Below are 56,650 nucleotides of genomic sequence, written 5' to 3' on the forward strand. Positions count from 1 at the left end.
CAGGTCTTTTCCCGTCACTCCGACTCCGACTCCGACTCCGACTCCGACTCCGACTTCGACACAGAGACCGAGACCGAGACTACACCGATCTGACCCCGACATGTCAGCCGTTTAGAAATGCATCTATGAGCTTTCTCTCCGCAGTACGTAGATGCTGGTGGTAGGTCGACGGAACTATACCCATCGACTCGGCGAGCGTCTCCCCCTCGACACGTCTGGGCCAGTCGAAGAATCCGCCCGTGTATGCCTTCTGGAGAGCCGTGATCTGACGCTGTGTCAGACGGTCTCTGACCTCGCCCCTGAATCCCTGTGCGGTCTGTGAGGCTTCCTCGACGGTTCTGTAGGTCACGAGACTGACGTCTGTCTCCGACTCTGACTCCGACTCTGACTCCGACTCCGACCCTGAGTAGGTCTGTCTCAGGCTGTCGAGGAGACGGCGTGCTTCTCTCTCGTTTCCGACGTCCAACTCCACCTCGACTCCGTCGGGTGAAAGCTTCATCGACCTCAGACGTCCACCGTGTTCGGAGACCTCGCCCACGAGACCGAGTCTGTCGAAACGTATCTGTACGACACTACCTTCGTCGTCCGAGACGAGGACTTCGGCGTCTATGACTCTCTCAGACGACCTCGCGGCTTCGGCGGTCTCCTCCGGGTCGGCTGACGTGCTCACAAGTATAGCAAGGCTTCCACTCTGTGTCACGGCTGCCTCGTGTTTGAGACTCGTGTCTATCCTGTCGGCGACGTCTACGAGAGGAGAGCCGCTGCCCTCTATCCGGAGACCGACTCGCACGACCGAGTCAGTCGACATAGTTCTCTTAGTCAAGACGTCGTTTATCGAAGCGCCGACGCTCCTCCCAACCGACGAAAGAAGCATAGCCTCACGGCTGTCGAGGTCACCGTCCCCCCAGACCCCTACGACACCGTATGTCGTCGACTGGTAGGTCACCGGGACAGTGATACAGAAAGACGACTTCTCAGAGCTATCCTGTCCTTGTCTGTCACTTTCACTCTCAATCTCACCCTCACCCTCATTCGACCCCCCCCAGTATACGACGACGGAGACTGTCGGCTTTGTCGCCCTCGACCACACGTGTCTCGTGTTCTCCGACTACGTCAGCCATGAGGGCGGCTTCGGGGTCTCCCTCCTCGACACCGATGAGCCCCTGACAGTCCTTGTCGGCTTCGATCGCTCCGACCTCACCGACCGCGACCGAGGTCTCCTCGACTGTCACCCCGTCGTCCGCGGGGCTGTACCTTCCGATCCAAGCCTCGTCGTACTCCTCGCTGAGTCTCCCGACTACCGACTCCTCGACCTCCCCGCGGCTCTCGGCACGTACGAGACATCTCGTGATGTCGTTTATGAGGCTGTTCATCCGGTCTATGAGACGGTCGAAAGCCTCACGTTCCTCTTCGAGCTCTTGTCTGAACCTCTCACGCTCGGTGACGTCCATCTGGAAACCGACGTAGTAGGACAGCTCCCCATCCGAGTCGAATATCGGACTCACGTCGACCTGGTTCCAGAAGAGGTCACCGTCCCGGGTGTAGTTACGCAGTGTAACCCGTGTGTCGCGTCCCTCGGAGACACCCCTGCCGAGTTCCTCGACCTTCTCGGTGTCTGTCTCGCTTCCCTGTAGAAACCTGTGGTTGGCACCCACCGCCTCCTCAGCCGAGTACCCTGTTAGTCTCTCGAAGGACTCGTTGAGGTAGATTATGGGGTTGTCGGGGTCGTCGGCGTTCGAGACGGTGATTCCTATAGGAGCCTCGTCGAGGACACGTTCCTTGAGACGTCTCTCGTCCTCGAACGGCAGGTCGGATATTGGCATACGTCTGTCGCTTTCCCGTCCCCGTGTACTCACGTTCCTCTCGATCGCGTCAGCTAAGGCTTCGAGAGCGTCGTCATCGCCTGCTGGCACCAAAGCCGTCGCGTCGGCTTCGACGGCGCGGCGTGCTACCTCTCCCACCTCGTCGTCCCGGACTACTAAGCCTACGGGAATCCCCAAGCCTTCACGTCGTACGGATTCGAGGAGATCGATCCCCCTGAAGCCGTCGTCGGTCTCAGCCGCCACGACACCCCTGACAGAGTCCTCCCTCGCGGATTCGAGAGCCGTGACGAAGTCGGATTCGTGTACGACCTGGAGCCGGTCGAGACTCTCGTCTACCGAGTCGGGACTGACACCGTCTATCTCACCGCCTGCGTAGAGTATCCTTCCTTGATCCGTCATCTTATCTTGACCTGTCTAGTCTTGTTTCTTTCGTGGTTATTTCTCGATTTCTCTCCGTGTGACTGTCGTTTTTGGTCATGGGACGTACCATATCCCCCTCGATCTGTCGATAAGACCTCCAATGACTACGTGGGGAACTGCTATTATGCTCACGAATACCGTCCAGAAAGCCACGAGTCCCGGTAGGATTCTCGCACCGCCGAGGGGCTGTGACGAGACTGACCAGAGGAGACCCGCTAACACCACAGTCGCCACGACGAGTGAGACTACTACAGCCGGTGCGTCAAAGCCGTCCCGTTCCGTCTCGGAGTCGTCGACCGCCCTCATACGGGCGACCTGTCTCGCCGAGTACCACAGGGGGAAGTAGAGACCAACGGCTACCACGACGGGAGTCACTGCGAAGTAGGCGACGAGAAGGAGGATCTCGCCCGCGTCAGATCTGAAAGAGCCACTCTCCGATCCCATGTATCCCAGTATCAGGTACACAGCCGTTATGGCTCCGAAGACGACACCCAGCAAACGGCTCGCGGTCTCGAAGCTTCCGTACCCGAGTCTCGTGAGACCACCGGGCTCGAATATATTCACCATCACGGCGCTCAGACCGTAGAATGCGTCGGGATGGAAAGCCATCGGAACTACCATCACTACACCACCTCTGACCGTCGCAGCTAGCCACCGCTGGATCTCTGTCTGTATGTGGTCGCCGTAGAGAGTCTCTACGACGCTCAGGTCTCCGAAACCTCCCTTAGCCATCGCGACACAGACGCCGAGACCCAGTCCCACGACGGGGTCGAAGAAGAAGACGGCTGTGAAAGCCGTTATGGTGAGCACGTAGGAGGCTATGTATCCCATCTGGAACCTCGTGTCACGTCCGTCGAGGTTATGTAAGTTCTCGTAGCCACCCTGGGGGAGGTTCATCCCAACCATACCTATCAGATAGACGGCTGACTGGAGACGCAGTGAGACGTCTAAGCCCGCGAGACCCATGACGCCGAAGCCGACTGTGAGCCACAGTAAGCCGAGCCTCGACAACGTGAGGTATGAACTCGATGTTCGGCGTCTCCTTAGCCGTCGGAGACCAAAACCCGTCATACTTAGAATAGGCTCCGTCACAGTATTAAAACGAGCCCTAACTGTTGGGGTGTACAACACTACTCTTAAGACCGTGTCATCCATCTTCTCCTAGCGATGCCTGTCAGGGATATACGGTGTCCCGTATGTGGCGTCGAGGTCAGGATGGGACTCCCCAGAGACGCGACGGTAAAAGGGGTATTCGAGTCTGACGACGAGACAGAAGACGACGCCGCAAATAGAGATGGAAGTAGAAAACTAAGACGTCTCTCGTGTTCCAACGACCACGTCTTCGGTGTTCTCTTCGAGGTAGAAGGGAACTGAGACTGATCACGTCTCGGCTGTGTCCGCCGCCGAGGGGGTACGTATCGACGACACGACGTCGTGGCTGTTGACGAGTATGAAACCGAATCCGACCTTAGTTATGAGATCGAGGTAGAGTATTATGATAATCTCAGTGGCGGGCTCTAAGAGACCCGTTCCGTAGGGTCCGACCAGCCAGACAACGGGATAGACCGACCACAGGACTACTGTCAGGTTCCTTAGCTTCTGGAACAGAGACGCGACCCCCCTGCCCCTCGCGGCGTCCGAGAGGGTTCTCATGAGTAGGTAGAGGAGAACCACGTAAGCCACCGATCCCGCGCTGAAGTAGACGTACTTGACCCAGGAGGTCGAGAGCGACGCCGCGACTCCCGATCCTATCATCGCGACGTCTGAGCCTATCAGAGCCGCGTACGTCTTCCTCTTGACGCCCGCGAGGAGACCCAGGTCGAGTATGAGTAGGGGCGTCGTTATCAGCCAGTCGGCGTATCTCGGGAGGTAGACAGTCACTCCGTCGGATTCGAGCGAGCCTATCCCGAGAGCCATCGCGGCGTAGGCGGCGGACGCTATGAAGGCGACCGCGGCTATGACACTGTAGTACTTCCTCGTCTCGTCGTCGCTCCTGACACCTGAGGCTACGAAGACTACCATTCCCGCGAACATACCTACCGCGCCTATCCAGAACCAGGTCGTCGTGTCGGTTATCTCCACCATCTACCTCTCACCTCCCTTTCCGTCTGCTTGTGCTAACTCCGGACCGGTCTCGGATAGTCGTCTCTCACCGTCTCTGGTAGTCACACTGAAGCCCTCAAGTAGTTCGTTGAGATCGTCGGCTCCCTCGGCGAGTCTCTCGGCTCTCTCCGAGACTGACTTGACTGTCTCGGTCTGACTCTCGGCTTCGTCGGTGACGTTCTTCGCCTCGTCGGCTGTGTTCCTGCTGAGCTCGGAGACCTCGTCGGTGACCGACACGACCTCCTGTGTCGAGTTAGCCTGGCTCTCGGTCACGTCACGTATCTCCTGGACTCCCGAGTTGGTCTCCTCGACGTATCCGACTATCTCTTCGAGCGACTCGACTGTGTCCTCGACTGTCTCGACACCCTTGGTTATCCTGTCGCTCGTCTCGTGTATGTCGTCCACTGTGCTCTCGGTCTGATCCTGTACGTCGGATATGACCTCCTCTATCTCGGACGCCGACTTCTTAGTCTCCTCGGCGAGCTCCTTTATCTGGTCGGCGACGACAGCGAAGCCGTCCCCCTCCTCTCCCGCCCTCGCCGCCTCTATGCTCGCGTTGAGAGCGAGTAGGTTGGTCTCCTCGGCTATGTCGGTGATGACATCGACTATCTCCTCTATCTCCTTCATCTGTTCGTCGAGCTTGACTATCTCCTCGACCGTCTTCTCTGTCTCCGACTCGACCTGGTTGATCTCGTCTATGGCTATCTCGGCTGCGTCCCTTCCCTCCTGACCCAGATCAGCCATTCTCTGTGAAGTCCCCGCTAGCTCGTCAGCCGACGACGCGACCTCCTCTATAGTCGCCGACAGGTCGCTCATCTCGGTCGATATGTTCTGTAGCTTGTCGTCCTGTTCGTCGGTGTCGCGTGATATCTCACGTATGTAACTGTTTATCTGTTCACTCGACTCACGTATCTCGTTCGCGCCTCTCTCGACCTCACGTGTCGACTCGGTGACCTCGTCCGAGAATCCCTTTACGTTAGCCACAGTCTCCTCTAAGCCGTCCATCATGCTGTTGAAAGCCTCTCCTATCTCCCTCATCGCGTCGTTACGTGTCTCGGCGTCGACACGTCTCGTGAGGTCTCCGTCTACGGCGTCCCTCATGACGTCCTTGTACCCCTCAGCCTGTTCCGCGAGACGTCTGTTGAGCTCCTCGGCTTCCTCCTGTCTCTCCTCGGCTATCCTCTTCTGTTTCTCCGCCCTCTCCCTTTCGCGCTCCGCCTCGTCTATCTTCTGTCTCAGCGAGTCCCTCATCTCGGAGAACGAGTCATACAGATCTCCCATCTCGTCCTGTCTGTCGGTTTCGAGGTCGACGTCGAGGTCTCCCTGACCCATTCTCGATGACTTCCTCTGGAGAACTTCGAGTGATATAGCCGTGTTACTTCCTATGGTCGATCCTATGAGACCCAGGTTTACGACGTTGAGGAGTATCAGACCCACGACACCCGAAGTAGTGTCTGAGACACCCGCCTCAACCTGTCTGAGGAGGACTACGCCGAAGACTACCGTGGTCACTACGGCTGTGAAGAGAACCGCAGTCAGCTTCGCGGTGTAGCTCTCCCGTAGCCTACTCGGAAGAACAGACCCAGACCCCCGCATCACCTCGTCTCCCCCCTCGAATCCCTTCTCGGCTCGGAACTCTGTCTCGAACCTGTTGCTGTCATCGGCTTATATACGCCACAGATATATATCAAGACACAGCCAAAACAGTTGGGCACGAAATTCGGAAATACGAGGCTGAAACAGAAACAGAAACAGAAAGGTAGTTAGCCGTCTACTCGTCCTCCGACTCGTTTATGTAGTCCTCTATCGACTTGACCGACATCTCCTCGTCCCTCGCTGCCTCTATGGCGTCGGCGGCGGCGTCGGCGGCTCTGACTGTCGTGATGTAGGTGACATCCCTGTCGACTGCGGCGCGTCGTATGTCGGCTCCGTCGTCCCTCGCCGTCTTCTCGTCGGGTGTGTTTATTATGAGATCGATCTCGTCACGTTTCATGAGGTCGACGACGTTGGGAGACGCCTCGTGTACCTTCTCTATGAACTCAGCCTCTATTCCGTTCTGCTTGAGATGTGCCTGTGTTCCCTCGGTAGCCACTAAGTCGAAGCCGAGGTCGTCGAGCTTTCTCGCCACGGGGACTATCTCGTCCTTGTCCTTGTCCCTCACGCTTATGAATATCTTCCCGGTGTCGGGGAGTGCGTTGCCCGCGGCGAGCTCAGCCTTGTAGAATGCACGTCCGAAGTCGTAGTCGACCCCCATGACCTCTCCCGTTGACTTCATCTCGGGTGAGAGTGTCGGCGAGACTCCCGGAAGGCGGTCGAACGGCAGGTCGACCTCCTTGACAGTGACGTGTTCGCCGTAGGGCTCGTCCTCGTAGTCGAAGTCGTCTATCGAGGCTCCCATCATGACCTCGGCGGCGATCTTCGCGATCGGGACTCCGACCGACTTGCTCACGAAGGGGATAGTACGTGACGACCTCGGGTTGGCTTCTAAGACGTAGACCTCGTCGTCCTGTACAGCCATCTGGACGTTGAGAAGACCCTCGACGTCGAGAGCGCGTGCTATCCTGCGGACGTAGTCGCGCGCCTTGTCGAGGACGTCCTCGCCTATGTTCTGTGGCGGTATGACACACGCCGAGTCTCCCGAGTGGACTCCTGCCTCCTCTATGTGCTCCATTATCGCACCTATCAGGACGTCCTCTCCGTCACTCACGGCGTCGACATCGAGCTCCACGGAGTCGGCGAGGAAGTCGTCTATGAGTATGGGATGGTCGGGAGAGACACGGACGGCTTCCTCCATGTACTCTCTGAGTTCGAGTTCGTCCCAGACTATCTCCATCGCACGTCCTCCTAGGACGTACGACGGACGCACGAGGACGGGGTAGCCGATCTCGTCGGCTATTTCGAGAGCCTCCTCCTCGGAGTATCCCGTTCCGCCCTCGGGCTGGGGAACACCTATCTCGTCCATCAGCGAGTTGAAACGGTCACGATCCTCGGCGAGATCCATCGAGTCGGGTGAAGTTCCGACGACCTCCGAGTCGAGACCCTTGCGTTCTATCTCCTCCGACAGAGGCACGGCGAGGTTGACACTCGTCTGTCCTCCGAACTGTGTCATCACCGAGTCGATCCCCTCTGTCTCGACTATGTTGGCGACGTCTTCGAGTGTGAGGGGATCGAAGAATAGCTTGTCGGAGGTGTCGTAGTCTGTCGATACCGTCTCGGGGTTGTTGTTGACTATCTGAGCCTCTATGTCCCTCTCACGGAGTGCCTGTATCGCGTGGACGGTACAGTAGTCGAACTCGACCCCCTGTCCTATACGTATCGGACCCGCTCCGACTATGAGAGCCTTGTCGCCCTCTGTCTCCTTGATCTCGTTCTTCGACTCCCACGACGAGTAGTAGTAGGGCGTCTCAGCCTCGAACTCGGCGGCGCACGTGTCGACCATCTTGTAGGTCGCGTCTCCCTTGAGTTCGTCGACGTCCTCCCTCGTCAGACCGTCCCCGGCGTTCTCGGCGATCTCGTCGTCGGTGAATCCCATCTGCTTCGCCTCCTCTACGGTCTCCTCGGTGAGGTCTTCGCCCTCGTCGGCTATCTCCCTCTCCTTCTCGACTATCTTCTTCGCGCGTGCGACGTACCACTCGTCGAATCCGGTGAGTTCGGCGACCTCCTCGACGTCTATGTCGTGCCTGAATGCCTCTAAGACGGCGAAGTTACGTATGTCTGTGGGTGTTTCGAGGTATCTCCGTACCTCCTCCTCCGACTCGAACTCGGGCTCTACTATGTCGAGCGAACGCAGAGCCTTCTTGTACGACTCCTCGAATGTGCGTCCTATCGACATCACCTCTCCGGTCGACTTCATCGCGCTTCCTATAGTGCGGTCGACCTCGGGGAACTTGTCGAAGGGCCAGCGGGGTATCTTAGTGACGACGTAGTCTATAGTCGGCTCGAAGGCGGCAGGAGTCTCCTTAGTGACGTCGTTCTCTATCTCGTCGAGGTTCTTACCGACCGATATCTTCGCAGTCACACGTGCTATGGGGTATCCCGTCGCCTTCGACGCGAGAGCCGACGACCTTGAGACACGCGGGTTGACCTCGACTATGGTGTAGTCGTCCTTCTCGTCGCTCCACGCGAACTGTATGTTACATCCGCCCACGATTCCGAGTTCGCGTATGACCTTTATAGCGGTCGAGCGCATCCTCTGGTGTGCGTCGTCGCTTATCGTCTGTGACGGAGTGACGACGGTCGACTCACCGGTGTGTATACCCATCGGGTCGATGTTCTCCATGTTACAGATGGTTATACACGTGTCAGTCGAGTCACGTATGACCTCGTACTCGAACTCCTTCCAGCCCTCGACTGACTCGTCGATAGTGACCTCGTTGTTCATCGAGAGCTTGAGACCACGTCTGACCTTCTCCTCTAGCTCCTCGCGCGTATCGACGACTCCGCTTCCGCTTCCTCCGAGAGTGTAGGTCGTACGGACGATAACCGGAAGACCGAACTCGTCTATGACGTCGTCGACCTCGTCGAGGCTCGTCACGGTCATAGAACGCGGCGTCTTCTCGCCTATGTCGTGTATGAAGTCGTAGAACTTCTGTCTGTCCTCGGCGAGATGTATGGTTTCGAGGTCAGTACCGAGGAGCTCGACGTCGTTCTCCTCCAAGACGTCCATCTCGGCGAGCTGTGCGGCGACGTTGAGTCCGGTCTGACCTCCGAGTCCGGCTATCAGACCGTCGGGATCTTCCTTCTCTATTATCTCAGCGACGTACTCGGGTTCGAGAGGTTCGAGGTAGACCTCGTCGGCTATGTCTGGGTCAGTCATTATCGTCGCGGGATTCGAGTTGACGAGGACGACTTCGATCCCCTCCTCCTGTATCGCGCGACATGCCTGTGATCCCGAGTAGTCGAACTCTGCCGCCTGTCCAATCACAATGGGTCCTGAGCCGATCAGAAGGACCTTATCGAGGTCAGTTCGCGTGGGCATACTTAGTCGTGGGAAGTAGAGTATGCCCGCCTAATAGACTCACGGTTTTAGTTTTTGAGAAGAGATCTCGTCGAGACCGGCTTCGAGAGCCTCATCGACCCCCTCGCCTTCCTCTACGCTCATCCACACGTCGACGTCGACGCCGACTTCGACTTCGACTTCGACCGAGTCGACGTCATATAGGTCAGTCTTGTTAGCTACGGTGACGACGGGAACGTCGAAGCCACTACGTATCTCGTCGAGGAGATCGACCTGTGCCCCTAACTCGTATCCACAGTACTCGCTCGGGTCGAGGACGAAGACTACGACGTCGGCGAGCTTTTCGAGGGCTGTGACCGCCTGTCTCTCCATCGAGTTCCTGTCGTCTATCGGACGGTCGAGGAGCCCCGGAGTGTCGACTATCTGGTACCGTATGTAGTCGCGCTCGAAATGTCCTATGCCGACGCCCTTCGTCGTGAAGGGGTACTCGGCTATCTTCGGCTTCGCGTTCGTGACACTTTCGAGGAATGTCGACTTGCCGACGTTGGGATAGCCCGCTAAGACGACAGTTGGATGGTCTTCCACCTCGGGCACGTGTGTCAGAACCGACCTCGCCTCCCCGAGACGGTCGAGGTCGTCGGATATATTCGAGAGTACCGAGTCCATACGTGCGAAGGCACGTTTCCTCGCCTCTATCGCGTCCTCGTAGTCGCCGCCCGACATCTCTCTCTGTGTCTCGTTCGCAATCTCCTTCACCTTCGTCGACGCCCAGTCGACCGCGCCGAGCGACTGCTTTATCTCGTCGAGACCCAGTGCGGCGTCGGCTATCTCGCGGTAGAAGTCGTCTACCCTGTCGAACGACGGAAAGCTCGTGACTATGTACTCTAGGTTGTCGTGGAGTATGTTAGAAGACGTCATCAACATACTCCTCTGTGCGTCTATACCCGAGCTTGATCCCGCCGCCCTCTTCGCCTTAGAGAAGGACTTGTCGAGGAGTTCGTCCTTGTCGGGGACATACGGAATGTCTTCGAACGGAGTCGCCATAGATAAGATACTCTCCGACCGCCTTTCCGTGTTTCGGCTCCTGACCTACTCTATCTCTATACTCTCGCCCGTCTCTACCTCTTTCTTAGGCAGACGGAGTTCGAGTACGCCGTTGTCGTAGGTCGCCTCTGCGTCTTCGGCTTCGACCGCCGCGGGAAGACGTAGGGTTCTACTCAGGCTCTCGTGTCTCCTCTCCTTTCTGTGGTAGTCCTCCTCGTCTATCTCCGACTCCTCTGTCGAGTCAGCCGAGAGTGTCACTGTCTCCTCGTTCGCCTGTACCGAGATCTCGTCCTTCTCGAACCCCGGGAGGTCGGCTCTCACGAGTACCTCGTCCCCGAGGTCGGCTACGTCGACCGAGACACGGCTCACCAGATTCTCAGGACTCGGAATCTCTCCTCTCTCCATCTCTCTCTCAACCTCGCGCGTGACCTCGTCGAGCCTGTCAGCGATCTCTTCGAGCCTCTTGAACGGCTGGAGTTTGCGCCTCATACTCGACTACATACCGAGTCTCGTGTATAAATAGATTGTCCCGTGTCCTGTCGTCGGCTCTGTTGTGTTCTGTTCTATTCTATTCTAATCCCCACGGTTATACGCTCCGAGGACGAAGATACCGGAAAGACATGGTGAACTCGGGATCACGGAGAAAGATCGAGAGAATAGAGGCTGTCGTCCTCATCGCAGGTACTGTCCCAGAGCGCTACCTACCTCGACGACAGCCGCCGACACCACGTCTGGAGCTACACCAAGTACTTCCATCTGCCTCTTCTTATCCAGAACAACACCAAGCGTGTACTCTTCATAGGTGGAGGTGGATTCACGGGTCCGAAGGCGTTCGTCTCGACCTATGACGACATACAGGTCGACGTCGTTGAGATAGATCCCGCTGTGATACGGACGGCGAAGACATACTTCGGCGTGAACGATTCCGACCGTCTAAATATCTATAACCAGCCCGGACGCGAGTACCTATCGGAGACCCAGAAGACATACGACCTGATAGTCGTTGACGCCTACAGGAAGGACAGGGTTCCGTTCCAGATGACGACACGTGAGTTCGCCTCACTCGTCAGGTCGAGGCTCACCCAAGATGGCGTGATGCTCGCTAACGTGATAGCCGCCCCCGAAGGAGAGGCGTCGAGGTTCTACAGGTCGGAGTACAGGACATTCGACACTGTCTTCCCTCAGACCTACGCATTCAGAACCTCGGAGACTGACAGGGTTCAGAATATCGAGATAGTAGCTACGAAGAGATCCGACCGTCTCTCGGAGTCGGAGCTACGTAGTCTGAGCCGAAAAAGAGACGTCGGAGTAAACCTGAGTGAAGAGATAAGGGGGTACATCCACGACGTCGACGCCAACACCTCAGAGACTCCTGTACTCTACGACGAACGTGCCCCAGTGAGCCGTCTCCTCGATCCCGCTATAAGCAAGAAGTACGTCGTCGAACCGTCGTCGGCGTCTTCTTAGACCCTCTCGACGAGAGCCTCTTCCTTGTTCCGTATACGGAAGACCTCTGAGGTCTCTTCGAGGTACTTAGCGTGTTCGAGCTTCTCGTTCTTCTCGGCGTATATAGTAAATAGCCTATCGCCCTTCTCGACTCTTGCTCCGACCTTCTTGTTGAGGTAGACACCCGCTCTCTTGTCCTTCGGTGCGCCCGCACGTCTGCCTATCTGGCTTATGAGGCTGTTGTCGATGTGTTTGACTATCCCTGATCTGTCTGCCCTAACTGCGTGTCTCTGGCTCGCCGGCTTTAGTTCGTCTGTTGTAACGTCGGGGTCGCCGTTCTGAGCCTCGATTATCTCGCGGAACTTACCGAGTGCCTTCCCCGAGTCGAGTATCTCGTGCGCGTCGGCGTCTGTCCCCGAAATCTCGAAGAGTATGTCTGCGATACGTAGACTCTTTATCCTGAGATCCTCGGGTCCTCCTCCTTCGAGAACCCGGAGTAGGTCGCGGGCTTCTAACACGGGTCCTATTCCGCGTCCTATCGGCTGTGAGCCTCCCGTAATCGTACAGTCGAGCTTTATGTTGAGATGCCTTCCGACCCTCTTGAAGTCGTCGGCGAGCTCACGTGCGTCTTCGAGGCTCTCGACCTTTGCCCCCTCGCCGTAGGGTATGTCTATGACGACGTGGTTCGACCCCGAGCTTTCCTTCTTCGAGAGAACCGAGGCTATGACCTGTCCCGGGGGGTCTATCGAGAGAGGATTCTCGACACGTATGATCTTGTCGTCAACGGGTGAGAGGTTGACCGAGCCACCCCAGACCATACAGCCGTTGGTCTCCTCGACTATCTCCTTTATCTCTTCGAGACCGAAGTCGACCTCACACAGAACCTCGACGGTGTCCGCCGTCCCAGCCGGAGACGTAATCGCACGTGACGAGTTCTTCGGGATCTTGACGCCTGCGGCGGCGACTACGGGGACGATTATCGGAGTCACGCGGTTTCCCGAGACACCTCCTATCGAGTGCTTGTCGGCGATGACGTCATCGTCCCAGTCTATCTTCTCACCGACCTCGGTCATAGCCTCGGTGAGATGTATAGTCTCCTCTATCGACATCCCGTTGGTGTAGGCTCCACAGACATACGCTCCGAGCTCGACGTCGTTGAGCCGGTTCTCGTCTATGTCACGTATCACCGAGGTTATCTCGGCTCTGTCAAGCTCTATGTCTTCGAGCTTCTTCTTTATGTACTTGACAGAGCTCGGCTTCGGTGAGAGTGTGACCTCGACTGTCTCGTTCCCCGATAGGTAGCTCAGACGTCTACTTACTCCCAGAGTCCCTTCGTCAACGAGACGGCTCGTGACCTCGACTATACCCGTAGTCTGGTGACCGCCCTCGTGCTGACGTATCTGGAGACGGTCCATCGCGTGAACCCCGAGCTCCTCGGCGTCTATCTCGTTGAGTATCACCGTGGGTGACCGCGTCCCTAGGTCGACCTCCTTTACTTCGAACTCCATCTTGGTTCCTCAGAGTAGACCCGCCTTTTCCTTACGTCTTCTGTTTACCCCATCTGTCGAGTGCCTGTGCGAGCTCTTCGCTCTCCTCCGCCTTCTCATCGACCGTGACCCCCTCGGCTACGGCGTCTACGGCGTCCCTCAGAGCCCTCGCTCCGGATCTCGTGCCGCCGGGATGTGCGTGGACGCCGCCTCCCGCCTGTACTACGGTGTCAGTACCGAGAACTTCGACGACTCCCGAGACGACTCCGGGATGGAGACCTCCCGACGCGACGGGTATGACGTTCTCAGTACCGTACCAGTCGCTTCTCAGAAAGTCGTATATCTCCTTTATCTCGTCGGCGTCCGATTCCATCTTCCCGAGGACGGTTCCTGCGTGGAGGTTGTCGATTCCCGCGAGACGTGCGAACTTGGCTACCGAGAGCATCGAGATACCGTGGTACGGCAGACGTGTGTAAGCGGCGTGCTGGGCGCGGTGGGCGTGTATTCCGATACCATCGTCGAGGTACTCCCTCATCTCCTGGAGAGCCGACCAGCCCGCTGTGAGTATGTCGATCATGACGTAGCTTCCGCCGTTCTCGACGACTGCGTCGGCACGTCTCTTCATCTCCGAGACGGGTGCGGTTATGTTGGGGAAGTAGAGCTTCGAGTCGCCCGTCTCTGTCTCGGCTTCGCGTTTACGTTCGAGTGTCTCCTCGACCCTTTCGTAGAACGGGTTAAACTCCATGTCAGTGAGGTTCTCGTCGTCCTTCACGAGGTCGAGACCTCCAACCCAGGCTTCGTAGGCGACCTCGGCGTGTTCGTCTGACCGGAGACCGAGCTTCGGCTTGACTATCGTACCACACAGAGGTCTGTCGTCGGCTCCGACCCTTGACTTGATCTCTTCTACACCGAGTTCGGGACCCTCGAAGCTCCTGACGAACTCCTTCGGAAAGTCGACGTCTTCGAGTCTGAGATGTCTTATCTCCTCGAGTCCGAATATGTTTCCGGTTATCGACGAGAGTAGCTGAGGCAGGCTCGACGGTTCGAAGACCTCTGTCGTGTAGGCGACGCTTATCTCGTTCGCCTCGGCGTCGAGTTCGAAGACCGTCGCCGCGAGATCCTCGACTCCTTCTGTCATAGTCTTGAGGTCGGGATCCCACGTACCCACAGACGACTCCGCCGCTACCCCACCCGCGACGCGTCTGAACTCCGCATCTTCGTGTGGCTCGATGTGATAACGACAGACGAGTTCGGAGTCGTCGGGGCTATAACCCTCGTCGACGTAGTCGGTGTACTCCATGGCGACGTCTTCGCGCCCCTCTCACTTATACTCAGGGACACGAAATCTCAGATGAGCTCGCGGACCTCGGAGTACCACATGTCGTGTTCGTCGACCTCGTCGAGTGCCTCGGCTATCTCGACGGCGATTATATGCCAGCACTTCTCTCCCTCGTCGACGTCGAGGTTGTACTCGTAGTCCTTACACATACACGACTCGTCCTCGACTATGTACTCGTCTCCCTTGCCGACGACGACTGTGAAGTCGCGGTACTCCTTCACGCGTCCCTCGGAGACAGCCTCGACTGCGCGCCTGCCTCTGTCTCCGTGTTCACGTACTATCCCGTCGAGTATCTCGGGGGTGACCTCTCCTTCTTCCTCAAGCTTCTGAATCCAGTCCATCTCCTCGACGGTAGTATGGAGTAGCCGGGGTTTAAGCCTTCGATGGCTCGTCCCGCGGCTTGGGGAGATTTATGACTACGGAGCTACCACCCATGCTACTCTCACCGAACTCCAGGACTCCGTCTGACTCCCTGACTATCAGGCTCACGAGCCAGAGTCCGAGACCGCTCCCGTGGTAGAGGGGATCTGTCTCCATCTCCCTAACGACGTCTCTCTCCATCTCGGGAATACCCGGTCCGTCGTCCGAGACTGAGAGACTCACCGTCGCCTCTCCTTCCTCGACTTCTATCCTAACCGAAGTAGACTCTGTCCCGGAGTGGACTACGGCGTTCTCGACTAGCTCCCAGACGGCTTCGGATATATGGGGTGTCGCACGTACCTGTACCTCACAGCCGTCGGTGTCAGGGAGGTCAACCGTGATGTCGGCTTGGGGATACCTCTCTCTAGCCTTCTCAGCTGCCGTCTCGACCGTCTCGGGGATGTCGACGACCTCGACCTGGGGCGACTCCGACAGAAACCGAGTTATCTCGTGTTCCTTCGAGACGGTTTCGAGGAGCTTCTCTCCCGTGCTTACGATCTTGTCGGCGTCATCGGTGACGTCCTCGTCTCCCTTCTCACGTATGAGCTCTGCGTGTCCACGTATCACGTTCATGTCGTTCCTGAGGTTGTGGCGTAGAACCCTGTCGAGTACACGTATCTGGTGGATACGGTTCTCACGGTCGGAGACGTCAGTTATCAGACTGATGAGACCTGCGACTTCGCCGTCGGCGTTCTCGATCTCAAAGACAGTAGTCTCACCCGGGAAGCTCTGTCCCGACTTCTTACGGTACTCCACGGTTCGTGTCAGACGACCTGACTCGTCGTTGTGTATCGCCTCGCCTATACGGTCGAACTCGTCGTCGTTTTCGTATATGAGACGTGACGACTCTCCCTCTATCTCTTCGAGGTCGTATCCGAATAGATCCGTGAAAGCCGGGTTGGCGTTCACAGCCTTTCTCTGAGTGTCCGAGACGAGTATCGCGTCACCTATGCTGTTGAAGAGAGCCTCGTACCTGTTGAGTACCTCCTGTTCCTGTCTCTTGATCTCCGAGATGTCCTTAGTGACCTCGACGAAGCCACGTATCTCGCCGTCGTCAGTAATCGGAGCGATAGTCTGGCTAGCGACGTACTTCTCTCCGTTCTTCCTCGTGTTGGTAATCTGATTCTCCCAGACATCCCCCGACCGTATCGTCTCCCACATCCTCTCGTAGAACTCGTCGTCGTGTTCTTCTGACCTGAGTAGACGAGGAGTCCTGCCGACGACTTCGTCCTCGTCGTAACCCGTCAGACTCTCGAATGCGGGGTTGACGTACTCTATCTCGCCGTCGTCGTCGGCTATCAGAACCGAGTGCCCCGAGTGTTCGACAGCCTTCTTGAACTTACGTGCCTCTTCCTCTCTCCGTGCGAGTCTCCTGTAAACTGTCCTCTGAGGATCGGTGAGACCGTTCTTGACCACGGCGAGGTAGACGAGGTAGAAAGACCCGAACTTGAGGAAATGTCCGACTGCGTTCGAGATGTCGTAGACACCAACGTAGAGTGTGAACGCCATCTCGGAGCCGATACTGAGTACGATTCCCGCCACGAGTAGTCTGAACAGGGTCTCGTCGTGTCTCTCCCTTCCCGAATGGAGGAGTACAACTGCGACTACCAGAAGCCCTATTATGACGTACTCGCTGAGTATCTTGAACCGTGTCAGACCCTCCCCCTCGGTATACGCCGCCGGGAAGACGTCGGAGCCAAGTACTGAGAAGAGACCTAAACCCACGACTACGGCGTAGACAGCCACGAGACGTCTGAGAGACGGGTCATACGGCTCGGATCTGAGTCTGAGGAAAGGAGCGGAACCTACCAGACTTGCTCCCACGAGAGAGACGGATTCGAGATACCGCCCGAGTATCCAGAGCTGTGTCGGGAGATCGGCACCCGCCTCGGGGAAGACCCCCATTCCCTTGTAGGCGAGTGTGTGTAACAGGTCGACTCCGCCCACGAAGAGATAACCCACACCTATCACGCCTAAGAAGGGGTTTTCGAGGTTCTCGCGCGTGTTCCACGCGATCACGAAGACGCCGAACGCCACGAGTATGCTGAACACCTCGACGAGGCTGTGGAAAAGTAGGTAGTTGCGCGCCTCGATAAGGTAGAGTCCTAAGATTCCTACGCCTCCCGCCGCCAGATGTGTGACGTAGCTCCTCGAATCACCCTCGTCATCCATTACACAAGATACGTCAGAAGTCTCAAGTAAACTCTTTGATGGGTCGCTCACAGCGTCAGCGTAGAAGACTCAGATTACGGTGAGGAGGGGATTTGAACTACGGTCAGTTCCTTCCCTGGTTCAAACCTCACGGATAAGTAATACGGTGAGGAGGGGATTTGAACCCCTGAGGCGTTGCGCCTACCGGTTTTCAAGACCGGCACGATCGGCCAGGCTCTGTCACCTCACCTTACCCGAAGTACCGGATTCGTCTTATTAGGAGTTACGTTTGTCCTCCAGCCAGTCGACAGCCTCGTCGACCTCGGAGAGAGGACGTGAACACGTGAATCCTCGGCAAGCGTATACTTTCGGCTCGCCGTCCTCGGTTCCTCTCCCCTTCCAGATCGGCGGCACGTCTTCGAGTCCGAGTCTATCCGCCGCAGATCCGGCGTCCTCGGGGCGTCTCGTCACAACTCTGTGAGGAATATAGACGTCGCCGAGTCGGTCGATCCAGTCGGCGACAGTCTCTTCGTCTCCCGCGAGGGTAATCTCAGCCGATCCCCTCGTGTAATGGTCGGCGGCGAGAGCGAGCGACGGGTAGCCGAGTGGGTTCGACTTCACCGTCTCGGCGTGTGTCTTGAGCACCGCCTCGGCTATCTCCCCGAAGTCGGGGTCGAAGGCGGAGAGCGAGAGAAGGAGATCGACTGTCACTCCGAGACTCGAAGGCGTCGACGAGTCATTTAGCTCCTGTGGACGCGCGACGAGGCTCTCGCCCGTCTCGGAGGTGAAGTAGATCGTCGAGTCGTCGGCGTCCCAGAACTCGTCTCTTATCCGGCGCGCGAGTTCGACCGAGAGTACGAGGTGATTCAGGTCGCCTGTGGCTTCGTAGAGGTCGAGTGCCCCCCTCGCGACGAAGGCGTAGTCCTCCAGGTAGCCCTCGACGGCGACGTCACCGTCTCTGTATCTCCTGTAGAGTACGTTGCCGTCCCAGAGATTCTCGCGGACGAATCCGAGGCAGTCCTCGGCTATCCGTATGTACTCCTCCGATCGGTCAAGACACGTCGAGTTCGCGAGCGCCGAGACCATCAGACCGTTCCATCCCGCGAGTATCTTGTCGTCCCTGTCGGGTCTCACCCTCTCCTCGCGCGCCTCGAAGACATTCGCCTTCGCGTCTTCGAGTAGCCTCTCTACCTCTTCGACTCCCATGCCGCGTTCGTCGGCGATCTCGCCGAGGGAGTTCGAGACTGTCAGGACGTTACTCCCCTCGAAGTTGCCGCTCTCGGTCACTCCGTACCTCTCGCGGAAGAGTTCGGCTTCGTCTTCCGAGAGTACGTCGTCGACCTCGTCGGCTGTCCAAGTATAGAACTTGCCCTCCTCGCCCTCGCTCCTTGCGTCGAGTGTCGAGTAGAAGCCCCCCTCGGGCGATGTCATCTCCCTCTCGACGAAGTCGAATGTCTCCTCGACTACATCGGCGTACCTCTCCTTTCCCGTAACCCTGTAGGCGTCGAGGAAGAGACGTGGAATCTCGGCGTTGTCATAGAGCATCTTCTCGAAATGGGGAACCACCCAGTCCCTGTCGGTGACGTATCTGTGGAAGCCGCCGCCTACGTGGTCGTAGAGACCCCCGTTCGCCATCGCGTCGAGGCTCTCGACTGTGACCTTGAGAGCCGATCTTCCTGTTCGGTCGTACGCCGACACGAGGAGACGGTAACGTGGAGGTGTGGGAAACTTGGGTCCCGAGTCCCCGAAGCCGCCGTACTTCCTGTCCGCGCTTCTCACGGCTTGTTGGACTCCGTCTTCGAGAATCCCGTCGAAGTCGACCTCCCCCGGCTCCGTCTTCGGTGTTTCCGATCCCGAAAGCTCTAGCTCGCCCTTAACGGCACGCGTCCATCTGTCGGCGCGTTCCTCGATCTCACCCCTGTCGTTCTCCCAGTCGTCCGCGAGCTTCTGGAGTAGGTTCAGAAAGCCGTTCTGTCCCCTCTTCGGAGTCTTCGGGAAGTAGGTGCCTATGTAGAAGGGACGTTCGTCGGGAGTGAGCCAGACAGACAGGGGCCAGCCGCCGCCTCCCGCGACCATCTGACACGTCGTCTGGTAGATACGGTCGAGATCGGGACGCTCCTCCCTGTCGACCTTGATCGGCACGAAGTTCTCGTTGAGAGCCTCGGCGACCTCGTCGTCCTCGAACGACTCCTCCTCCATCACGTGACACCAGTGGCACGAGCTGTAACCTATCGAGACGAAGATCGGGACATCGCGCTCTCTCGCCTCTTCGAGTGCCTTGTCGTCCCACGGCTGCCAGTTCACGGGGTTGTCGGCGTGCTGCTGGAGATACGGGCTCTTCTCGTCACTGAGACGGTTGGTGTCGGTGTATGAGTCGGAGTTCGAGTTTGGGTTTGGGTCTGAGTTGGACATACCACGTCTATGAGTCGACGGCATATCAAACCCAGACCCCGACCAGTCCTATGTCACGCTGACGTACTCCTCGACGAACTCGTCGATGGCGTCTTCGAGTCTCGGCTCTCCGATCGTTTCGAGTCTGTAACGTGTCGTGTGGACACGCGCTTCTACATCGATGACACGTCTGAGGTCGGTGGGAGTCCCGAGAACCACGCCGTCGACGTCCGAGGTCGCACGTCTGATCGTCTCTTCGAGATCCTCAAGCTGTCTTTCAGAGTAACCCATAGCGGGGACGACATCCCTCAGGTCGTACTCGTCTATGGCTTCGGCTAAGCTTCCGACGGCATACTCCGAGGGGTCGACGGGCTCGGCACCGTACTTACGTGCACCGACGTACCCGGCGCCGTACCTCATTCCGCCGTGTGTGACCGTCGGACCGTCCTCGACGACGAGAACCCTCCTGCCGCGTAGTTCGTCGTGGTTCTCGACCCATACAGGGGACGCCGCCTCAATCAGAGACGCGTCGGGGTTAGTCTCGTAGATATTCTGCCTCAGCTTCCCCACGGCGTCGCCGCTCGCTGTGTCTGTCTTGTTTAGGATTACGTAGTCAGCCATACGCAGGTTGGTCTCACCCGGATGGTACCGAGTCTCGTCTCCGAGACGTAACGGATCGGCGAGAACCACGTGTAAGTCGGTCTCGAAGAAGGGAATGTCGTTGTTGCCCCCGTCCCAGACGATGACATCCGAGTCTTCCTCAGCGCGTTCGAGTATAGCCTCGTAGTCGACGCCGGCGTAGACGACGTTGCCGTCTTCTATGTGGTGTTCGTACTCCTCTCTCCTCAAGAGTTGTCTCGTACTCCTCGAGGTCGGAGTAGTCGGCGAACCTCTGTAGCCTCTGTTTGGAGAGGTCGCCGTAGGGCATCGGATGTCTCACGACACCGACGTCGTAGCCGCGGTCTCGGAGAAGACGTGTTATCTCGCGCGTCGTCTGTGACTTTCCGCAGCCTGTCCTGACCGCACAGACAGAGAGAACCGGTGTGTGGGTCTCGATCTGTACGTCTTCGGGTCCCAAGATACTGAAAGACGCCCCCGACGCGAGAGACCGCGAAGCCTGATGCATCACGTACTCGTGGGATAGGTCTGAGTACGACAGAAAGACGTCGTCGACCCCTCTCTCGCGTACTATCTCTTCGAGGTCGTCGGCGGGCTCTATAGGAATCGGATCGTCGTAGAGGTCGTCCGCGAGATCCTCGGGATACTCCCTACCCTCTATCTCGGGTATCTGTTCTGCTGTGAAAGCGACGACCTCGTACTCGTCGTTCCCGCGGAAGAAGACGTTGAAGTCGTGGAAGTCACGTCCCGCTGCCCCCATTATCACGGCACGTCTGGGTCTCTGAGCCATACTTCTAAGAGGCGGCTCGGACGGATAGATTTAGGGGTCGGGTCAGAGAATCACTACGCGGTCACCGTTCTCACGGCAGTCTTCGAGTCCTATCTTGGCGTCCATGCTCGCCTCCTCGGGCGTCTCGGACCGTCCCGCACCGACCTTTAGCTCGACCTCCGCCTCGTTCTCGACGTGTTCTATCGCTCCCAGAAGCTCTTTCTCTCCCAGATCACGTGTCACGCTTATGACGTTGTCTCCGCCGACGAAGAAAGACGCCGACGACTCTTGTTTCCACATATACTCCATCAGCGACGCGTAGCCTCTCTCGATATGTATGAAGCTGTCGAATGCGTTGAGCTCATCGGTGTACTTCTCGGTGGCGTCGTTGACGTCGAAATGTGCGATCTGTGCGGTGTCGCCTATCTCACACGCCTCGCCGCCGAGTAGCTCCTCCTGTCTCTCCTCGTCCTGTGCACTCCCCGCCGTCTGGAGACTCTCGGTAGCGTCTAAGAGGGCGTCCCTCGGCGTGTCGCGACAGCCTATGCTCATAGAGACCGACACTGGGTACCGGTTCGAGACCGACTCCTGTACCCTGAGATGGTCGTCGACATCCATCCCGTTGGTGACGGCTATCATGTTGTCGAAACGCGTGAAGAAGACGAGACAGCCGTAGCTTCCGAAGGTCTGTGAGAGGTCGGCGAAGAGACGTGACTGAAGCGTCTGTAGATCCGCCTCTCTCCTCGGCTCGGGGGTGACAGTCCAGGGTCCGTAGTTGTCTATCTGTATCAGGGTTATCTGTACCATGGTTGGGGGTTGGGAGAGTCTACTTTGCGTCTCAGTACTGAAATACGTCTCATAACTGAATAGGTGGGCGAGATTGGTTATAAGCCTGATGTTTCTGGCTCTTACTTCTCTAAAGCTTCAAGTGTCCCTGCGGATACTCTAAGCCATGGGTCTGTTTGGAACGAGCGGCGTAAGGGGAGTAGTCGGAGACGAGATAACTCCGGAGCTTGGCTTGGAGATAGGTGCGGCGGTCGGAAAGGACGCCGACGAGGTCACTGTAGGACGTGACACGCGCGTGACAGGAAAGGCTCTCGAAGACGCAGTCGTCGCGGGCGTGCTGTCACAGGGAGCCGACGTCAGACGTCTCGGTGTCGCAACGACGCCCACGACTGCACGTCTCACGCGTGACAGCGGAATCGTGATAACTGCGAGTCATAACCCTCCCGAGTACAACGGCTTCAAGCCGTGGAACTCCGACGGAACCGCATACGACGTCGATCAGAGAGCGAGGGTCGAGGATCTCGTCGAGTCGGGTCTTTCGCCCGTCGAACCCACCGAGTTCGGCGACTCCGAGGAGATAGACGGCTCTCTCAGAAGACACGCCGACGAAGTTCTCGACGCGGTCGGCGAGTCGACCCTCAAGGTCGTCGTAGACGGAGGATGTGGTGCGGCGTCTTGGATAACACCCCACGTCCTGAGAGAGATGGGATGTGAGGTCGTCACACTCAACTGCCAGTACGACGGCAACTTTCCCGCTCGTCTCCCCGAGCCCACAGCCGAGAACCTCGAAGACCTCCAGACTGCTGTCGAGTCTACTGACGCTGACTTAGGTGTCGCACACGACGGCGACGGAGACAGGATGGCGGCTGTCGACGAGAACGGGGAGTACGTCGAGCCCGACCGTCTTATGGCACTCTTCGCGCGCAACGAGGACGCCGACACAGTCGTAGCTCCTCTCAACACGAGTCTCGTGGTCGACCAGGTCGCCGAGGTCGTGAGGACACAGGTCGGAGACGTCCACGTCGCACAGAAGCTAAAGGAGACCGGCGGCGACTTCGGGGGCGAGCCTTCGTGCTCTTGGATATTCCCCGACGAGACCTACTGTCCCGACGGCGTCTTAGCCGCCGCGAAGGTCGTCGACCTCGTGTCTGACTCCTCGAAGTCGCTGTCTCAGCTATCCGACTCGTTACCGTCATATACCGTCCGCAGAGCCAACTTCGACTGCCCCGACGACTCGAAGGACGGTGTAATGTCGAGGGTCGCAGAGACCGCCGAGTCGGAGTACGGCGACTACACCGACATAGACGGCGTGCGTGTCGAGACCGACAAGGGCTGGTTCCTGATACGTCCGAGCGGTACCGAGCCCCTGATACGTCTCAACGCCGAGTCAGGCGACGAGGACGACGCCGACTACCTCTTCGAGTCGGCGAAGGAGATACTCAGAGACGCTCTCGAAGCCGAATCCGAGACAGAAAGATGACAGACACTGACACAGATACACAGGGATACTGGTGTGACTCCGCCTCGGAGTCGAAGGACGCCGACGAGATAGCTGAGAGGGTCGAGAGTCTCACAGCCGAGACGCCGAGAGAGCTCAGCCGCGACTGTGTCGACTCTGGCTTCGTCGACGACGTGGACGAGTACTACGATCTCCTTCACGAAGTCTGTCTGAAGCTTGCGAGACGGGAGGTGGAGTCGAGGCTCGGAGCCGTAGACGCCGACCTCGTCAATGCGGTTCGGTCTCTCGAAACTACCGAGGAGGCACTCAACGAGATAGACGAGAGGATACGTGACTGGGAGTCGGGATCGGCGGGTGAAGACCCCGAGATACTACATGAGTTCCGTGAGACAGCCGAAGACCTCAGAGAGACAGCCGAAGAACTCCGTGAGTTCATAGAGACAGAGGCGTGGGAGGTCGCCCCGAATCTCTCGAACCTCGCGGGACCCTTCCTCGCTGCACGTCTCATATCGCTCGCCGGAGGTCTCGAAGACCTCGCGAGGAAGCCGAGTAGCACCCTCCAGGTACTTGGGGCGGAGGACGCTCTCTTCCGACATCTCCAGTCGGGGACGCCACCCCCCAAACACGGCGTCATATTCACACATCCCTACGTCAGGAACACCTCTCCCGACGAGAGAGGCAGCGCGTCACGTGCTCTCGCGGGGAAGCTCACGATAGCCGCTAGGGTCGACTACTACTCGGACTCGGGCGACCTGCGTGAGAGCCTCGCTGAGGAGCTAGACGAGAAGATAGAGAGGATAAGACAGAGATGACACGAAATATTAGATGGCTCGAAAAGGGAGAAAACGAGTATCCCGCTACCGAGGGGGAACGCGTGAGCGACGAGGAGATGGTCGAGAGCCTGCGCGTCTGGAACCCCCATGACAGCAAGCTCGCCGCCCTCCTCGTGAAGGGATACGACGATGAAGTCCCTCTGAGTCCCGAGACGAAGGTACTCTACCTCGGCGCGGCGGCGGGTACGACTCCGTCTTACGTTGCCGACGTCACCAAGGTCGTCTACGGTGTCGAGATCGCTCCGCGTCCGTCACAGAGACTTATCGAGGTCGCCGAGTCACGCGAGAACCTCATGCCCGTGGTAGCCGACGCGCGTAAGCCCGAGGAGTACACGCCCCTCGTCGAGAAGGTCGACCTCCTCTACCAGGACGTCGCTACGAGGGATCAGGCACATGTCGCAGTCGAGAACTCGAAGTTCCTCAGAGACGGTGGGAGGCTGTGTATGATGGTCAAGGCGAGGAGTGAGGACGTCACAGCCGACCCCGAGGAGGTCTACGAAGAGGTCGCCGAGAGTCTCGAGGAGGCATACGAGGTCGAGGAGGTAGTCGACCTAGAGCCCTTCTACTCCGACCACGCGTGTGTCCTCGGACGGCTTAGGGAGACTGACTGATGTCCGACCCCGAGTCCCAGTCCCAGTCCCAGCCTCACGACGGCTTCGACGTCGGTGTGGAGACGACTGCGAGGCTCCATTTCGGCTTCGTCAACCTGTCTCTCGCACGCAGACGTATATACGGAGGCGTGGGAGTCGCAGTCGACCGTCCTCACGCAGTCTTGAGAGCGCGCCGATCAGACGAAGTCTCGGTCACGCGCTCCGGGCTCGGTTCTGAGTATGACACCGACTTCACGGGGATCGAGAGTTACGCTCGTAGGGCTGTCTCCCTACTCGGCGTAGACGGTGTCGAGATAGAAGTCGAGAGACATATCCCGAGACACGTGGGTCTTGGAAGCGGGACACAGATCGCCCTCGGTGTCCTGAGATGCGTCGCCGAAGCCCACGGCGTCGAATCCGACCTCAGAACTCTCGCGCCCGAGATGGGACGCGGCGGAAGGTCGGGTGTAGGGGTCGCTTGTTTCGAGTCGGGCGGATTCGTCCTCGACGCCGGACATCCCTCCGAGAGATTCACGTCACGGAGTCCTGAGAGGGGCGACTGGGAGGTACCGCCCGTCGTCGCCCGCCACAACCTCCCCGATGACTGGAGGTTCGTGGTCGTAGTCCCCGAGGCAGAAGAGGGTAAACACGGTGACGAGGAGGAGACTAGCATAAGACGTGTCATAGAGAGCGCCGATCCCTCTGTGGCGGACGAGATCAGTAACGTCGTCCTCGACCGTGTCCTTCCCGGTGTCGCGTCGGGAGACATAGACGAGTTCGGCGCGGGTGTCGAGGAGATAGGCAGACTCAACGGCGCGTGGTACACGAGGTTCCAGGGAGGCGTCTACCGTGAGGAGTCGAAGCCGGTCGTAGAAGAGCTAAGGAGTCTGCCGGCTGTCAAGGGGGTCGGACAGTCGTCGTGGGGTCCATCTGTCTACGGCGTCACGACAGAAGACCGCGCCGTGGAAGTCGCCGGCGCAGTCGACGGCGAAGAAAGAGAGGTCTACGTTGCCGAGCCCGACAACACCGGACACGAACTCGTGTGAAGTATAGACTAATCGCCGTCTGACTCACCGAGTATCTCCGAGATACGTCTTCTGAGTGACCTGTCTTTCTGTGTCTCGACCTTCTTGGTGAGGTAGTAGGCTGACTCGCCGTCGCGGTAGTACGAGTCGATCCTCTTCTGTATCTCGAAGCCGAGGTGTTGGTAGAAGCCGACCGCGTTCTCGTTCGTCGTCCTAGTGTGACACGAGACACGTCCGTGGCTCTCCTCCGTCTTATGGACGAGGCTCTCGCCCACTCCCTTGCCTCTGTACCTCGGGTCGACTCCCAGGAAGAGTATGTAGCCGTCGCTTCTCACGGTGATGAATCCCGCGACAGTCTCGTTCCCCCCTCTCTCACCCTCACCGTTCGTCATCTCGGCGGCTGTGTCGATATAGAGATGACATTCGTTTTTGGTGTAGGCACGTGAGAAGAAGTCCCAAGTCTGGCGGAGGTAGCCGTCACGGCGTCTTATCCTCTCTTTGAGACTCCAGACCCTGTCGAGGTACTCGGACTCCCCACCGCTTTCCTTTACGTGCTTCACGTCACTTCACGTCTACACATGGTCTATAATCTAACATAACTCCACCGCCTCGTGTCTTCTCAGACGTGAACCTTGACCTCACCCTCACGAGTGATACCGACCTCGACATCCGAGACGAGGCTCCTGCCGTCGACGACTCCCTCGGTTCTGAGATGCTCGTAGAGATGACTGTATAGCTCTGGCTCACAGTACTCTATCTTGACCCCCGTCTCGTCGCCCTTCTCGTAGACCTCGTCGACGAGGTCACGTATGTCGGCTCCCTCCTCGGCTGTCACGCTCGCGGGCGACCTGAGGAGACGTGCGACTTCGAGCGTCCGACGAGCCTTCTCTATGTTGTCACGCGCCGCGGACTCGACCGCGCTCACGTTCGCCGCAGTAGTCCCGAGCTCTTCGGCGACCTCCTCCTGTGTCAGCCCCTCCTCACGTAGTCGCAGAACCTCTATCTGTCTCTGGGTGAGTACAGTCGAGTCGGCGTCCATGGTGTATAAACAGTTTTGTTTAAAATAAACTTTAAGGTTAACCACATGAGTTTGTGTAGCATGGACAGAAGGAGTTTCCTGAGGACGGCTGGAGCCACGGCGGCTGCGGGTCTCGCGGGATGTACGACGGGTGGGGGAGGTGGGTCGAGTTCGGCGGGAGACGTCTATCTTCTCTCAGCGGGGAGTCTCTCGGTGATACTCGGCGACAATATAGGCGGGTCTTTCGAGGAGGAGACGGGTATAGAGTTCCAGGGCGAGTTCCACGGCTCGAACGCTGTGATGCGTTTCATAACCTCGGGGCAGAAGTCCCCCGATGTCGCCGCGAGTGCCGACGCCTATCTCCTGCGTGACGAACTCAAGCCCGACTACGCGACGTGGGACGTCGTCTTCGCGTCTAACTCGGTCGGTATCACGTACAACCCCGAGACTGAGGTCGGCAAGAGGCTCGAAGACGGCGATCCGTGGTACGAGGCAGTTGCCGAAGCCGACTCCGAGATAGCGAGGAGCGACCCCGACCTCGACCCCCTCGGATACAGGACTGTCCAGATGTTCAAGCTAGCCGAGGATTACTACGGAATCAAGGGTCTCGCCGACGACCTCACAGACCGTCTCGTGGTCGATCCCCAGGAGGCACATCTCTTGGCGAGCATAGAGACGGGAGACAGAGCCGCCGCAGTCTGTTATAAGAACATGGCGGTCGACCACGGTCTGCCCTTCGTCTCTCTCCCCGACGAGCTAAACTTCTCGAACCCCGAGTACGCCGACCATTACGCGAGCGTCGAGTACACCACAGACAAGGGTGAGACTTTTAAGGGAACACCCGTTCTGTACAACGCTACCGTGCTCGAAGACGCTGACAGCCCCGAGAACGGAAGACGTTTCATAAGATATCTTCTCCAGAACTCAGATGTTCTCAGTGAGAACGGACTCATAGTCGACGACAGATTCCCGATAGAGAAGGGCGAGGTTCCCGAAGAGGTGATTCCGTGAGTCAGAGACGCGAGAGAGAGAAGCCTTCACGTATCTTCTCGATCCCGGGCGACTACACCGTATTCGGTCTCCTCGGAGCTGTCTTAGCCGTCTATGTCCTCTATCCCTTCGTGACCTTCTTCGCGGGCGCCCAGAACGTCACAGTCGCCGACTTCACGCGTCCCGAGATAGTCTCGGCAGTCAAGTACTCTCTCACGACAGCACCCGTTTCGACGGCTATCGCGACAGTCTTCGGTGTACCCCTCGCCTACTTCCTCTCACGCACCGATTTCAGGGGTAAGCTACTCGTCGAGTCGGTAGTCGTTCTTCCGCTGGTTCTCCCGCCCGTAGTCGGAGGCGTGATGCTTCTCACGGGCTTCGGAAACTTCACTCCGGTGGGTGAGATAGCCAACTCGCTTGGACTGAGTCTCACCAACTCGTACGTCGGTATACTCTTCGCTCAGACCTTCGTGGCGTCGCCGTTCGTCGTCATAACATCGCGTGCGGGCTTCGACTCCGTAGAGGAGTACGAGAGGGCTTCGAGGAGTCTCGGTAAGGGACCTGTCGAGACATTCTTCCGGGTCTCGCTCCCTCTGGCGAGCGGAAACATACTCGCGGGTGTCGTCCTGACCTTCGCGCGGTCACTTGGCGAGTTCGGCGCGACTATGATGACGGCTTACAACCCCCACACTATGCCGACACAGATCTGGGTCACATTCATGTCGAGAGGTGTCTTCGCGACACTTCCTATCGTAGTGATACTCGCGTCTGTGGGGCTCACGGCTGTCGTGGGTATAAGATACTTCGGAAAGACTCTAGGGATGAGCCGATGATAAGCCTCGAAGACGTAACCAAGGAGTACGACGGATTCAGTCTGGGTGCCGACCTCGACCTCACCGACGGCGTCACAGCCGTCATAGGACCCAGTGGGAGCGGGAAGTCTACACTTCTGGAGATAATCGCTGGGTTCGAGACCCCCGACTCGGGGTCGGTAAGCCTCGGTGGCAGACGTCTCGACGGAGTCGCGCCCGAGGACAGGAACGTCGGGACTGTCTTCCAGAGGCCCACTCTCTTCCCTCATCTCTCCGTAAGGCAGAACATAGAGTACGGAGCCGAGTTCGAGACTGAGGAGATACGTCAGCTGTGTGACCTGCTTGAGATAGAGTCTCTCTTCGAGTCGGAAAGATCTCCGGAGACCCTCTCAGGAGGCGAGAAGAGACGTGTCTCCGTAGCTAGAGCGGTCGTAGCTGACCCCGACGCACTCCTCCTCGACGAGCCGACGACGGGTCTCGACGAGCCGATACGCCGACGCCTCAGGTACGAGCTCAGACGCGTCCTCTCCGACCTCGACGTGCCGTGTGTCTATGTCACCCACGACCAGAATGAGGCGTCCGTAGTCGCCGACTCGGTAGTCGTGATGAGGGACGGAGACGTGGTTCAGCAGGGAAGTTACGAGAAGATACTTGACTCTCCGCGTAACGAGTTCGTCGCCGACTTCGTCGGAATAGACAACCTGATAGACGGGGAGGTCACCGAGGTTGCCGGAGGACGGACAGCCGTCGACATAGGCGTAGCGGAGGTTGAAGTCGAGGTCGAGACTACACAGACGCCGAGTCCGAGTCCCGGGTCAGACGTCTCCGTCGGAGTTCCCTCGGAGTCAGTGGGGGTACTCGACGCGGGAAGCGACGGAGGACATCCGTCGGTCAACTCCCTCGACTGTGTAATCGAACGCGTCGTGCCTGAGAGGGGATCGAAGACGGTCTTCCTCGACTGTCGAGGCTCCGACCGTCTCAGACTCAGAGCAAAGACCGACCTCCCGAGCGGGATAGACGAGGGAGACGAGGTCACAGTCGAGTTCGACCCCTCCGACGCCGTGGTTGTGTAGAAATATAGAAAGAAAAATATACGCTCGTCAAGTATATTCGAGTAAGCGAGGGCCGGTAGCTTAGCCTGGCTTAAAGCATCGGGCTTTTAAGCCTTGTCAGATCACATGGCAGAAGAACACCCCAAACAGAAAGGCATTAAGACAGAAGCCATACTCCTCTCGGAGTTGGTCAAGAGGGATCTGACTGTCTTAACGCCGTTTGGGGACAATGAGAGATACGACTTCGTAGTTGAAGTCGAGGGTATCTTCCATCGTGTACAGGTCAAAACCGGACGATGGGAAAACGGAGGTGTAGTCTTCGAGACCCGAAGTACGGGGATTCACACCTACAAGACAGTACGTGACACCTATCAGGGTGACGCGGATCTCTTCGGTGTGTATTCATACGAGGAAGACACCGTATACATGGTTCCGGTTCACGAGACGGGGTCATCGCAGATGAAGCTCCGTGTCGACGATCCCGGTATCAACTCGCCCAATATAAACTGGGCTGACGACTACACCCTCGACTCTTGGATCGAAGGTCTGTAAGGCGAAGACACCCGAGGACCACGGGTTCAAATCCCGTCCGGCCCGTAACGGAGTGAGGTAACCGACGATTTTGAACCAGGGAAGGAACTGACCGTAGTTCAAATCCCGTCCGGCGCGTAACGCAACTAACTCAGACATCAGAGAACAACCCTTTTGGTGGACTGAGGGGTATTCCGCGTATGGCTAACTCGTCTTCTGATACATCTTCTGACTCCGGCGGTGGAGACCCCGAGGAGTCGGTCCGTAAGGCTGTCGAAAGGTCATAGTCGGGAGCTCCCGCCGCGGGAGCCGTGGTGCGTGACAGGTTCGAGACCGACGAGGTCTTTCAGCGTATACTTGCCGACGCAGACCACGAGATTGACACGGGCTTACGTGAGCTCTTCTACAAGGCGGTTTTCGCGGGATTCATAGTCGCGGGTGTCGTCTGGATCGACTTCGCGGCGCGTGACACCGTCTCACGTCTCGTGATAATCTATATGGGCTTCCTAGCGATACCCTCGGGGAACCTGTTCCACGTCGTCGTCTCGTTTACCGAGATGGTCTTTCTGGTTCTCGAAGGTCATATACGGTTCGTGGCGGGGTTCTCCAACTTCGTCCTTCCCGTTCTCATGGGTAACACAGTCGGCGGTGTCTTACGTTGAGACAGGCGCAAAGCCCCGTCCTTCAGGGCGGGGATACGCGCCGTAAACTTGGTTTGTCTTCGGCACACGGTGCATAGCCCGATATTCCCACCGGAAGTGCGTAACCATTTTGCCTACTACTGTCGATATACAACTGTAACCGTGGTCACGACGACCGTCACCGTCAAGTTCCACAACCCGTCGCTATCCCGGCAAAAGGAGTGGCAACGCGCCGCACGTCTCTACCAGGACACCAAGCAGTTTTGTATCGACGGGTGGGAGAACGGCGACTTCGACAAGTCCGTGACCACGGCCAGCATCGACAACGACCTCTACTCGGCCATCCAAAATCAGGCCATCCGCGAAGCGAAGGCCGACCATCAAAAGGACGGGGACGTTCAGTACCGGCAGAGCCAGCCGTTCGCCCTCAACAACCAGAATTGGGAAATCGACACCACCGAGGACGGCTCGGTCGTCGTCGGCTTCCCCTGCATCTCTGGGTGGTGGTACACACCCGTCGAAGTCTACGACGACGTGGACGACGCCGTTCGCCGTGTCCTTGACGGCGAGGCCGACAAGACCCGGCTACAGGTCTACCGCCGGGGGGACGACTGGTACTGCACGTTCAACGTCGAGTACGACACCGATCCCGATGGAGAGACAGCCATAGGCGTGGACGTGGGTCACAACCACCTGCTCGCGGCTCATGCCGCCGACGTGGGCGAGTCGATGCTGGTGTCCGGTCGAGAGGCGAAGTACGTCCGACGACGCTTTCGTTCCCTGCGCGAGTCGCTTCAGGAAGCGGGTGCGCTTCGCGCACTCAACCGCGCAGATGACAAAGAAAGCCGCCGGATTCGTGACCTCAACCACACAGCCTCCCGCCGCCTTATCGACTGGGCACAGCAGTTCGAGAACCCCGTTCTCCGCCTCGAAGACCTTGAAGGAATCCGTGACGGCGGCGACTGGCGCGGTGTCCACTCGTGGCACTTTCACCAGTTGCAGGAGTTCATCATCTACAAGGCCGAACGTGCTGGTATCCGGGTTGAGAAGGTAGACCCGGAGGACACCAGCCAGCGGTGTTCGGCCTGTGGTGAGTACGGCCACCGAGACGGCGACCACTTTTCTTGCCCAGAATGTGGCCGTGGGCGTCACGCCGACCTAAACGGGGCGGAGAACATCGCACAACGGGAGGGTGAACCATGCACGGCGTAGCAGTTCGGCTGACGCGAACCGTGCGGCCTCGCGGGTTGAAGAACCCGCCGTCTTCGACGCCCGGCGTGACCGGGGAGGAAGGCCGCTTTGACACGGCTGTACGCGCTGGAACGCACACCGTTGGTCACAACTCGGTGGCAACCTATGACGCTCCACGCGAAAGCGTACTTGAGAGCCGAGGAAACGCGCAACCTGAATATCCCCTTCGGGGAATCCTCGCCCTTTAGGGCGGGGAGGATGTCAATCGTCACTGCCGTCAACTACTTCCAGGCTACACAGAGACGTGTCGAGGTCGCACGTGGAGACGCCGAGGATCAGCTGCGTATGACTGAGTGGCTCTTCGGTAGCTTAGCCGGAAGGTCATACGTCCCTTCTAACTCTAACTCTAACCCAGACTCAGACTCAGACTCAGACGGCTGATACGACAAAGACAAAGAACAAGGACGGACAAAGACCCGAGACCCGAGAAGAGAAGACTTAACTCGTAACTCGATCATATTCTTACAGTGTCTCAATACGAACTCTACGCCGTACTTACGGTGGTCTTACTACCCTTCGTCGGTGCTCTCGTCTACCCCTACATCCACAGGGCTGTTGGTGAGCGCGCGGCTTACTTTGCCACTCTCGTGGCGTCTGTCTCATTCGGACTCGTCGTCTGGCTCTACACGGCTCAGCGCGGAGTCGTGGGTGTCGACTGGATTCCGACCTATTCTATACGTCTCTCGTTCCTACTCGACGGTCTGTCTCTCATGATGGGAGGCATTGTCTCGGGCGTCGGTGTTCTGATCACAGTCTACGCACGTGGATATATGCACGGCGAGGATCGGCAGGGACGTTTCTTCGCCTACCTACTCGGATTCATGGGCTCGATGCTCGGTGTAGTCTTCTCTAACAGCCTCGTTCTTCTCTTCGTCTTCTGGGAGCTCACTTCTTTCACGTCTTTCATGCTCATAGGCTTCTACACTCACGACTCCGACTCTGTCTACGGAGCGCGTAAGAGCATGGTTATAACCGTCTCGGGAGGTCTCTTCATGCTCGTCGGCTTTCTCCTGATACATCTCGTCACCGGAAGCTTCTCTTTAGCCGAGATAACCTCCTCGTCTCTGTCTCCGTCTCTCGCGGAAAGTCCCCTCTACTTGCCTATACTCGTACTCGTCCTCCTCGGAGCCGCGACTAAGAGCGCGCAGGTGCCTTTCCATATCTGGCTTCCGAACGCGATGGAAGCACCCACTCCCGTATCGGCATTCCTCCATTCTGCGACTATGGTGAAGGCAGGGGTCTACCTACTCGGAAGACTCTCTCCCGCTCTCTCGGGTTCGAGTTTCGAGTGGACCCTCGTCGTAAGTCTTCTCGGAATGGTGACCATGACAGCCGCGGCTGTTCTCGCAGTCGGAGCCACCGACATAAAGGAGCTTCTCGCCTACTCGACGGTGAGTCATCTCGGACTCATAACCGCGACCTTCGGATTCGCGAACAAGATAGGTGCGGAGGCGGGCGTATTCCATATACTCAACCACGCGACCTTTAAGGCGACCCTCTTCATGGTCGCGGGAATAGTAGCCCACTCGGTCGGGACTCGTAGTATTGACGACCTCGGCGGTCTACGTCACCGTATGCCGTTTGTAGCCGCTTTCGCGGGGATAGCGTCGCTGTCGATGGCAGGTGTACCCCCCTTCAACGGCTTCTACTCGAAGGAGTTCCTCTATGAGGCGTCCTTAGAGATGTCTCACACGGTTTCGTGGGGGTGGATATTCCCCGTCGTCGCTGTCGCCGGCTCGGTCTTCACATTCGTCTACTCGATGGGGTTCTTCTTCCGTGTATTCTGGGGCGAAGAGACCGAGTACATACGGAACCACGGCTTCCACTCTCCCTCAGTCCCCTCGCTCGTACCTCCCGGGATTCTTGTTGTTGTAATCGGAGTCATAAGCGTAGATCCGACAGTAGCCGCCGACTTAGTCGTCACCGAAGCTATAGGCTCTGTCTACGGTCACTCAGTCGAGTTCCATCCCCATCTTCCGACATCGTTGACCACTGCTTTCGGGATGAGCATACTCACGGTTCTGATCGGAGTAGCTCTGTACACGAGGTACGATCTCATCCACCGCTCGGTAAGATGTCTCCTCGACTCGGAGCCTCGTCTCACCGTCAACTACTACTACGACGGCTTCATGTCTACCGCGCCACGTCTCTCGAAGGCGACCGTCGACAGGATAGACAAAGGGTATCTCAGAACCTATGTCACATTGATGCTTCTCTCGACTGTCGTAGTAGCAGTCGCGGGATACGTAGTCGGTGACGTCTTTCCAGTTTCGTCTTCGTTTTCGTTAGCTTTCAGTCCCGATACAGCTTCCCTCGTAGGTGTTCTACTTCTTACAGTGATCGCGAGCATAGCAGTCCTGTTTGCACCATCACATATAGCGGGTGTTCTGATGCTTTCGATAATCGGATTCATGGTCGGTATCTTCTATGTGATAGCCTCGGCACCCGATCTCGCTATAACACAGATAGTAGTCGAGACGGTGACACTCGTCTTCTTCCTCGTAGTTCTCCAAAGACTCCCCGCGTTTTACCAGGAGAGAAAGCCAGGGATAGACAGGGAGCGCGACCTTCTAATCTCTCTCCTAGTCGGAGCCACAGTCTTTGTGACTGTGATAGGAGCGAGATCCGGAACGTCTAGTGTACCCAAGATATCCGATTACTTCATAGAGAACTCCGTAGAACTCGGAGGTGGACACAACGTCGTGAACGTCATACTCGTTGACTTCAGGGGTTTCGACACTCTCGGTGAGTCGGCTGTGGTCATGATGGCTGCGCTCGGAGTCATAACACTCATAGCTTCGAGGACGAAGTCGGGAGGTGGTTCGGAGTGACGACACTCATTCTCAAGACGACTTCGAGGGTCGTTCTACCTCTCATAATTCTATACTCGTTCGCTCTGTTCCTCCAGGGGCACAGCCTCCCCGGCGGCGGCTTCATAGCAGGGGTTCTAACCTCGATAGGCATAACTCTCGTCTATCTCGCCTACGACATCGACTACCTTGAGGAGCATATACTCAACGAGGAAGACGTCGGAATACCCGCTCTACCTGACATAGTCGACAGATACAGGACGGTCTTCGGAGCGGGTCTCAGTCTGATACTCGTAAGCGGTCTCGTATCGGTGGCACTCGGCTTTCCGTTCCTGACACAGGACTACACAGAGGCTGTAATACCTGTGTATGGACACGTCGAGTTAGCCTCAGCAGTAGTCTTCGACCTGGGTGTCTATGCGGTCGTAGTCGGTGCACTCCTCACCGTCATCTCAGTAATGGGGGGATCGTCGTGAGTCTCGTAACATTCATGATCGCCCTCACTCTGGGTGTGATGTTCACATCGGGTACCTATCTCCTCCTCCAGAAGGACGTCGTAAGGGCTATCTGGGGTGTCACGATCATAAGCCAGGCAGCCAACGTCTATCTCATAACTATGGGTGGTATAGGAGGCATAGCACCGATAGTAGGAGTAGGAGTAGGAGACGGCTCCGGGTACACAGACCCTCTCGTACAGGCACTCGTACTTACTGCGATAGTCATAGGATTCGGAGTCACGTCTTTCGCTCTTGTCCTCACCTACCGTCTCTACGAGGAACACGGTACAATAAACCTATATGAGCTTGGAGGTGGTGACTGAATGACTGTCGAACTCCAGATACTCGGTGCTGGAAGCCTCGGGAGTCTCTTAGGAGGTCTCTTCTCCCACTCTGGAACCGATGTCAGACTCGTGGGACGCGAGCCACATGTCACGAGGATAAGAGACGACGGACTCCGCATAACGGGAGAGTACGACATGACTTCTTACCCCGAGGCGGCGACTTCTCCCGCGGAGGCGGAGGTAACAGTCGTCACTGTCAAGAGCTACGACACCCAGGAGGCGGCGCGCTCAGTCGAGGGCCTCCAGGAAGTAGTCGTGAGTCTCCAGAACGGGATGGGTAACGAGGAGACTCTTGAGAGAGTATGCTCAAACTCCGAGGTGCTCGCGGGAACTGCGACGTATGGAGCGCGTATCGAGGAGCCGGGTGTCGTGAGATGTACCGGAAGAGGTGAGATAGAGATAGGTGACCCCGAAGGGGGCGAGTCTGACGCAGCGAAGGAGTTCGCCGGGACAGTCTCAGACGGCGAAGTCGAGGTCGATCTGAGGGACGACATGCCGGAGAGACTCTGGTCGAAGACGGCTGTCAACGCAGGTATAAACCCGGTTACAGCAATCACACGTCTCACGAACGGTGAGGCAGTCGACGACCCCGAACTACGCCGTACCATAGAGGAAGCAGCGAAAGAAGTCGAGGATGTCGCGTCGGAACACGGTGTCAGCATAGACAGTGCCGCCGAGAGAGCCGTCGACGTGGCGCGTTCAACCGCCGATAACGAGTCGAGTATGCTTCAGGACATAAAAGCCGAGAGAAGAACCGAGATCGACTCCATAAACCGATACGTAGTGAGGAAAGCCGACGAAGAAGACGTGTCTTCGGGTCTAAACAGGAGACTTGCGGCTCTCGTGAGAGGCATAGAGAAGTCGTATCTTACTGATACTGAGTCTGAGTATCTCACTGGGGATGGATACGGGAACAAGAATGAAAATAATAACGAGAGTGAGAAAGAGAGCGAGAACCAGAAAGACGAGGTGGTAGAATGATGCTGACGCTGACACCAATCATCTTCGACAGCCACGTCGCCATACTCCCTATGCTCTCGGCTCTGGTAGCCGGAGTCGGATCTCTGATTCTGAGACGCCGTCCGTCGGCACAGAAGGCTGTGGCTCTACTCGGAGGAGTCGCTGTCTTCGTCTCGTCTCTCGTCGTAGCCGACGCCGCGAGGAGCCGCACACTCGTCTACCGTCTCGGCGACTGGAAGCCACCCTTCGGAATAGTGCTTGAGATCGACGCCCTCTCGGGATTCATGATGGCGTTCTCATCCTTCGTGATGCTCGTCGCACTCATCTACTCACTCGACTCCATACCGGCTGAGGGCAGAAGAAGATCCTACTACGCCCTCTGGCATTTCCTCGGACTCGGTATAATGGGAGCCTACTCGACGGGGGACATATTCAACCTCTTCGTCTGGTTTGAGGTTCTCCTGATGTCGTCTTATATACTCGTCGTCTTCTACTCAAACCCCGACGACACGAGAGCGGGACTTCACTATGTCATCATAAATCTCATAGGCTCTGCTGTGATGCTCCTTGCGATAGGAGGCATATACTCGTCTGTCGGCACACTCAACATGGCACATATCGCACAGCGTCTCTCGACCGGAACACACACGCCAGCCGTCTATGGACTTAGCGGCATACTTCTCACTGTCTTTCTCCTCAAGGCGGGCGCAGTACCTCTCCATTTCTGGGTTCCGGAAGTCTATCCCGCGTCACCGTCTCCCGTTGCGGCTGTACTCGCAGGTGTCGTCAAGAAGGTGGGAGTCTACGCCGTGATACGTCTCTATGTCACGGTCTTCGCACCCCTCAACGACTTCTTCTTCCCAGTAATCCTAGTAGTCAGCCTCGCGTCTGTAGTATACGGAGGATGGGCAGCACTTTCACGTGACAGTCTTCTCGACGTTCTCTCCTACTCGTCAGTAGCACAGGTCGGCTTTATCTTCCTCGGAGTAAGCGTGGGGCTCTCCGACGCTCCCGCAGACCTCCGCGTTCTGGGTGTCACCGCAGCACTCGTCTACTCGCTCAACCACTCACTCATAAAGTCGCTCCTCTTTCTCGTCGCAGGCTATATATCTGACGAGACGGGTACGACGAACTTCGCCGAACTCGGCGGTATCTTCGAGACGAACCGTGTCCTGTCTTATTCGTTCCTCGTCGGTGGGTTAGCACTAATAGGAATACCGCCCCTCAGCGGATTCTTCGGAAAGCTTCTCGTGCTCGACTCAGGAGTGAGTCTTACCCAATACACCGACGTAGTCCCCGTATACGTACCCGTTTCTGTCGTCGGAGGCGCACTCGTGGGCTCGATCCTCACGGTTCTCTACATATCGAGGACATGGTCGTCGGCGTTCTGGGGAGAAAAAGGAGACTCGGTCGGGACGCTCGGGAAGCCGTCACTCAGAATTATACTGCCCGTCGTGGTTCTCGCACTCTCCGTACTCATCGCTGGCATCGTGTTCGATCCCGTACTTAGCTACGCACAGAATGCCGCACATGCCGCCGTCGACAGTCAGACGTATATAGATGCAGCCCTAAACGGAGGTGTAAGTAAATAGATGAGAAACTGGCTCGTCTCAGCCGGGGTTCTCGGCGTGGTCTGGATAATTCTGCACTCGGCTTTTGGTCTCGGAGGCGTCCTATCGGGCGTAGTCCTCGGGACAGCCGCTATACTCCCGTTCAGGAGGATGTATCCCGGCGAGACGAGTCTCGTCTCGGTCGCAAAGGGGATTCCGCCGCTCGCCGTCTACATCGCCATATTCACGAAGGACGTACTCGTCTCGAACGTAGATGTCGCGTGGCGTGTCCTCTCGCCGTCGATGCCGATAAACCCGACGGTGATAGAGCTTCCGTTACGTGTCGAGTCCGACGCCGCCGTAGCTATGATAGCCAACTCGATAACCCTCACTCCGGGTACGCTCACGATGGACTACGACGAGGAGAGCCACTCACTCTACGTACACACCATGACAGGCGAGGACATAACCGGTCCCGTGAGAGTCTGGGAGAAGTACGCCATGAGAGTATTCGATAGGAACTCTGAGGATAGACAGGACTCGGAGGTGTGATAAGATGGATCTGATGAGTCTCGACGCAGTGGTTCTCTCCACGGGTCTCGTAGTGACCCTACTCACTGTCGGTGTCGGGTACAGGGTCATAAGAGGACCTACTGTACCTGACAGAGTGGTCGCGCTTGATGTCATAAGTACCCATTTTGTCGCACTCGTCGCACTCTTCTCACTCTACACGCGGAGTGGCTTCTACATAAACGCCGCAGTCGTGATAGCAGTCATAGGGTTCGTCTCGACAGTAGCGTCCGCGAAGTACCTCATAGACGACAGGATGTTATCCGACTAATATGATGAAGATGATACCCATACCCATATCAGCCTCACCAGCCGCCACGACTCAGTCGCTCTTAGTAACAGTACTCACCTCAGTACTCGTTTTATTCGGTCTCTTCTTCCTCGTGACGGGAACAGTCGGACTTCTACGTATGCCCGACGTATATAACAGAATGCATGCCACTACGAAGTCGACGACACTCGGTGCTTCGTCATTACTTCTCGCCAACTTCGTCTACTTTGGTTCAAGTTCTAACGGACTCCGAGCTCTTCTCGGCGTAGTCTTTCTCTTTCTCACGGCTCCCACAGGAGCACATATGATATCCAGAAGTGCACAGAGGATGGGTGTCGACTTCTACGGAGACGCTGACTGGCCTGAAGATGAGTAAGAAGACGAAAGCAGTTAGTGTTAGTTATTCACCGTCAAGTCAAGACCCGAGGCTAGACTCTCGAATGTCTCCTCTTCAGGGACATAGTCGACGTCTATGCCGACTGACTCCGCAGTCTCACGTGTCGGCTCCCCTATCGCACCGACGAAGACGCCGTCGTTGTCGTTGTCGTTGTCGTTACCGTTGAGCTTTTCGATGAACTCCTCTTTCTCACCCACAGAGTCCGCGGCTTCTAAGAGATGTTCGACCGTCAGAGAGGACGTGAAGAGGACTGCGTCGACCTCGCCTTCTAAGACGCCTTCGACAGTCTCGTCTCCGCCTCCCTCGGGTCTCACTAACTCGTAGAGTACCGTCTCGTGGACGAAAGCACCTTTGTCGTTGAGTCCGTCGATGAGTTTCTGAGAGCCGTGGTCACTCCTCGCGACCTCGACCTTCTTCTCCTCGACTTCGTCGCCGAGGCACTCGACGAGTCCCGTGCTCGTGTACTCGTCGGGGACTACCGAGACTTCGACTCCTCTTTCTTCGAGGGCGTCACGTGTCTTGGGACCTATCGCACAGACGTGTGTAGACTCCAGATCCTCGGGATCGAGAGACGACAACGACAGAGCGAGGTCGACGCCCGTGACGCTCGTAAGGATCGTGTATTCTGCCGAGGTAAAAGGAGTCTCCGACGTCGCTCGGGGTTCGAGGAGAGGGTCGCTCAAGACCTCGTGTCCCATGCCTTCGAGGAGTTCGACGCTCTCGTCCTCACGTCTACCCGACGGACGGAATATAGCTACTCTCAGCCTGTCTGCCTCGGTATCCGTGTCAGTCTCAGCCTCAGTCTCAGCCTCAGTATCAGTATCTGTCTTAGTCGTCATCTTAGAGTATGAGGTCATCTATCTCGTCGCGCACCTTAACTACGTCGCCTATAACCGTTATAGCCGGCGACTCTATCCCCTCGTCCCTCGTCCTCTCGACTATGTTTTCGAGGCTCCCTGTCACGTACTTCTCGCCGTCACGTGTCGCTTTCTCGACCATCGCGGCTGGCGTACTCGCGTCGACCCCGTGTTGCGTGAGTGCTTCGACGTTGTCGGGGAGACGTCTGACCCCCATCAGGATTACGAGTGTTCCTCCTGCTTCTATGTTACGTGCGAGGGCTTCCCAGTCGATTGCACTCTCCTCCTTAGTGGGGTCTTCGTGTCCCGTAATTACGGTAAAGCTCGAAGAGTGGTTTCTGTGTGTCAGAGGTATTCCTGAGACCCCAGAGGCGGCGACGACGCTCGTGACTCCCGGAACTATCTCGAACTCGACGTCCTCGGAGGCGAGATGTTCCGCCTCCTCTCCGCCTCTCCCGAATACATCGGGGTCTCCGCCCTTGAGACGCACTACAGTCTTCCCCTCGCGCGCCTCGTCGACCATCAGCGAGTTGATCTCGTCCTGTGGAGTCGTCTTTCCGTCGGGTCTCTTTCCGACGTTTACGACATCGGTCGAGTCGGGTATCAGGTCGAGAACACCGTCGTCGACTAGAGAGTCGTGGAGAACCGAGTCCGCCTCTTCGAGGAGACGTCCCGCCTTAAGTGTCAGAAGCTCGGGATCTCCGGGTCCTGCGCCGACTAAGTAGACAGTTCCGTTCTCGGACTCCGTTCTTTCTGCCTCCGTACTCTCCGCGCCTCCGTTCTTCCTCGCCTTCACATCTACGTCCCCGAGACCGCCGGAGTCATCGTGGTTACCCTTACTTCGTGCCTCGGTGTCTCGTTCTCCCTCGGCGTCGTGGTCGTACTCGACACGTGCTCCGTCTCCCACGACGGTCTCGTTTCTCGTCTCGTCCATCAACTCCACAAATAGATTTGTATTACTTCAAGTTTACTTGTTTTCGTCCCGGGTTGCCTCCTCGACGAGCTCTACCGCGCCCCTGTCGACCATCTCGTCGGCGACCTCCTGCGCGCCCTCGTAGTACGACTCGACGGGTATCTTGTCCTCGACCCTGACCTCTTCCTCTCCGTCGAGCGACAGTACCTCGGCGGTAATCTCTATGTGTTCGCCCTTTATACGCGCGTAGACACCCATAGGAGCCACACATCCCGCGCCTATCTCGGCGAGGACGACCCTCTCGGCTGTCGTCTCAACACGTGTCTTCGGATGGTCTATCCCGCGTATCTCCTCGAACTCGTCTGTCTCGTCGCGCGCTGTGACAGCGATCACGCCCTGGTTCGCGCTCGGCACGAACTCCGAGAGGCTGAGTTTCACGCTCGGGATATCGATGTCCATACGTTCGAGCCCCGCGCCCGAGAGGACGACTGCGTCGTAGTCTCCCCTTCTGAGCTTGTCTATACGTGTGTCGACGTTTCCCCTCAGACCCTGTACGTTGAGGTCGTCCCTGTACCTCTTTATCTGTGCGCGTCTCCTCTGGCTCGAAGTCCCTATCACAGCACCGTGTCCGAGGTCGTCTATCTCCTTTCCGTCTGTCGAGACGAGAACGTCGTTCGGGGTGTCGCGTTTGAGGACTGCGGCGACCTCTACGCCCTCGGGGCGTTCGACGGGCATATCCTTCATCGAGTGTACCGCGGCGTCGAAGTCGCCGTCGGAGACACGTGCGTCTATCTCCCTCACGAAGACCCCCTGTCCGCCTATCTCGGCGACCTTCGAGTCGAACCTGTCCTGGCTCCTGTCTCCCGACGTCTCTACGACCTCGTACTCCGACTCTGACCTGAGAAACGACTGAACCTTACGTGTCTGGTATAGAGCGAGGTCGCTTCCACGTGTTCCTATCCTTATCATAAGGCTTCCTTGTACGCCTCTAGAGTCTCCTCGATCTCCTCCTCGGTGTGTGCGTAGGAGACGAACTGGCTCTCGTACTGTGACGGCGGCAGGAAGACACCCTCGTCGACCATCTCGTCCCAGAATATACGTGACCATCTCTCGGTGTCACACGCGTTGACCTCGTCGTAGTCGGTCGGCTTCTCGCCGTCGTTTCCGAAGAAGACCTTGAACATACTTCCGACACCGCCGACCGAGTACTCGGGTCTCTCGTCTTCGACTATGTCTTCGAGCCCCGAACGCATCTTCTCACCCAGGCGGTTGACGTAGTCGTGGACGTTCTCGCGCTCGGCGTACCTCAGTGCGGAGTATCCCGCCGCCATCGTCACGGGGTTTCCGCTGAAGGTACCCGCCTGGTAGACGTCTCCCGAAGGAGCGACGTTCTCCATTATCTCTGACTTGCCACCGAAGATACCTACCGGGAAGCCCGCTCCCGTGACTTTTCCGAGTGTCGTCATGTCGGGTGTGACGCCGTACTTCTCCTGCGCGCCTCCGGTTCTGAGACGGAAGCCCGTGATGACCTCGTCGAATATCAGAACGACGTCGTGCTCCTCTGTGATCTTCCTGACCTCTTCGAGGTAGCCGTCGTCGGGCGTAATTATCCCCGAGTTACCCATTATGGGCTCCATTATGACCGCGGCGAGGTCGTCGGAGTGTTCCTCGACGGCTTTCGTCATAGCCTCTATGTCGTTGTACGGAACCTGTAGGGTGTGCTGTGTGAAAGAACGCGGAACCCCGGCGGAGTCGGGCTTTCCGAGTGTCGAGGGTCCGCTTCCCGCCTTTACTAGCGCGCCCTCGTGGGCTCCGTGGAAACCGCCCTCGACCTTGATGAACTTGTTCTTACCCGTGTAACCCCTCGCGGCACGTATCGCCGACATAGTCGCCTCAGTACCCGTGTTGACGAACCGTAACATCTCTACTGAGGGTACCCTCTCGGCTATGAACTCGGCGAACTCGACTTCGAGACGTGTCGGAGCACCGTAGAGGTTGCCGTTAGCTATCTGACTCTGGACGTCTGACTCGACCCTGTCGGGGAGTCCATGACCCAGAAGAAGCGGACCGTACCCCATGCAGTAGTCGATGTACTCGTTGCCCTCCTCGTCCCAGACGCGTGACCCGTCTCCCTTCTGTACGAAGAATGGGTAGGGTTCGACGTTTCTCACGGGCGACGAGACTCCTCCGGGCATTACCTGCATCGCTCTGTCGAAGAGATCCTTCGAGTCAGGACGTCGTTTCATGTCTACTAACTAAGACGCAGTTTCGACATATGCGTCTTTCCATACCTCACAGCCCCGTATACTGTGGAATGGGAACGCGTGACAACCTTTAAATAAGACTCGACCCACTCTTTGTTTTATGAGTAAGACGAAGGACGGCGAAACGGGCGACGATCTTGCTTCGCAGGTCTCGGGTGAGGAGCTAGCCGACGAGATAGGTCTCGACGACGACGAGATACGCCACAGAAAGGAGTTCGTCGAGTTCGACGACTCCGACGTCGAGACCCTCCAGGGTATGAGCCGTATATTCGCCGACGTGAGAGACGAAGTCGCCGAGAAGTTCTACGACCACACCTCGTCCTTCGACGAGACGCGTGAGGTACTCCACAGGTCGACACGTGAGACCGACCCACTCAAGACAGTACACGGGACATACCTCATACCCCTCGGACGCGGCGAGTACGGAAGGGGATACTTCGAGAACCGCGCGAGGATAGGCAAGCTACACGAGATGGTCGACCTCCCCGTCAAGCATTACATAGGCATGTACATGGTCTACAACGACCTCATACTCTCGGAGGTCTTCGACCGTCTCCGTGACGAGGTTGACAACGTTGAGGCGGTTGATGAGGCACTCGACCGCACACTCTCGTACCTCCGTATAACCAACCTCGACATGCAGGTAGCGATGGACACATACATACAGGCTTACCAGGACGAGATGGAGGACGAACTCGAAAAGAGACGTGAGGTCTCGGAGAGAATACAGGAGTCTGTGACAGAACTCCGAACCTCGTCGGACGACGTCGCCGAGTCCTCACAGGAGATAACCGACCTCGCACATGAACAGTCGGAGTCGATGGACGAGGTCTCGTCTGAGGTCTCGAACCTGAGTGCAACTGTCGAGGAGATCGCTTCGAGTGCCGACGAGGTCAACACGAAGAGCCAGAGGGCTGAGGAACTCGCCGAGGAGGGACGTGAGTCAGCCGAGAGGACACGTGAGGTCATGAGAAACGTCGGTGAGGCGGGCGAGGAGGTCGCTGAGGACGTTACGTCCCTCAGGAATAGGGTCGAGGACATAGACGAGGTCGTCGATGTCATAAACGACATAGCAGACCAGACTAACCTCCTCGCACTCAACGCGAGCATAGAGGCGGCGCGAGCGGGAGAGGCGGGCGACGGCTTCGCAGTCGTGGCTGACGAGGTCAAGAGCCTCGCAGAGGAGTCACAGGAACGCGCCGACGAGATCGGTGACCTCATAGAGGAGATACAGGACGACACAGACGAGACCGTCGAGAGTCTTGAGGAGGCGAACGACCAGATAGATGAGGGCGTCGAGAAGGTCGAGGAGTCGATGCAGAACCTACAGAGGATAGCCGAGGCTGTACGTGAGACTGCACAGGGGATCGAGGAGGTCGCACAGGCTACCGACGACCAGGCGGCTTCGACCGAGGAGGTCGCTAGCATGATAGACGACGCCGCCGAGAAAGCCGAGATGGTCTCAGAACGCGTCGACGACATAGCCGCGGCGAACCAGGAACAGACTGCTATGGTCGAGGAGATAGACAGAACAGTAGACAGGCTGACGTGACGTAACGTAGCTAACTACTAACTACAGTCTCTTGAACTCCTCTTCGAATCCGCCTTCGTCTTCCTCTACGAATCCCTCACGTAACTCGTCGAGGTCTCCAAGAAGCTCGTTGACACGGTCTTCGAGATCCGAGAACTCATCGCTCTGTTCGAGCTCTTCCTGTGACTTCTCCTCCTCTAAGACAGTCTTCTTGTTGACTAAGCTGAGGTACTCGTTTACCTTGTCGTCGTACTCGTCCCTGTCGAGACAGTTCTCGACTGCTTCGTAGAGGTCGTCCCTGTCGACGGGCTTCGTGAGGTAGTCGTCGAAGCCCATCTCTATTATGTCGAAGTCGGGACTTATAGCCGTCAGCATCACTATGTGAGGAGAGAGCGAGTCGTCGTCCTGTATACGTTCGAGAACCTCGTCGCCACTCAGGTCGGGCATACGGCGGTCGAGGAAGACGACGTTTACGGTGTCGTCCACTTTTTCAAGGGCTTCTTCCCCCCCATACGCCTTGACTACGTCGTATCTCTGAGAAAGAAGAGCTTCAAAGAGGTCTGCTACGTCTTTCTCGTCGTCGACTACCATCACCTTTGCGGGGGTTCCATCTCCCTGATTTTCATCATCCATGTATAGTTCCCTCTGTCTCTTGACCAGATGAGCTTAACACGAATATATCAGTCCTTGCGTATATAACTTTTCTTGGTTTTGTCGTCTCAGCCGTCGTGACTGACCTCTCGCGCGATCTCGTCGGCGGTCTGACGTGCCTCGCGCAGACGTGTCGGAACACCGACACCTGAGATGTAGTTCGAACACAGACGTATACCCTCGGGGGTCTCCAGACCGTCGAGAGCCTCCCACGACGTGTCGTAAGACGGCATCCCGTCGACCCACCGACTTACGTTTATAAGCTCGGCGTCACAGCCGGTTATCTCCTCGAACTCCTGCGTAGTTATCTCCTCTAGCTCCGAGTTGTCGGCTGTCACGGCTTCGGGGTTCCATACGCCGCCCACAAATGCGGTGTAGATACCGTCTCTGTTGTCGGCGTCGAATATGCTGTCGTTGAATGTGACACCCAGAGTAGTGTACTCCTCGTCCTTCCTTATCTGGTATCCGAAGCCCTCGACGTCACATTCCGGCGACCTGAGATGTATAAGTCCCACCGAGTTGTAGTTCAGACTTCGGAGTGACTCCGACGTCTCGGCGTCTATGTCCTCAAGCAGGTCGGCGGCGACGTAAGCCGGAGTGGTTACGACGATCCTCTCCGTCTCCACCTCTCCGTCTTCGGTCTCGACTACGTAGCCTTCTTCCTCCTTCTCGTCTATACCGACAACCCCCCTACCCAGCTCTACCGCGTCGGAGTTCTCGTCGTAGATGGCGTCGGTGAATGTCTGCATGCCGTCCTCGAAGGAGACTGCGGGCGTTCTCGCGTCACCCGAGAGACCCCTTCTCAACATCGGCTTGAGTAGGCTACCCTCTTTTTCCTCCATACGTCTCAGGCGCGAGAGCGAGTGTCTCACGTACATCTCGTCGGGGTCGGAGCCGTAGAGACCGCCGAAGAGAGGCTCGATCACGTTCTCGTATGCCTCGCCGCCGAACTTCCTCGTGAACATATCCCCAGCGGTCTCGTCGGGCTTCGCGCCGTCGGTGAGAGGCTCGACGAGTAGCCTGAGCTTTCCTCCGAGAGACAGAACGTCGGTTCTGAGGAACTCCGAAGCCGAGAAAGGCACGAGACGTAGCTCAGAGTTGAAGTAGACGTACATAGGTACCTCCATCCTCGCCTCGATGACCTCGTCGTCTATTCCGAGAGACTCGACGAGTTTCTCGACGTCGTCTGTGTAGCGCATCCTCTGAGGACCGTTCTCGACGAGTCTGGCGTCGACAGTCTCGGAGTCTATGACTCCACCCGGCTCCGGCTCCGACTCGAATGTCACGACGTCTATACCCTTACTCCGTAGGAAATGCGTGAGACACAGACCCGAGACTCCCGCCCCCACGACGACGACGTCGGCTGGGTCGTCCGACGACATCGGTTCTACTCTACCTGTACGGGCTTGTAACAGACCGTCCCGGGAGTCTCCTTACATCTGCACTGACCCATCTCCGACTCCTCGACAGCGCCGGTTACCACGGGCTGGACGAGGTCGGCGAGGACGGAGCCGAACCTCGGGTCGTCGTGTGGCACGGGGACGCGGTAGAGTTCGAGACCCTCCTCCTCCGCCTCCTCGGCAAGTTCGATGTCGAGCTCCGAGAGTGTCTCCGACTGTTCGTGCATGAAGCTCACGGCGTCGACCACGACCCTCTCGGCGTCTATCCCCTCTATGACCTCCTCGGTGTCGGGCTCTGTCCAGTCTATGTCACGGTTCTCGTGGTTCTGGTATCCTATCGTATAGGAGTCGACATCCAGTCTGTCGGCGACCTCAGCACAGTGTTCCTCGACGTACTGGTCGTACCTGCTTCCCTCTTCTAAGTAATGTATAGGCGTTCCGTGTGCTGAGAAGACGAGTTCGGTGTCGTCGTCGTTGAGGTCGACCTCCTCCGCTTCGGCGTAGTCACGTATGTTCTCGACACGTATGTCGACGTAGTCGGGGTGTTCGTGCCATCCGGTTATCTCGTTGTACTCGCCGTCCCAGTCCGACTCCTCGACGGTGTCACTCAGGTCTTCGAGAGACGAGACCGTTGTAGAGGGTCCACACAGCGGGTAGATCGGAAGACCGATTATGCGGTCTACTCCGTCCTCCTTCGCTTCCTCGACTGCGTCCGAGATAAAGGGCTCGGTGAACTGCATTCCGAAGTAGGTCTCGACGTCGAAGCCCCGCGACACTAGAGCGTCCTCAACCATCTGTGCCTGGCTCTTCGCCTGAGGTATCAGAGGCGAGCCTCCTCCCATCTCCTCGTACTCCTCCATCAGACCGGGTGCGCGTCTCTCGGCTAGCTTCGAGGCGCGTTTGCGGGCGTCCTCCTCCGACATGCCGCCTTCGAGCGACATGTTGTCGAGGAAGATACGTTCGAGATACGGAACCACCTTGTCTCTCGTGGGGTTCTGGGGCTCGCCGAAGTTGAGAAGAACTACTCCTGTGGTCATCTTGCGTCATATAAGGACTCCAGGCTCTTGAATTTACGTATGTAAGTCCGCCTCCCGAAACTCGGATATACGGCGAGATGCTAAGACAGAGTAGTGATACCCCTCCTCCACGACCTCTCGGGAAAGACAGTCGTAGTCGTAGGCGGCGGATCTGTCGCGTTACGTAAGGCGACCCTCTTCTCGTCGTCCTCCGAGGCTGACGTCCGTGTCGTCGCCGACTCCTTCGACGACGGATTCGACGACGTCGACTGCGAGAAGGTCGAGGAGGAGGTCTCGCGTGACAACATCGCGGAGTACGTCGACGACGCCTACCTCGTCTTCCCCGCGACCTCTGACGACTCGGTAAACGCCGCGGTAACAGAGGTCGCGTCTGAGAGGGACTGTCTCGTCAACACGACACACGAAAAGGGAGACGTAGCAACCCCGAGCGTAGTCGAGACAGACGAGTCCGTCGTTGGGATATCGACACACGGCGGCAGTCCGGCGATGACGAAGTACCTGCGCCGGCGTATAGAGCCAGTCCTCGAAGAAGCCGACCCGATGGTACGTCTTCAGAAGGAGATACGTCCCGTCCTCAAGGACGAGGTCGACGGACACAGGGAGAGGCGAAGACTACTCTGGGACGTCATAGAAGACGACCGAGTATGGGCGGCTCTCGAAGACGGTGACTACGACGCGGCTCTGAGAAGGGCGTCTGAGATTACTGGGATCGAGTTCTCCGTTGATTAACGCAGCCTGAACCGGAAGCCGTCGAACTCCTTATCCTCTATGACAGACGCGACTCCCGAGCCGAAGCCCTCGGCTATCTTCGACGCACCGATCCTCATCCTGTCCCTGAGATGTAGACGTGGCTCCATCTCTCTCACGACGCCTCTCTCGACGTCCATGAGTTCGGCGAGACGCTCCTTCGCGTCGTCGCGTGTACCGATCTCGTCGACGAGACCCATCTCCTCGGCTGTGTCTCCTAAGTAGTACCTCGCTTCGGTGTCTCTTATCTCGTCCTCCGAGAGACTGCGTCCCTCGGCGACACGGCTCACGAAGGCGTCGTAGTAGTCGTCTATGATCCCCTGTATGAAGTCGCGCTCGTACTCCTCGATCTCCTTTAGGGGTGTCCCGGCGTCCTTGTACTTCCCCGCGGCGAACCTCTCGTACGACACACCCAGCCTGTCGGCGAGCTCCTTGGCGTTGACGCGTGATCCTAAGACTCCTATGCTCCCCACGACGCTCACGTCCCTCGCGTATATCTCGTCACACGCGCTCGCTATCCAGTAGCCTCCGCTCGCACAGACGTCCTTCGTGTATGCCACCACGGGACCGTCGAACTCCTCGACTGCGAGACGTATGTCGTCGCTCGGGACGACCTCACCGCCGGGGGTGTTGAGACGTAGAAGGAGTCCGTCGGTGTTCCTGTCGTCGTCGGCTGTCTCTATCATCTCGACTATGTCGTCGGCACCCCGTCCGACGGGAGCCGAGGGGAGACGTCCGCCTCCGTCACGTGTTATAGATCCCTTGACGCCGACCTCGGCGACGTTGTACCTACCGAAGAGTGATCCTGCTATACTTCCGAAGACACGTAGACCCACGACTCCTACCCCGACGAGTAACACGACCGTCAACGGTTCCACGCCTGTCTTCGACGGAACCTCGACGAGTAATGCGTATCCGAGAACGAGGAGACCCAACATACCACCTAAGGCTACGGCTGCCTGTATGGTTCCCCTGAGTAGGGCTTTCGACCTCTTCATACGGTAAGTAAGTCTTCGGCAGGGTTAAAGCTTCAGACGTGTACGTATGTACGTGTTTTCCTCAGACTTAAGACACCCACACCGGTAGTCCCAGACGAGATACTTAGCGACAATGAAGACAGACAGACTCAGAGGTGGACTCGGTCTCGCGAGCGAAGCGGGTGTGACCGACTCCGACTACGTGATAGAACGCTCGGGGTTCGTCGACTTCGCCTTTCTGGGAGGCTTCCACACTGACGAGGAGACGACGGCAGCCGCCTACGAGATGATACAGAGAGGGCGTAACGAGTTCGTCTACGAAGACGCCGTCGGATTCATCTGTGACGAGGTTTCACGTCTGCGTCGGAACTCCCCCGGTATAGGCGTCGGCTTGAACGTCAGAGCATCGTCGTTCGACTCGCTCGCCCGCGTCGGTAAGGTCGCGCGGGAGTACGGCTGTGTCCTCGAAATAAACGCCCACTGCCGGCAGGACGAGATGGTCGAGGTCGGCTGTGGTCACTCCCTACTCAGAGAAAGTCAACGTCTCGCCGACTGGACACGACGCCTCAGCGAGATGGGTGTTACTGTCGGAGTCAAGACCCGAGCCGAGGTCGTAGACGACGCCGCAGTCGCTCGGGAGTTCGAGGACGCGGGCGGCGACTTCTTACATATCGACTGTATGGACTCTCCCGACGCTGTCGACGACGTCGCACGTGCGACCGATCTCTTCGTGATAGCCAATAACGGCGTGCGGTCGGGAGCCGACGCCGCCGACTACTTCGAGAGGGGAGCCGACATGGTGAGTACTGCTAGAGCGGCTCGGAGACTCGACGACCTCGCTGACCTGTACGAGGAGGTGAGACGGTGTCCGACGCTCCGGATCTGACACCCGCACAGACCGCGCAGCTTGCGATGCTTGTCGAGGTGGGATCTGACCCGAAGCCCGGGAACGTCGACAGGCGACATGACCACGGAGACACGACTTTCCTCGACTTTGTCGCGAGTGCTGTGGGTGTTCTGCCGTCGTTGAGACGTGCACGTGAAGACGGCGCAGGTGTCGGAGAGGTATTCGAGGACGCCGTCCGTCGGTCACAGTTCCACTCGGGCGGAAACACCCATTTCGGAGCCCTCCTACTTCTCGTCCCCCTCGTCTCGGCGTCGTACTCCGACGCGGGTCTCGGCTCAGTATCTAGCCTCGTAGAGGAGACGACTGTCGAGGACTCGGTGCGGTTCTACGACTCCTTCAGCCACGTAGACGTATACGTCGGCGACGACACCGAGACCGACCTCCCCGACGTGAACCATGAGGACGCGTCTGACGAGGTCAGGGAGAGAGGACTCACGATGTACGACGTGATGGAGTCGAGCGTCGAGGTCGACGACGTAGCGCGCGAGTGGGTCACAGGATTCGGGAGGAGCTTCACGGCGTCAGGGTACATAGACGAGGCTTACCACGAGACACGCGACGTCAATACCTCGGTGACTACGGCTTATCTCAGACTTCTCTCCGAGAGACGTGACACATTTGTCGAGAAGAAACACGGACGTGAGGTGGCTGAGGAAGTGAGACGCCAAGCCGAGGATGTCCTTCGAGACGGTCTGTCGGCTGAGGATCTCGACTCGACCCTCTTGGACGAGGGGATCAACCCCGGGACGACAGCCGACATACTCTCGGCGGGTGTCTACATAAGCCTGCGCGAAGGAGGTCTGCGTCTTTGACTCCTACTCTCCCTCCCGAGAACGGCTCCTACGACTGGTCTTTCCTCGACGCACGTATAACCGAGACGGTAGCGACGACTCAAGGGAAAGCAGGTCTCAACGCCGCGCCGATGGGCATTATAAGAGAGGACGGCGACGGATACGCACGTCTCTGGGAGGGTAGTGACACACTCGAAAACGTGCGTAGTACGAGGAGGGTCGTCGTCAACTTCAGTTCCGATCCCGTAGTATATGTTGAGGGAGCTCTCTCCGAACTCGGCTCGGAGTACTTCGAAACTCACGCTGACACCGATCCGCCGAGGCTCTCCGACGAGTACGCCGACGCTTGGCTGAGATGCTCCGCCGAGAGCGTCCGAGAGGAGAGGGGCGGCGACGTAGAACGGTGGAGGCTCGTCCCCGAGGAGGGCGAGACACGGAGGAGACGTCTCTTTACTGTCGACCGCGGCTTCAACTCCGTGATAGAGGCGACAGTCCACGCCACGAGGGTCGAGTTCGAGCCCGAGCTAGAGGAGCTTATACTACACCATCTCGGTATCGCCCGAAAGTGCGGCGGAGACAGAGTAAGAGAAGCGGCTGACCTTATCGAGGAGTACGTCGATGTGGAAGCTGACGCTGAGTAACTATAACTACAACTACTTCTCAGCCGTCGTGACTATCGCGAGGTCGTCGTTCCACTTAGGACCCAGAAGATGGTTCTCTATGTCGTGCCATCCCGCCTCACAGAACATACGTGTCGCCTCCTCCTCGTCGTAGAACAGCATTATGGCGTCGGCGAGCGACCTGAAGAGTGCCGAGTCGGGCTCGTTGGGTCCCACGACGAGAACCTCGCCACCCTCCTTCGTGACACGTCTCATGTCCCTGAGCGCCTTCTCGGGGTCGGGCCAGTACTCTATCGAGCCCGCAGAGACGACGTAGTCGAATGTCTCGTCCTTGTACGGGAGTCTGTGGGCGTCTCCTCTCGCGAACCTGACGTCCTCCAGGCTCTTCTTCTCGAACGCCTTCTCCATCTGGTGTTCGCTCTGGTCGAGTGCGTCGATATTCGATGTCCTTCTCACCAGACCGCTCGTTGTGAAGCCCGTGCCACATCCGACGTCGAGAACCCTGTCGCCCTCGTCTATGTCGAGAAGGCTCAGAGCCTCCTCCCTCATCTCGACTGTCCAGAAAGCCGGATTTACTGTGTCGTAGACCTTCGACAGGTACCTGTAGAACGTCCTCGCACGTCCCTTGTCCTCAAGGAATCCCATTACTCGATCAACGGTCTTGGAAGACTAATATCTTGCTCTTATCCCTTAGACGCCGTGGCTCCGGAAACGCAGTATGTCGATCTTGAAACGAAGCTCCTCGAAGTCGTCGTCAGCCCCTGCAACTAGTGTTGCGTCCCGGCTATGGGCAAGAGCTACCGCATAAGCGTCTCCGAGTGAGAGTCCTCCGTCAGCCTTGACTTCGGCTGCGGTTCTCCAGTCGGCTGAGACAGTCGTGAGTCCTCGACGTTCAAGCGCACGCAGATCCCTGTCTGCTTCCCTTATCGAGGCTCGTGTCGGCTTCTCGTCGACACCTTCGAACCGTGCGACTAGATAGAACACCTCCGATGCGTTGGTCTCGGTAATATATCCCTCGTACTCGCCCTCGAAGACACCGTTGAGTAGCTCCGCTACTCTCTCATGACCGGGTTCGTTGTAGAGAAATGCGATTACAGCCTCTGTGTCGAATACGTATCTCTCGGTCATTATACGTAGTACAGGAGAATACCTGACCCTGAAGGGTCAGGATGAATCCGTTCTCGAAGTTACCACTTCGAGGGCTGTTGAGCTTTGCTCAACAACGTTAAACTACTCACCAAACCATTCTAATAGACACAAACGGATATTCAACGAAACTCATATTCGAGTAAGATTTAATAATATACATATACAATAACTACGTGTAGTCATGGAGACCAACCTAACAGTAACAGCCGAAATACTAAATCACTCTCAAGTAGAGAGTGATTTAGACAGGCATGGTTGGTCTGCCTCGAAACTGTGGAATGTCGCCAGATACTACACTAGAGAAGTCTGGCAAAAGACAGGAGAGATCCCTGAAGAAGATACGTTGAAGACTGAGTTGAAAGAACACGAAAGATACGAGGACTTACATTCACAGTCCAGTCAGAAAGTTCTAGAAGAGCTTTCTGAAGCCTACCAGTCTTGGTACGGCTCCGACGATGACAGGGACAATCCTCCTGGCTACCGCAAACGTTGGTACTACGATGACTTTGGTAATCTAGTCCACGAAGAACATCCTAGGAGTACGGTCACATGGAAGAATCGTGGCATAAGACACGATTCTGACAATAACAGAGTACGTCTCTCTAAAGGCAAAAACCATAAAGAAGAACGTAGCGACTTCATCCTCATAGAGTACGACTTACACAGACCGGACAACGAGATAGACGGAAGTATACAGCAGGTTCGTGCTGTATACGACGAAAAGAAGGAAGAATGGGAGTTACACCTAGTCGTACAGAAAGAGATAGAAGTAGAAGACTCGGGAGAAGAGACTGTAGGAGTCGATCTAGGTATCAGTAACTTCGCTGCACTCTCGTTCGAGAACGGTGATACCGTTCTCTACCCCGGTAACGAACTCAGCCAGAACAACTACTACTTCGAGAAAGAGAAGGCTAAACTCGATAAGTCGGACGGTAGAGAACGTACTCGTCTAGACCATCTACAGTCAGAGAGACGTAGACATTTCCTCCATTCGTTGTCTAAGCATATTGTAGAGGAGTGTAAGAAGAGAGACGTTGGAAAGATCGCCGTAGGCGATCTTGAAGACATTCGTCAGAACGAGGATGGAGAAGCCAGAAACTGGGGAGACTCAGGTAATCTAAACCTGCACAAGTGGGCGTTCGACCGCTTTACTGGGATGTTAGAGTACAAGGCGAGGCTGAGTGGTATTGAGCTAGAGAGGATAGACGAAGAGAACACGTCGAAGACGTGTTGTGTCTGTGGTAAGCTCGATGGTGACCAGAGAGTTGAGCGTGGTCTGTACGTCTGTGAGGACTGTGATACGGTAGCTAACTCGGACATTAACGGGGCTGAAAATATAAGACAGAAGTCCGAAGGTAACTCCGAGTCTTCTTGCTTTGAGCAAGAAGATAGGAGTATCGGTTGTTTGGCACAACCTGGGGTCTACCTGTATGATCGGTCTTGCGGATTCGAACCGCAAGAAGCCGTTGGGTAGACTGCAAACCTTAATATCCCAACCTGGGATTCACCCGACTTCAGGCGGGTGAGGATGTCAATCGTCTCCGTCCGACGGACGAAGCCTCTCTACATTCTCCTCTTCTCTTTCTCTCTCTCCTTCTTTTATCTCACGTACTCTCTCGGCTATCTCACCTCTCTCGTGATCTCCTGAGTGAATTCCATGGAGATCTTCGCCTGACGGCACCGGCTCTATTACTATTCCGTCTCTCCCTTCGTAGATGAACACTTCACCCGGAGTCTCTATTCCGAACTTCTCGCGGAGATTCTTTGGTATAGTAGTCTGACCCTTCGGGGAGACTCGTACAACCTCGGGGTCTTTTGTACTACTCGACATTCTCGGTAATATCTAATGACTTCAGTATTACTAAACCTTCCGCCGAGGCTTTAGTCCGAGCCACGGTCACATTTCCTGCCTTGTATCTAGTTGGTTCCGATAGCTTTAACCTAATCTGAGTACGCCCTAATACTATACATGAGTTTCAAGGTTTCTATAGTCGGAGCCGGCGGTACGGTAGGAGCCATGGTAGGCTTCAACACGGCACTAAGCGGAGTAGCCGACGAGATAGTCTACATAGATATCGCCGAGGACAAGGCACTCGGACAGGCACACGACACGATGCACGGTATCGCGTACGATACCGACACAGACGTCTACCAGGGCGGATACGAGGACGCCGAGGACAGTAACGTCGTCGTAATTACAGCAGGAAAGCCGAGGGAGCCCGGGATGACGAGACTCGACCTCGCCGACGCCAACAAGCCGATAATAGGGGACATAATGTCGGAGATAGACGAGTACGCCCCCGATGCGGTTACTATACTCACGACCAATCCGATGGACGTACTCAACCACCATCTCTACTCAGTCAGCGAGAGAGACCGTGACAAGGTGATAGGATTCGCGGGAAGACTCGACTCCGCCCGTTTCCGTTACGTCCTCTCCGAGAGGTTCGACACCTCCGTACTCAACGTCGAGGCGTCTATAATAGGAGAACACGGAGACACACAGGTCCCCGTCTTCTCGAAGGTACGTGTCGACGGCAGAGATCCCGACTTCACACACGAGGAGCGTGACGAGATCACAGAGACGCTCCGTGAGAGTGCCATGAACGTCATAGAGAAGAAGGGAGCGACCGAGTTCGGTCCCGGCAGGGGGGTCGCTCAGGTCATAGAGTCGATAGCACTCGACAGGGACGACATAATTCCGTCGAGTGTCGTCTTAGACGGCGAGTACGGGGTCGAGGACGTCTCGATAGGAGTCCCCGCGAAGATAGGAGAGGGCGGCGTCAAGGAGGTCGTAGAGTGGGAGCTCTCCGACCGCGAGAAGGAGATGTTCGACGAGTCCGCCGAGAAGCTCTACGACCATCAGCACCCCGACGAGTAGCACCCTCTTTTCTGTCCACGCTCCGTCATCCGTCATACCCCATCGTCGACGTCGGGTACGTTACGTCTGTACAAGACCCCAGCACGTGCGAGCGAGAAGACACCCACGACGAGAAACGGAGCGGCTTCTCCGAGGCTCCTGAAGTACCACAGCATAAGACCGAGAGAGACCGAGATCGGACCTACGTTGAGATGTAGGACTGTTCTCCAGAACGCCTTTCTAAGGCTGTCAGGGACGCCGTTGGCGTCGGTGCTCTTTTCCTCGGTATCGGTCATCTAATCTGACGAAGTTAGTCGTCCACGGTATTAGAGGTTTTGTTTTCTCAACCCCTCTACAAAATAGAAACCTCCTTATACTCGCCTACACACAAATTCATGTTAATAAGATGGCAACCGCAGAGGAAGAAGGCATACTAAGAGATATAAAGCAGGCAGAGAAAGACGCTGACGAGATAGTCGCAGACGCAGAGGAAGAGGCGGACGAGATAGTCGAGGAAGCGCGCCAAGAGGCGGATGAGATAGTCGAGGAAGCGCGCGAGAAGGCGAGTAGTCTCAAGGAGGAGAAACTCGC

Annotated in this window: 55 protein-coding genes, 2 tRNA genes and 3 pseudogenes (1 of these 60 cut by a window edge); 30 read left to right on the top strand and 30 right to left on the bottom strand. The window is 57.2% G+C overall.

Annotated elements, in window-relative coordinates; all coding sequences use genetic code 11:
* Nucleotides 1-103 precede the first annotated feature (103 nt).
* From SV253_01410 to SV253_01420, 3 genes are all read right to left on the bottom strand, one after another.
* A complete protein-coding gene (locus tag SV253_01410; protein MDY6774742.1) occupies nt 104-946 on the bottom strand; it encodes a bacterio-opsin activator domain-containing protein in 843 nt (280 codons plus the stop codon).
* Nucleotides 947-1,028: 82 nt separating this feature from the next.
* Nucleotides 1,029-2,222: a PAS domain S-box protein gene (locus SV253_01415; GenBank protein MDY6774743.1), complete on the bottom strand. Its 1,194-nt coding sequence runs from the start codon at nt 2,220-2,222 to the stop codon at nt 1,029-1,031.
* A 75-nt stretch (nt 2,223-2,297) separates the two neighbouring features.
* Nucleotides 2,298-3,314 (bottom strand): Brp/Blh family beta-carotene 15,15'-dioxygenase, encoded by a 1,017-nt coding sequence (locus SV253_01420; GenBank protein MDY6774744.1) that lies wholly within the window; start codon nt 3,312-3,314, stop codon nt 2,298-2,300.
* Between the two features lie 96 nt (nt 3,315-3,410).
* Here SV253_01420 and SV253_01425 point away from each other — a divergent pair, with 96 nt between their 5' ends.
* A complete protein-coding gene (locus SV253_01425; protein MDY6774745.1) occupies nt 3,411-3,617 on the top strand; it encodes a transcriptional regulator in 207 nt (68 codons plus the stop codon).
* A gap of 6 nt (nt 3,618-3,623) precedes the next feature.
* On the opposite strand, the gene SV253_01430 is transcribed toward SV253_01425, so the two are convergent.
* The 5 genes from SV253_01430 to SV253_01450 all read right to left on the bottom strand — a co-directional run bounded on the left by SV253_01430 (nt 3,624) and on the right by SV253_01450 (nt 10,836).
* The gene (locus tag SV253_01430; protein MDY6774746.1) at nt 3,624-4,328 is read right to left on the bottom strand and encodes a bacteriorhodopsin; all 705 of its coding nucleotides are present in this window, start codon (nt 4,326-4,328) and stop codon (nt 3,624-3,626) included.
* Nucleotides 4,329-5,942 carry a methyl-accepting chemotaxis protein gene (locus SV253_01435; protein MDY6774747.1) on the bottom strand — a complete coding sequence of 538 codons (1,614 nt, stop codon included), beginning with the start codon at nt 5,940-5,942 and terminating at the stop codon, nt 4,329-4,331. It lies immediately after the preceding gene.
* A 175-nt stretch (nt 5,943-6,117) separates the two neighbouring features.
* The gene (gene carB, locus SV253_01440) at nt 6,118-9,324 is read right to left on the bottom strand and encodes a carbamoyl-phosphate synthase large subunit (protein MDY6774748.1); all 3,207 of its coding nucleotides are present in this window, start codon (nt 9,322-9,324) and stop codon (nt 6,118-6,120) included.
* A 39-nt stretch (nt 9,325-9,363) separates the two neighbouring features.
* Nucleotides 9,364-10,347 carry a GTPase gene (locus SV253_01445; GenBank protein ID MDY6774749.1) on the bottom strand — a complete coding sequence of 328 codons (984 nt, stop codon included), beginning with the start codon at nt 10,345-10,347 and terminating at the stop codon, nt 9,364-9,366.
* A 45-nt stretch (nt 10,348-10,392) separates the two neighbouring features.
* The gene (locus tag SV253_01450; protein MDY6774750.1) at nt 10,393-10,836 is read right to left on the bottom strand and encodes an Hsp20/alpha crystallin family protein; all 444 of its coding nucleotides are present in this window, start codon (nt 10,834-10,836) and stop codon (nt 10,393-10,395) included.
* A gap of 267 nt (nt 10,837-11,103) precedes the next feature.
* On the opposite strand from SV253_01450, the gene SV253_01455 reads away from it, so the two are divergent.
* Complete coding sequence (locus tag SV253_01455) at nt 11,104-11,814, top strand: fused MFS/spermidine synthase (GenBank protein ID MDY6774751.1); 711 nt, start codon at nt 11,104-11,106, stop codon at nt 11,812-11,814.
* On the opposite strand, the gene SV253_01460 is transcribed toward SV253_01455, so the two are convergent.
* The 8 genes and pseudogenes from SV253_01460 to SV253_01495 all read right to left on the bottom strand — a co-directional run bounded on the left by SV253_01460 (nt 11,811) and on the right by SV253_01495 (nt 21,775).
* Nucleotides 11,811-13,301, bottom strand: a complete 1,491-nt coding sequence (locus tag SV253_01460) for an AMP phosphorylase (protein ID MDY6774752.1) — start codon at nt 13,299-13,301, stop codon at nt 11,811-11,813. The genes SV253_01455 and SV253_01460 overlap by 4 nt on opposite strands.
* A 31-nt stretch (nt 13,302-13,332) precedes the next feature.
* Entirely contained in the window at nt 13,333-14,580 is a 1,248-nt protein-coding gene (gene rbcL / locus SV253_01465; protein MDY6774753.1) for a type III ribulose-bisphosphate carboxylase, read from the bottom strand.
* Nucleotides 14,581-14,627: 47 nt separating this feature from the next.
* A complete protein-coding gene (locus SV253_01470) occupies nt 14,628-14,960 on the bottom strand; it encodes an SWIM zinc finger family protein (protein MDY6774754.1) in 333 nt (110 codons plus the stop codon).
* A 31-nt stretch (nt 14,961-14,991) separates the two neighbouring features.
* Nucleotides 14,992-17,211 carry an MASE3 domain-containing protein gene (locus SV253_01475; protein MDY6774755.1) on the bottom strand — a complete coding sequence of 740 codons (2,220 nt, stop codon included), beginning with the start codon at nt 17,209-17,211 and terminating at the stop codon, nt 14,992-14,994.
* A 143-nt stretch (nt 17,212-17,354) separates the two neighbouring features.
* Nucleotides 17,355-17,440, bottom strand: a tRNA-Ser gene (locus SV253_01480).
* Nucleotides 17,441-17,466: 26 nt separating this feature from the next.
* Nucleotides 17,467-19,602 carry a thioredoxin domain-containing protein gene (locus SV253_01485; protein ID MDY6774756.1) on the bottom strand — a complete coding sequence of 712 codons (2,136 nt, stop codon included), beginning with the start codon at nt 19,600-19,602 and terminating at the stop codon, nt 17,467-17,469.
* Between the two features lie 48 nt (nt 19,603-19,650).
* Nucleotides 19,651-20,989 (bottom strand): annotated as a pseudogene (locus SV253_01490) (cyclic 2,3-diphosphoglycerate synthase).
* A 42-nt stretch (nt 20,990-21,031) separates the two neighbouring features.
* On the bottom strand, nt 21,032-21,775 hold the full coding sequence (locus SV253_01495) for a GTP cyclohydrolase IIa (GenBank protein ID MDY6774757.1): 744 nt from the start codon (nt 21,773-21,775) through the stop codon (nt 21,032-21,034).
* A 145-nt stretch (nt 21,776-21,920) separates the two neighbouring features.
* Between SV253_01495 and glmM the strand changes: the two genes are divergently transcribed.
* The 4 genes from glmM to SV253_01515 are packed head-to-tail and all read left to right on the top strand — an operon-like array spanning nt 21,921 to nt 25,682.
* Nucleotides 21,921-23,234 carry a phosphoglucosamine mutase gene (gene glmM / locus SV253_01500; GenBank protein MDY6774758.1) on the top strand — a complete coding sequence of 438 codons (1,314 nt, stop codon included), beginning with the start codon at nt 21,921-21,923 and terminating at the stop codon, nt 23,232-23,234.
* Nucleotides 23,231-24,025 carry an NOP5/NOP56 family protein gene (locus tag SV253_01505; protein MDY6774759.1) on the top strand — a complete coding sequence of 265 codons (795 nt, stop codon included), beginning with the start codon at nt 23,231-23,233 and terminating at the stop codon, nt 24,023-24,025. Before glmM ends, SV253_01505 begins: the two co-directional genes overlap by 4 nt.
* Complete coding sequence (locus SV253_01510) at nt 24,022-24,657, top strand: fibrillarin-like rRNA/tRNA 2'-O-methyltransferase (protein MDY6774760.1); 636 nt, start codon at nt 24,022-24,024, stop codon at nt 24,655-24,657. The genes SV253_01505 and SV253_01510 overlap by 4 nt, the downstream gene beginning before the upstream one ends.
* Complete coding sequence (locus SV253_01515; protein ID MDY6774761.1) at nt 24,657-25,682, top strand: beta-ribofuranosylaminobenzene 5'-phosphate synthase family protein; 1,026 nt, start codon at nt 24,657-24,659, stop codon at nt 25,680-25,682. Before SV253_01510 ends, SV253_01515 begins: the two co-directional genes overlap by 1 nt.
* Nucleotides 25,683-25,690: 8 nt before the next feature.
* On the opposite strand, the gene SV253_01520 is transcribed toward SV253_01515, so the two are convergent.
* Both SV253_01520 and SV253_01525 read right to left on the bottom strand, forming a co-directional pair.
* Complete coding sequence (locus SV253_01520; GenBank protein ID MDY6774762.1) at nt 25,691-26,221, bottom strand: N-acetyltransferase; 531 nt, start codon at nt 26,219-26,221, stop codon at nt 25,691-25,693.
* Nucleotides 26,222-26,280: 59 nt separating this feature from the next.
* On the bottom strand, nt 26,281-26,700 hold the full coding sequence (locus SV253_01525) for a Tfx family DNA-binding protein (protein MDY6774763.1): 420 nt from the start codon (nt 26,698-26,700) through the stop codon (nt 26,281-26,283).
* A gap of 60 nt (nt 26,701-26,760) precedes the next feature.
* On the opposite strand from SV253_01525, the gene SV253_01530 reads away from it, so the two are divergent.
* The gene (locus SV253_01530) at nt 26,761-27,690 is read left to right on the top strand and encodes an extracellular solute-binding protein (GenBank protein ID MDY6774764.1); all 930 of its coding nucleotides are present in this window, start codon (nt 26,761-26,763) and stop codon (nt 27,688-27,690) included.
* Nucleotides 27,687-28,502: an ABC transporter permease gene (locus tag SV253_01535; GenBank protein ID MDY6774765.1), complete on the top strand. Its 816-nt coding sequence runs from the start codon at nt 27,687-27,689 to the stop codon at nt 28,500-28,502. Before SV253_01530 ends, SV253_01535 begins: the two co-directional genes overlap by 4 nt.
* Nucleotides 28,499-29,554 (top strand): ABC transporter ATP-binding protein, encoded by a 1,056-nt coding sequence (locus SV253_01540; protein ID MDY6774766.1) that lies wholly within the window; start codon nt 28,499-28,501, stop codon nt 29,552-29,554. Before SV253_01535 ends, SV253_01540 begins: the two co-directional genes overlap by 4 nt.
* 49 nt (nt 29,555-29,603) lie before the next feature.
* A tRNA-Lys gene (locus tag SV253_01545) sits at nt 29,604-30,130 on the top strand.
* The gene (locus SV253_01550) at nt 29,660-30,085 is read left to right on the top strand and encodes a group I intron-associated PD-(D/E)XK endonuclease (protein ID MDY6774767.1); all 426 of its coding nucleotides are present in this window, start codon (nt 29,660-29,662) and stop codon (nt 30,083-30,085) included. The genes SV253_01545 and SV253_01550 overlap by 426 nt, the downstream gene beginning before the upstream one ends.
* A gap of 134 nt (nt 30,131-30,264) precedes the next feature.
* Nucleotides 30,265-30,720: pseudogene (locus tag SV253_01555) on the top strand (formate/nitrite transporter family protein).
* A gap of 147 nt (nt 30,721-30,867) precedes the next feature.
* Nucleotides 30,868-31,917 (top strand): transposase, encoded by a 1,050-nt coding sequence (locus SV253_01560; GenBank protein MDY6774768.1) that lies wholly within the window; start codon nt 30,868-30,870, stop codon nt 31,915-31,917.
* Between the two features lie 237 nt (nt 31,918-32,154).
* Nucleotides 32,155-32,337, top strand: a complete 183-nt coding sequence (locus tag SV253_01565) for a hypothetical protein (protein MDY6774769.1) — start codon at nt 32,155-32,157, stop codon at nt 32,335-32,337.
* Nucleotides 32,338-32,423: 86 nt separating this feature from the next.
* Nucleotides 32,424-34,787, top strand: a complete 2,364-nt coding sequence (mbhE, locus tag SV253_01570) for a hydrogen gas-evolving membrane-bound hydrogenase subunit E (GenBank protein MDY6774770.1) — start codon at nt 32,424-32,426, stop codon at nt 34,785-34,787.
* Nucleotides 34,784-35,242: an MnhB domain-containing protein gene (locus SV253_01575; GenBank protein MDY6774771.1), complete on the top strand. Its 459-nt coding sequence runs from the start codon at nt 34,784-34,786 to the stop codon at nt 35,240-35,242. The genes mbhE and SV253_01575 overlap by 4 nt, the downstream gene beginning before the upstream one ends.
* A 14-nt stretch (nt 35,243-35,256) precedes the next feature.
* Nucleotides 35,257-35,586 (top strand): sodium:proton antiporter, encoded by a 330-nt coding sequence (locus tag SV253_01580; GenBank protein MDY6774772.1) that lies wholly within the window; start codon nt 35,257-35,259, stop codon nt 35,584-35,586.
* Nucleotides 35,587-36,588 carry a ketopantoate reductase family protein gene (locus tag SV253_01585; protein MDY6774773.1) on the top strand — a complete coding sequence of 334 codons (1,002 nt, stop codon included), beginning with the start codon at nt 35,587-35,589 and terminating at the stop codon, nt 36,586-36,588. It abuts the gene before it with no gap.
* Complete coding sequence (locus SV253_01590; GenBank protein ID MDY6774774.1) at nt 36,585-38,159, top strand: proton-conducting transporter membrane subunit; 1,575 nt, start codon at nt 36,585-36,587, stop codon at nt 38,157-38,159. The genes SV253_01585 and SV253_01590 overlap by 4 nt, the downstream gene beginning before the upstream one ends.
* Nucleotides 38,160-38,669, top strand: coding sequence for a Na+/H+ antiporter subunit E (locus SV253_01595; GenBank protein ID MDY6774775.1), 510 nt, complete (start codon nt 38,160-38,162; stop codon nt 38,667-38,669).
* A 4-nt stretch (nt 38,670-38,673) separates the two neighbouring features.
* Nucleotides 38,674-38,958, top strand: a complete 285-nt coding sequence (locus SV253_01600) for a monovalent cation/H+ antiporter complex subunit F (GenBank protein ID MDY6774776.1) — start codon at nt 38,674-38,676, stop codon at nt 38,956-38,958.
* A 10-nt stretch (nt 38,959-38,968) separates the two neighbouring features.
* Nucleotides 38,969-39,334, top strand: coding sequence for a monovalent cation/H(+) antiporter subunit G (gene mnhG, locus SV253_01605; GenBank protein MDY6774777.1), 366 nt, complete (start codon nt 38,969-38,971; stop codon nt 39,332-39,334).
* Between the two features lie 20 nt (nt 39,335-39,354).
* On the opposite strand, the gene SV253_01610 is transcribed toward mnhG, so the two are convergent.
* Genes SV253_01610 through hemL form a run of 4 tightly spaced genes read right to left on the bottom strand, consistent with a single transcriptional unit; the run spans nt 39,355 to nt 43,371 of the window.
* The gene (locus SV253_01610; protein ID MDY6774778.1) at nt 39,355-40,212 is read right to left on the bottom strand and encodes a uroporphyrinogen-III synthase; all 858 of its coding nucleotides are present in this window, start codon (nt 40,210-40,212) and stop codon (nt 39,355-39,357) included.
* Complete coding sequence (gene cobA, locus SV253_01615) at nt 40,196-41,146, bottom strand: uroporphyrinogen-III C-methyltransferase (protein MDY6774779.1); 951 nt, start codon at nt 41,144-41,146, stop codon at nt 40,196-40,198. The genes SV253_01610 and cobA overlap by 17 nt, the downstream gene beginning before the upstream one ends.
* 33 nt (nt 41,147-41,179) lie before the next feature.
* Nucleotides 41,180-42,094 (bottom strand): hydroxymethylbilane synthase, encoded by a 915-nt coding sequence (gene hemC, locus SV253_01620; protein MDY6774780.1) that lies wholly within the window; start codon nt 42,092-42,094, stop codon nt 41,180-41,182.
* Nucleotides 42,091-43,371: a glutamate-1-semialdehyde 2,1-aminomutase gene (hemL, locus tag SV253_01625; protein MDY6774781.1), complete on the bottom strand. Its 1,281-nt coding sequence runs from the start codon at nt 43,369-43,371 to the stop codon at nt 42,091-42,093. The genes hemC and hemL overlap by 4 nt, the downstream gene beginning before the upstream one ends.
* Before the next feature lie 118 nt (nt 43,372-43,489).
* Here hemL and SV253_01630 point away from each other — a divergent pair, with 118 nt between their 5' ends.
* Nucleotides 43,490-44,941 carry a globin-coupled sensor protein gene (locus tag SV253_01630; GenBank protein ID MDY6774782.1) on the top strand — a complete coding sequence of 484 codons (1,452 nt, stop codon included), beginning with the start codon at nt 43,490-43,492 and terminating at the stop codon, nt 44,939-44,941.
* A 21-nt stretch (nt 44,942-44,962) separates the two neighbouring features.
* Here SV253_01630 and SV253_01635 read toward each other — a convergent pair whose 3' ends face one another.
* From SV253_01635 to hemH, 3 genes are all read right to left on the bottom strand, one after another.
* Nucleotides 44,963-45,553, bottom strand: coding sequence for a response regulator (locus SV253_01635; protein MDY6774783.1), 591 nt, complete (start codon nt 45,551-45,553; stop codon nt 44,963-44,965).
* Nucleotides 45,554-45,639: 86 nt separating this feature from the next.
* On the bottom strand, nt 45,640-46,953 hold the full coding sequence (gene hemG / locus SV253_01640) for a protoporphyrinogen oxidase (protein ID MDY6774784.1): 1,314 nt from the start codon (nt 46,951-46,953) through the stop codon (nt 45,640-45,642).
* Between the two features lie 5 nt (nt 46,954-46,958).
* On the bottom strand, nt 46,959-48,008 hold the full coding sequence (gene hemH, locus SV253_01645; GenBank protein MDY6774785.1) for a ferrochelatase: 1,050 nt from the start codon (nt 48,006-48,008) through the stop codon (nt 46,959-46,961).
* A 93-nt stretch (nt 48,009-48,101) separates the two neighbouring features.
* Here hemH and SV253_01650 point away from each other — a divergent pair, with 93 nt between their 5' ends.
* The gene (locus SV253_01650) at nt 48,102-48,737 is read left to right on the top strand and encodes a bifunctional precorrin-2 dehydrogenase/sirohydrochlorin ferrochelatase (GenBank protein MDY6774786.1); all 636 of its coding nucleotides are present in this window, start codon (nt 48,102-48,104) and stop codon (nt 48,735-48,737) included.
* On the opposite strand, the gene sppA is transcribed toward SV253_01650, so the two are convergent.
* The gene (gene sppA, locus SV253_01655) at nt 48,734-49,753 is read right to left on the bottom strand and encodes a signal peptide peptidase SppA (GenBank protein ID MDY6774787.1); all 1,020 of its coding nucleotides are present in this window, start codon (nt 49,751-49,753) and stop codon (nt 48,734-48,736) included. The two genes, SV253_01650 and sppA, sit on opposite strands and share 4 nt — an antisense overlap.
* Nucleotides 49,754-49,865: 112 nt before the next feature.
* Between sppA and SV253_01660 the strand changes: the two genes are divergently transcribed.
* From SV253_01660 to SV253_01670, 3 genes are read left to right on the top strand one after another with little or no spacing between them, the layout of a single operon-like run.
* Nucleotides 49,866-50,618, top strand: coding sequence for a dihydropyrimidine dehydrogenase (locus SV253_01660; GenBank protein ID MDY6774788.1), 753 nt, complete (start codon nt 49,866-49,868; stop codon nt 50,616-50,618).
* Complete coding sequence (locus SV253_01665; GenBank protein ID MDY6774789.1) at nt 50,597-51,451, top strand: triphosphoribosyl-dephospho-CoA synthase; 855 nt, start codon at nt 50,597-50,599, stop codon at nt 51,449-51,451. Before SV253_01660 ends, SV253_01665 begins: the two co-directional genes overlap by 22 nt.
* A complete protein-coding gene (locus SV253_01670) occupies nt 51,448-52,071 on the top strand; it encodes a DUF447 family protein (protein MDY6774790.1) in 624 nt (207 codons plus the stop codon). Before SV253_01665 ends, SV253_01670 begins: the two co-directional genes overlap by 4 nt.
* A gap of 12 nt (nt 52,072-52,083) precedes the next feature.
* Here SV253_01670 and SV253_01675 read toward each other — a convergent pair whose 3' ends face one another.
* A complete protein-coding gene (locus tag SV253_01675) occupies nt 52,084-52,695 on the bottom strand; it encodes a methyltransferase domain-containing protein (protein ID MDY6774791.1) in 612 nt (203 codons plus the stop codon).
* A gap of 45 nt (nt 52,696-52,740) precedes the next feature.
* Nucleotides 52,741-53,178 carry a PIN domain-containing protein gene (locus tag SV253_01680; protein ID MDY6774792.1) on the bottom strand — a complete coding sequence of 146 codons (438 nt, stop codon included), beginning with the start codon at nt 53,176-53,178 and terminating at the stop codon, nt 52,741-52,743.
* Between the two features lie 202 nt (nt 53,179-53,380).
* Here SV253_01680 and SV253_01685 point away from each other — a divergent pair.
* Nucleotides 53,381-54,687 (top strand): annotated as a pseudogene (locus tag SV253_01685) (transposase).
* A 43-nt stretch (nt 54,688-54,730) separates the two neighbouring features.
* Here the strand turns inward: SV253_01685 and SV253_01690 are convergent.
* Nucleotides 54,731-55,030, bottom strand: a complete 300-nt coding sequence (locus SV253_01690; protein MDY6774793.1) for an AbrB/MazE/SpoVT family DNA-binding domain-containing protein — start codon at nt 55,028-55,030, stop codon at nt 54,731-54,733.
* 138 nt (nt 55,031-55,168) lie between these two features.
* Here SV253_01690 and SV253_01695 point away from each other — a divergent pair, with 138 nt between their 5' ends.
* Complete coding sequence (locus SV253_01695; protein ID MDY6774794.1) at nt 55,169-56,080, top strand: malate dehydrogenase; 912 nt, start codon at nt 55,169-55,171, stop codon at nt 56,078-56,080.
* Nucleotides 56,081-56,112: 32 nt separating this feature from the next.
* Here SV253_01695 and SV253_01700 read toward each other — a convergent pair whose 3' ends face one another.
* On the bottom strand, nt 56,113-56,355 hold the full coding sequence (locus SV253_01700) for a hypothetical protein (protein ID MDY6774795.1): 243 nt from the start codon (nt 56,353-56,355) through the stop codon (nt 56,113-56,115).
* Nucleotides 56,356-56,465: 110 nt separating this feature from the next.
* Between SV253_01700 and ahaH the strand changes: the two genes are divergently transcribed.
* A protein-coding gene (gene ahaH, locus SV253_01705) for an ATP synthase archaeal subunit H (protein ID MDY6774796.1) crosses the window boundary here: on the top strand, nt 56,466-56,650 show its 5' portion. The gene runs 163 nt beyond the window's last position; 185 of the gene's 348 nt are visible here — the first part of the coding sequence; the start codon lies at nt 56,466-56,468; its stop codon lies off the right edge, out of view.

It is taken from the genome of Candidatus Afararchaeum irisae (genome assembly GCA_034190545.1).
Taxonomy (GTDB): Archaea; Halobacteriota; Halobacteria; order Halobacteriales; family Afararchaeaceae; genus Afararchaeum; species Afararchaeum irisae.

What these genes read in the sequence shown, in the direction of transcription:
- carB (MDY6774748.1), bottom strand. Translation starts at nt 9,324, where the DNA reads ATGCCCACGCGAACTGACCTCGATAAGGTCCTTCTGATCGGCTCAGGA.
- SV253_01630 (MDY6774782.1), top strand. Translation starts at nt 43,490, where the DNA reads ATGAGTAAGACGAAGGACGGCGAAACGGGCGACGATCTTGCTTCGCAG.
- SV253_01415 (MDY6774743.1), bottom strand. Translation starts at nt 2,222, where the DNA reads ATGACGGATCAAGGAAGGATACTCTACGCAGGCGGTGAGATAGACGGT.
- SV253_01660 (MDY6774788.1), top strand. Translation starts at nt 49,866, where the DNA reads ATGAAGACAGACAGACTCAGAGGTGGACTCGGTCTCGCGAGCGAAGCG.
- SV253_01635 (MDY6774783.1), bottom strand. Translation starts at nt 45,553, where the DNA reads ATGGATGATGAAAATCAGGGAGATGGAACCCCCGCAAAGGTGATGGTA.
- hemL (MDY6774781.1), bottom strand. Translation starts at nt 43,371, where the DNA reads ATGAAACGACGTCCTGACTCGAAGGATCTCTTCGACAGAGCGATGCAG.
- rbcL (MDY6774753.1), bottom strand. Translation starts at nt 14,580, where the DNA reads ATGGAGTACACCGACTACGTCGACGAGGGTTATAGCCCCGACGACTCC.
- SV253_01580 (MDY6774772.1), top strand. Translation starts at nt 35,257, where the DNA reads ATGATCGCCCTCACTCTGGGTGTGATGTTCACATCGGGTACCTATCTC.
- SV253_01510 (MDY6774760.1), top strand. Translation starts at nt 24,022, where the DNA reads ATGACACGAAATATTAGATGGCTCGAAAAGGGAGAAAACGAGTATCCC.
- SV253_01420 (MDY6774744.1), bottom strand. Translation starts at nt 3,314, where the DNA reads ATGACGGGTTTTGGTCTCCGACGGCTAAGGAGACGCCGAACATCGAGT.
- hemC (MDY6774780.1), bottom strand. Translation starts at nt 42,094, where the DNA reads ATGATAAGGATAGGAACACGTGGAAGCGACCTCGCTCTATACCAGACA.
- SV253_01435 (MDY6774747.1), bottom strand. Translation starts at nt 5,942, where the DNA reads ATGCGGGGGTCTGGGTCTGTTCTTCCGAGTAGGCTACGGGAGAGCTAC.
- SV253_01675 (MDY6774791.1), bottom strand. Translation starts at nt 52,695, where the DNA reads ATGGGATTCCTTGAGGACAAGGGACGTGCGAGGACGTTCTACAGGTAC.
- SV253_01680 (MDY6774792.1), bottom strand. Translation starts at nt 53,178, where the DNA reads ATGACCGAGAGATACGTATTCGACACAGAGGCTGTAATCGCATTTCTC.
- SV253_01695 (MDY6774794.1), top strand. Translation starts at nt 55,169, where the DNA reads ATGAGTTTCAAGGTTTCTATAGTCGGAGCCGGCGGTACGGTAGGAGCC.
- SV253_01565 (MDY6774769.1), top strand. Translation starts at nt 32,155, where the DNA reads ATGTCAATCGTCACTGCCGTCAACTACTTCCAGGCTACACAGAGACGT.
- glmM (MDY6774758.1), top strand. Translation starts at nt 21,921, where the DNA reads ATGGGTCTGTTTGGAACGAGCGGCGTAAGGGGAGTAGTCGGAGACGAG.
- SV253_01475 (MDY6774755.1), bottom strand. Translation starts at nt 17,211, where the DNA reads ATGGATGACGAGGGTGATTCGAGGAGCTACGTCACACATCTGGCGGCG.
- SV253_01495 (MDY6774757.1), bottom strand. Translation starts at nt 21,775, where the DNA reads ATGGTACAGATAACCCTGATACAGATAGACAACTACGGACCCTGGACT.
- SV253_01595 (MDY6774775.1), top strand. Translation starts at nt 38,160, where the DNA reads ATGAGAAACTGGCTCGTCTCAGCCGGGGTTCTCGGCGTGGTCTGGATA.
- SV253_01485 (MDY6774756.1), bottom strand. Translation starts at nt 19,602, where the DNA reads ATGTCCAACTCAGACCCAAACCCAAACTCGAACTCCGACTCATACACC.
- SV253_01470 (MDY6774754.1), bottom strand. Translation starts at nt 14,960, where the DNA reads ATGGACTGGATTCAGAAGCTTGAGGAAGAAGGAGAGGTCACCCCCGAG.
- SV253_01690 (MDY6774793.1), bottom strand. Translation starts at nt 55,030, where the DNA reads ATGTCGAGTAGTACAAAAGACCCCGAGGTTGTACGAGTCTCCCCGAAG.
- sppA (MDY6774787.1), bottom strand. Translation starts at nt 49,753, where the DNA reads ATGAAGAGGTCGAAAGCCCTACTCAGGGGAACCATACAGGCAGCCGTA.
- hemH (MDY6774785.1), bottom strand. Translation starts at nt 48,008, where the DNA reads ATGACCACAGGAGTAGTTCTTCTCAACTTCGGCGAGCCCCAGAACCCC.
- SV253_01585 (MDY6774773.1), top strand. Translation starts at nt 35,587, where the DNA reads ATGACTGTCGAACTCCAGATACTCGGTGCTGGAAGCCTCGGGAGTCTC.
- SV253_01700 (MDY6774795.1), bottom strand. Translation starts at nt 56,355, where the DNA reads ATGACCGATACCGAGGAAAAGAGCACCGACGCCAACGGCGTCCCTGAC.
- cobA (MDY6774779.1), bottom strand. Translation starts at nt 41,146, where the DNA reads ATGGACGAGACGAGAAACGAGACCGTCGTGGGAGACGGAGCACGTGTC.
- SV253_01445 (MDY6774749.1), bottom strand. Translation starts at nt 10,347, where the DNA reads ATGGCGACTCCGTTCGAAGACATTCCGTATGTCCCCGACAAGGACGAA.
- hemG (MDY6774784.1), bottom strand. Translation starts at nt 46,953, where the DNA reads ATGTCGTCGGACGACCCAGCCGACGTCGTCGTCGTGGGGGCGGGAGTC.
- SV253_01600 (MDY6774776.1), top strand. Translation starts at nt 38,674, where the DNA reads ATGGATCTGATGAGTCTCGACGCAGTGGTTCTCTCCACGGGTCTCGTA.
- SV253_01540 (MDY6774766.1), top strand. Translation starts at nt 28,499, where the DNA reads ATGATAAGCCTCGAAGACGTAACCAAGGAGTACGACGGATTCAGTCTG.
- SV253_01610 (MDY6774778.1), bottom strand. Translation starts at nt 40,212, where the DNA reads ATGACCTCATACTCTAAGATGACGACTAAGACAGATACTGATACTGAG.
- SV253_01515 (MDY6774761.1), top strand. Translation starts at nt 24,657, where the DNA reads ATGTCCGACCCCGAGTCCCAGTCCCAGTCCCAGCCTCACGACGGCTTC.
- SV253_01425 (MDY6774745.1), top strand. Translation starts at nt 3,411, where the DNA reads ATGCCTGTCAGGGATATACGGTGTCCCGTATGTGGCGTCGAGGTCAGG.
- mnhG (MDY6774777.1), top strand. Translation starts at nt 38,969, where the DNA reads ATGATACCCATACCCATATCAGCCTCACCAGCCGCCACGACTCAGTCG.
- SV253_01460 (MDY6774752.1), bottom strand. Translation starts at nt 13,301, where the DNA reads ATGGAGTTCGAAGTAAAGGAGGTCGACCTAGGGACGCGGTCACCCACG.
- SV253_01525 (MDY6774763.1), bottom strand. Translation starts at nt 26,700, where the DNA reads ATGGACGCCGACTCGACTGTACTCACCCAGAGACAGATAGAGGTTCTG.
- SV253_01550 (MDY6774767.1), top strand. Translation starts at nt 29,660, where the DNA reads ATGGCAGAAGAACACCCCAAACAGAAAGGCATTAAGACAGAAGCCATA.
- SV253_01590 (MDY6774774.1), top strand. Translation starts at nt 36,585, where the DNA reads ATGATGCTGACGCTGACACCAATCATCTTCGACAGCCACGTCGCCATA.
- SV253_01505 (MDY6774759.1), top strand. Translation starts at nt 23,231, where the DNA reads ATGACAGACACTGACACAGATACACAGGGATACTGGTGTGACTCCGCC.
- SV253_01450 (MDY6774750.1), bottom strand. Translation starts at nt 10,836, where the DNA reads ATGAGGCGCAAACTCCAGCCGTTCAAGAGGCTCGAAGAGATCGCTGAC.
- SV253_01430 (MDY6774746.1), bottom strand. Translation starts at nt 4,328, where the DNA reads ATGGTGGAGATAACCGACACGACGACCTGGTTCTGGATAGGCGCGGTA.
- SV253_01530 (MDY6774764.1), top strand. Translation starts at nt 26,761, where the DNA reads ATGGACAGAAGGAGTTTCCTGAGGACGGCTGGAGCCACGGCGGCTGCG.